At 70.0% G+C, this 57,198-nt stretch carries 52 protein-coding genes, 2 tRNA genes and 1 pseudogene (1 of these 55 only partly in view); 24 read left to right on the top strand and 31 right to left on the bottom strand.

The genetic code is table 11. The features are described from left to right. The 3 genes in view from gltB to pyk are tightly spaced (at most 50 nt apart) and all read left to right on the top strand, a layout consistent with a single transcriptional unit that may run on beyond the window. Positions 1–1,356, top strand: partial view of a glutamate synthase large subunit gene (gltB, locus tag QM641_RS01470; RefSeq protein WP_415112732.1) — the final stretch only. Its footprint begins 3,225 nt before the window's first position; only the last 1,356 of its 4,581 coding nucleotides appear in the window; its start codon lies off the left edge, out of view; the stop codon is at positions 1,354–1,356. Continuing rightward, positions 1,349–2,815: a glutamate synthase subunit beta gene (locus tag QM641_RS01465; protein WP_415112730.1), complete on the top strand. Its 1,467-nt coding sequence runs from the start codon at positions 1,349–1,351 to the stop codon at positions 2,813–2,815. Before gltB ends, QM641_RS01465 begins: the two co-directional genes overlap by 8 nt. A gap of 50 nt (positions 2,816–2,865) precedes the next feature. Next, positions 2,866–4,314 (top strand): pyruvate kinase, encoded by a 1,449-nt coding sequence (pyk, locus tag QM641_RS01460; RefSeq protein ID WP_415112728.1) that lies wholly within the window; start codon positions 2,866–2,868, stop codon positions 4,312–4,314. Between the two features lie 4 nt (positions 4,315–4,318). On the opposite strand, the gene QM641_RS01455 is transcribed toward pyk, so the two are convergent. Continuing rightward, a tRNA-Leu gene (locus QM641_RS01455) sits at positions 4,319–4,401 on the bottom strand. Between the two features lie 37 nt (positions 4,402–4,438). On the opposite strand from QM641_RS01455, the gene QM641_RS01450 reads away from it, so the two are divergent. Continuing rightward, positions 4,439–5,059, top strand: coding sequence for an ANTAR domain-containing response regulator (locus QM641_RS01450; RefSeq protein WP_415112726.1), 621 nt, complete (start codon positions 4,439–4,441; stop codon positions 5,057–5,059). On the opposite strand, the gene QM641_RS01445 is transcribed toward QM641_RS01450, so the two are convergent. Continuing rightward, complete coding sequence (locus tag QM641_RS01445; RefSeq protein WP_415112724.1) at positions 5,028–5,480, bottom strand: hotdog fold thioesterase; 453 nt, start codon at positions 5,478–5,480, stop codon at positions 5,028–5,030. The genes QM641_RS01450 and QM641_RS01445 overlap by 32 nt on opposite strands. A gap of 54 nt (positions 5,481–5,534) precedes the next feature. Between QM641_RS01445 and polA the strand changes: the two genes are divergently transcribed. Together polA and QM641_RS01435 are read left to right on the top strand one after the other, a co-directional pair. Next, positions 5,535–8,174, top strand: coding sequence for a DNA polymerase I (gene polA, locus QM641_RS01440; RefSeq protein WP_415112722.1), 2,640 nt, complete (start codon positions 5,535–5,537; stop codon positions 8,172–8,174). A gap of 28 nt (positions 8,175–8,202) precedes the next feature. Continuing rightward, positions 8,203–9,879, top strand: a complete 1,677-nt coding sequence (locus QM641_RS01435) for a DUF885 domain-containing protein (protein WP_415112720.1) — start codon at positions 8,203–8,205, stop codon at positions 9,877–9,879. 20 nt (positions 9,880–9,899) lie between these two features. Here QM641_RS01435 and QM641_RS01430 read toward each other — a convergent pair whose 3' ends face one another. The 8 genes from QM641_RS01430 to QM641_RS01395 all read right to left on the bottom strand — a co-directional run bounded on the left by QM641_RS01430 (position 9,900) and on the right by QM641_RS01395 (position 16,158). Next, positions 9,900–10,523, bottom strand: a complete 624-nt coding sequence (locus QM641_RS01430; RefSeq protein WP_415112718.1) for a phosphoribosyltransferase — start codon at positions 10,521–10,523, stop codon at positions 9,900–9,902. Positions 10,524–10,734: 211 nt separating this feature from the next. Continuing rightward, complete coding sequence (locus QM641_RS01425; protein ID WP_415112716.1) at positions 10,735–12,405, bottom strand: MFS transporter; 1,671 nt, start codon at positions 12,403–12,405, stop codon at positions 10,735–10,737. A 46-nt stretch (positions 12,406–12,451) separates the two neighbouring features. Continuing rightward, positions 12,452–12,910 carry a MarR family winged helix-turn-helix transcriptional regulator gene (locus QM641_RS01420; protein ID WP_415112714.1) on the bottom strand — a complete coding sequence of 153 codons (459 nt, stop codon included), beginning with the start codon at positions 12,908–12,910 and terminating at the stop codon, positions 12,452–12,454. Between the two features lie 42 nt (positions 12,911–12,952). Continuing rightward, positions 12,953–14,281, bottom strand: a complete 1,329-nt coding sequence (locus QM641_RS01415) for an MFS transporter (RefSeq protein WP_415112712.1) — start codon at positions 14,279–14,281, stop codon at positions 12,953–12,955. Positions 14,282–14,363: 82 nt separating this feature from the next. Next, positions 14,364–14,921, bottom strand: a complete 558-nt coding sequence (locus tag QM641_RS01410) for a dihydrofolate reductase family protein (protein WP_415112710.1) — start codon at positions 14,919–14,921, stop codon at positions 14,364–14,366. Positions 14,922–15,188: 267 nt separating this feature from the next. Continuing rightward, positions 15,189–15,497, bottom strand: a complete 309-nt coding sequence (locus QM641_RS01405) for a type II toxin-antitoxin system PemK/MazF family toxin (protein ID WP_415112708.1) — start codon at positions 15,495–15,497, stop codon at positions 15,189–15,191. Beyond that, positions 15,490–15,732, bottom strand: coding sequence for a ribbon-helix-helix domain-containing protein (locus tag QM641_RS01400; RefSeq protein WP_415112706.1), 243 nt, complete (start codon positions 15,730–15,732; stop codon positions 15,490–15,492). Before QM641_RS01400 ends, QM641_RS01405 begins: the two co-directional genes overlap by 8 nt. A 54-nt stretch (positions 15,733–15,786) precedes the next feature. Then, a complete protein-coding gene (locus QM641_RS01395) occupies positions 15,787–16,158 on the bottom strand; it encodes a hypothetical protein (RefSeq protein WP_415112704.1) in 372 nt (123 codons plus the stop codon). A gap of 422 nt (positions 16,159–16,580) precedes the next feature. Here QM641_RS01395 and QM641_RS01390 point away from each other — a divergent pair, with 422 nt between their 5' ends. After that, entirely contained in the window at positions 16,581–16,841 is a 261-nt protein-coding gene (locus QM641_RS01390) for a PASTA domain-containing protein (protein ID WP_415112776.1), read from the top strand. 26 nt (positions 16,842–16,867) lie between these two features. Here the strand turns inward: QM641_RS01390 and QM641_RS01385 are convergent, their stop codons facing one another. After that, positions 16,868–17,491 (bottom strand): hypothetical protein, encoded by a 624-nt coding sequence (locus QM641_RS01385; RefSeq protein ID WP_415112702.1) that lies wholly within the window; start codon positions 17,489–17,491, stop codon positions 16,868–16,870. A gap of 331 nt (positions 17,492–17,822) precedes the next feature. Here QM641_RS01385 and QM641_RS01380 point away from each other — a divergent pair, with 331 nt between their 5' ends. Both QM641_RS01380 and QM641_RS01375 read left to right on the top strand, forming a co-directional pair. Continuing rightward, the gene (locus tag QM641_RS01380) at positions 17,823–18,101 is read left to right on the top strand and encodes a type II toxin-antitoxin system Phd/YefM family antitoxin (protein WP_415112700.1); all 279 of its coding nucleotides are present in this window, start codon (positions 17,823–17,825) and stop codon (positions 18,099–18,101) included. Continuing rightward, a complete protein-coding gene (locus QM641_RS01375; RefSeq protein WP_415112698.1) occupies positions 18,098–18,364 on the top strand; it encodes a type II toxin-antitoxin system RelE family toxin in 267 nt (88 codons plus the stop codon). The genes QM641_RS01380 and QM641_RS01375 overlap by 4 nt, the downstream gene beginning before the upstream one ends. Before the next feature lie 10 nt (positions 18,365–18,374). On the opposite strand, the gene QM641_RS01370 is transcribed toward QM641_RS01375, so the two are convergent. The 3 genes from QM641_RS01370 to QM641_RS01360 are packed head-to-tail and all read right to left on the bottom strand — an operon-like array spanning position 18,375 to position 19,369. Beyond that, positions 18,375–18,698 carry an NUDIX domain-containing protein gene (locus tag QM641_RS01370; protein WP_415112774.1) on the bottom strand — a complete coding sequence of 108 codons (324 nt, stop codon included), beginning with the start codon at positions 18,696–18,698 and terminating at the stop codon, positions 18,375–18,377. A gap of 18 nt (positions 18,699–18,716) precedes the next feature. Continuing rightward, positions 18,717–19,115, bottom strand: a complete 399-nt coding sequence (locus QM641_RS01365) for a type II toxin-antitoxin system VapC family toxin (RefSeq protein ID WP_415112696.1) — start codon at positions 19,113–19,115, stop codon at positions 18,717–18,719. After that, positions 19,115–19,369, bottom strand: a complete 255-nt coding sequence (locus QM641_RS01360; protein ID WP_415112694.1) for a type II toxin-antitoxin system VapB family antitoxin — start codon at positions 19,367–19,369, stop codon at positions 19,115–19,117. Before QM641_RS01360 ends, QM641_RS01365 begins: the two co-directional genes overlap by 1 nt. Positions 19,370–19,701: 332 nt before the next feature. On the opposite strand from QM641_RS01360, the gene QM641_RS01355 reads away from it, so the two are divergent. Continuing rightward, complete coding sequence (locus QM641_RS01355) at positions 19,702–20,250, top strand: HdeD family acid-resistance protein (RefSeq protein ID WP_415112692.1); 549 nt, start codon at positions 19,702–19,704, stop codon at positions 20,248–20,250. A gap of 13 nt (positions 20,251–20,263) precedes the next feature. Here QM641_RS01355 and QM641_RS01350 read toward each other — a convergent pair whose 3' ends face one another. After that, entirely contained in the window at positions 20,264–21,028 is a 765-nt protein-coding gene (locus QM641_RS01350; RefSeq protein WP_415112690.1) for an SDR family oxidoreductase, read from the bottom strand. A 116-nt stretch (positions 21,029–21,144) separates the two neighbouring features. On the opposite strand from QM641_RS01350, the gene QM641_RS01345 reads away from it, so the two are divergent. From QM641_RS01345 to QM641_RS01330, 4 genes are all read left to right on the top strand, one after another. Beyond that, positions 21,145–21,624, top strand: coding sequence for an NfeD family protein (locus QM641_RS01345; RefSeq protein WP_415112688.1), 480 nt, complete (start codon positions 21,145–21,147; stop codon positions 21,622–21,624). Then, positions 21,617–22,576 (top strand): SPFH domain-containing protein, encoded by a 960-nt coding sequence (locus tag QM641_RS01340; protein ID WP_415112686.1) that lies wholly within the window; start codon positions 21,617–21,619, stop codon positions 22,574–22,576. Before QM641_RS01345 ends, QM641_RS01340 begins: the two co-directional genes overlap by 8 nt. Beyond that, positions 22,573–23,343 carry a glycerophosphodiester phosphodiesterase family protein gene (locus tag QM641_RS01335; RefSeq protein WP_415112683.1) on the top strand — a complete coding sequence of 257 codons (771 nt, stop codon included), beginning with the start codon at positions 22,573–22,575 and terminating at the stop codon, positions 23,341–23,343. The genes QM641_RS01340 and QM641_RS01335 overlap by 4 nt, the downstream gene beginning before the upstream one ends. A gap of 151 nt (positions 23,344–23,494) precedes the next feature. Beyond that, positions 23,495–23,863, top strand: a complete 369-nt coding sequence (locus QM641_RS01330; protein WP_415112681.1) for an RNA polymerase-binding protein RbpA — start codon at positions 23,495–23,497, stop codon at positions 23,861–23,863. Positions 23,864–23,868: 5 nt separating this feature from the next. On the opposite strand, the gene lnt is transcribed toward QM641_RS01330, so the two are convergent. Genes lnt through QM641_RS01295 form a run of 7 tightly spaced genes read right to left on the bottom strand, consistent with a single transcriptional unit; the run spans position 23,869 to position 32,685 of the window. After that, positions 23,869–25,440: an apolipoprotein N-acyltransferase gene (gene lnt, locus QM641_RS01325; protein ID WP_415112679.1), complete on the bottom strand. Its 1,572-nt coding sequence runs from the start codon at positions 25,438–25,440 to the stop codon at positions 23,869–23,871. A 10-nt stretch (positions 25,441–25,450) separates the two neighbouring features. After that, the gene (locus tag QM641_RS01320) at positions 25,451–27,934 is read right to left on the bottom strand and encodes a DEAD/DEAH box helicase (protein WP_415112677.1); all 2,484 of its coding nucleotides are present in this window, start codon (positions 27,932–27,934) and stop codon (positions 25,451–25,453) included. Further along, the gene (locus tag QM641_RS01315) at positions 27,931–28,905 is read right to left on the bottom strand and encodes a helix-turn-helix transcriptional regulator (RefSeq protein ID WP_415112675.1); all 975 of its coding nucleotides are present in this window, start codon (positions 28,903–28,905) and stop codon (positions 27,931–27,933) included. The genes QM641_RS01320 and QM641_RS01315 overlap by 4 nt, the downstream gene beginning before the upstream one ends. Further along, entirely contained in the window at positions 28,902–29,900 is a 999-nt protein-coding gene (locus QM641_RS01310) for a helix-turn-helix transcriptional regulator (RefSeq protein ID WP_415112673.1), read from the bottom strand. Before QM641_RS01310 ends, QM641_RS01315 begins: the two co-directional genes overlap by 4 nt. A gap of 40 nt (positions 29,901–29,940) precedes the next feature. Further along, positions 29,941–30,903, bottom strand: coding sequence for an FKBP-type peptidyl-prolyl cis-trans isomerase (locus tag QM641_RS01305; protein WP_415112670.1), 963 nt, complete (start codon positions 30,901–30,903; stop codon positions 29,941–29,943). A 4-nt stretch (positions 30,904–30,907) separates the two neighbouring features. Then, positions 30,908–31,927: a tRNA (adenine-N1)-methyltransferase gene (locus QM641_RS01300; protein WP_415112668.1), complete on the bottom strand. Its 1,020-nt coding sequence runs from the start codon at positions 31,925–31,927 to the stop codon at positions 30,908–30,910. Then, a complete protein-coding gene (locus QM641_RS01295; protein ID WP_415112666.1) occupies positions 31,924–32,685 on the bottom strand; it encodes an HAD family hydrolase in 762 nt (253 codons plus the stop codon). Before QM641_RS01295 ends, QM641_RS01300 begins: the two co-directional genes overlap by 4 nt. Before the next feature lie 97 nt (positions 32,686–32,782). On the opposite strand from QM641_RS01295, the gene QM641_RS01290 reads away from it, so the two are divergent. The 5 genes from QM641_RS01290 to QM641_RS01270 all read left to right on the top strand — a co-directional run bounded on the left by QM641_RS01290 (position 32,783) and on the right by QM641_RS01270 (position 39,252). Continuing rightward, the gene (locus QM641_RS01290; RefSeq protein WP_415112664.1) at positions 32,783–33,703 is read left to right on the top strand and encodes a LysR family transcriptional regulator; all 921 of its coding nucleotides are present in this window, start codon (positions 32,783–32,785) and stop codon (positions 33,701–33,703) included. Between the two features lie 275 nt (positions 33,704–33,978). Next, complete coding sequence (locus QM641_RS01285; RefSeq protein ID WP_415112662.1) at positions 33,979–35,337, top strand: MFS transporter; 1,359 nt, start codon at positions 33,979–33,981, stop codon at positions 35,335–35,337. Between the two features lie 39 nt (positions 35,338–35,376). Further along, complete coding sequence (locus tag QM641_RS01280; RefSeq protein WP_415112660.1) at positions 35,377–36,684, top strand: M20 family metallo-hydrolase; 1,308 nt, start codon at positions 35,377–35,379, stop codon at positions 36,682–36,684. After that, positions 36,681–38,156 (top strand): amidase, encoded by a 1,476-nt coding sequence (locus tag QM641_RS01275; protein ID WP_415112658.1) that lies wholly within the window; start codon positions 36,681–36,683, stop codon positions 38,154–38,156. Before QM641_RS01280 ends, QM641_RS01275 begins: the two co-directional genes overlap by 4 nt. Positions 38,157–38,400: 244 nt before the next feature. Continuing rightward, positions 38,401–39,252, top strand: coding sequence for a PAC2 family protein (locus QM641_RS01270; RefSeq protein ID WP_415112656.1), 852 nt, complete (start codon positions 38,401–38,403; stop codon positions 39,250–39,252). Positions 39,253–39,255: 3 nt separating this feature from the next. Here the strand turns inward: QM641_RS01270 and QM641_RS01265 are convergent, their stop codons facing one another. After that, complete coding sequence (locus QM641_RS01265) at positions 39,256–40,089, bottom strand: undecaprenyl-diphosphate phosphatase (protein WP_415112654.1); 834 nt, start codon at positions 40,087–40,089, stop codon at positions 39,256–39,258. 177 nt (positions 40,090–40,266) lie between these two features. Here QM641_RS01265 and QM641_RS01260 point away from each other — a divergent pair, with 177 nt between their 5' ends. Continuing rightward, complete coding sequence (locus QM641_RS01260; protein ID WP_415112652.1) at positions 40,267–41,841, top strand: MFS transporter; 1,575 nt, start codon at positions 40,267–40,269, stop codon at positions 41,839–41,841. A gap of 333 nt (positions 41,842–42,174) precedes the next feature. Here QM641_RS01260 and QM641_RS01255 read toward each other — a convergent pair. From QM641_RS01255 to QM641_RS01240, 4 genes are all read right to left on the bottom strand, one after another. Next, positions 42,175–42,259 (bottom strand) — tRNA-Leu (locus QM641_RS01255). A gap of 152 nt (positions 42,260–42,411) precedes the next feature. Next, complete coding sequence (locus tag QM641_RS01250; RefSeq protein ID WP_415112650.1) at positions 42,412–43,494, bottom strand: VIT1/CCC1 transporter family protein; 1,083 nt, start codon at positions 43,492–43,494, stop codon at positions 42,412–42,414. Between the two features lie 247 nt (positions 43,495–43,741). Further along, positions 43,742–44,209 (bottom strand): hypothetical protein, encoded by a 468-nt coding sequence (locus QM641_RS01245; protein WP_415112648.1) that lies wholly within the window; start codon positions 44,207–44,209, stop codon positions 43,742–43,744. Between the two features lie 195 nt (positions 44,210–44,404). After that, a complete protein-coding gene (locus QM641_RS01240) occupies positions 44,405–46,228 on the bottom strand; it encodes a DEAD/DEAH box helicase (RefSeq protein WP_415112646.1) in 1,824 nt (607 codons plus the stop codon). 207 nt (positions 46,229–46,435) lie between these two features. Here QM641_RS01240 and QM641_RS01235 point away from each other — a divergent pair, with 207 nt between their 5' ends. After that, positions 46,436–47,278 carry an SGNH/GDSL hydrolase family protein gene (locus QM641_RS01235; protein ID WP_415112644.1) on the top strand — a complete coding sequence of 281 codons (843 nt, stop codon included), beginning with the start codon at positions 46,436–46,438 and terminating at the stop codon, positions 47,276–47,278. A 40-nt stretch (positions 47,279–47,318) separates the two neighbouring features. Here QM641_RS01235 and QM641_RS01230 read toward each other — a convergent pair whose 3' ends face one another. Beyond that, the gene (locus QM641_RS01230) at positions 47,319–49,214 is read right to left on the bottom strand and encodes a multicopper oxidase family protein (RefSeq protein ID WP_415112642.1); all 1,896 of its coding nucleotides are present in this window, start codon (positions 49,212–49,214) and stop codon (positions 47,319–47,321) included. 112 nt (positions 49,215–49,326) lie between these two features. Continuing rightward, positions 49,327–50,709: an APC family permease gene (locus QM641_RS01225; RefSeq protein WP_415112640.1), complete on the bottom strand. Its 1,383-nt coding sequence runs from the start codon at positions 50,707–50,709 to the stop codon at positions 49,327–49,329. A gap of 194 nt (positions 50,710–50,903) precedes the next feature. On the opposite strand from QM641_RS01225, the gene valS reads away from it, so the two are divergent. From valS to QM641_RS01210, 3 genes are all read left to right on the top strand, one after another. Continuing rightward, complete coding sequence (gene valS / locus QM641_RS01220) at positions 50,904–53,480, top strand: valine--tRNA ligase (RefSeq protein ID WP_415112638.1); 2,577 nt, start codon at positions 50,904–50,906, stop codon at positions 53,478–53,480. Between the two features lies 1 nt (position 53,481). After that, the gene (locus tag QM641_RS01215; protein ID WP_415112636.1) at positions 53,482–53,721 is read left to right on the top strand and encodes a hypothetical protein; all 240 of its coding nucleotides are present in this window, start codon (positions 53,482–53,484) and stop codon (positions 53,719–53,721) included. Positions 53,722–53,945: 224 nt separating this feature from the next. Further along, positions 53,946–56,006 carry a M3 family metallopeptidase gene (locus QM641_RS01210; protein WP_415112634.1) on the top strand — a complete coding sequence of 687 codons (2,061 nt, stop codon included), beginning with the start codon at positions 53,946–53,948 and terminating at the stop codon, positions 56,004–56,006. Positions 56,007–56,035: 29 nt separating this feature from the next. On the opposite strand, the gene QM641_RS01205 is transcribed toward QM641_RS01210, so the two are convergent. Then, positions 56,036–56,461, bottom strand: a complete 426-nt coding sequence (locus tag QM641_RS01205) for a hypothetical protein (RefSeq protein ID WP_415112632.1) — start codon at positions 56,459–56,461, stop codon at positions 56,036–56,038. Between the two features lie 327 nt (positions 56,462–56,788). Next, positions 56,789–57,198: pseudogene (locus QM641_RS01200) on the bottom strand (ATP-dependent Clp protease ATP-binding subunit ClpX); the annotation flags it as partial.

The raw sequence follows: 57,198 nt of genomic DNA, 5'->3' as shown, positions 1-57,198 counted from the left end.
CTGGGGCTGGCCGAGACCCAGCAGACGCTGATGCTCAACGACATGCGCGCGCGCGTGGTGGTGCAGGCTGACGGCCAGCTCAAGACCGGGCGCGACGTGATCGTGGCGGCCCTGCTGGGCGCGGAGGAGTTCGGCTTCGCCACCACCGCGCTCGTGGTGTCCGGCTGCATCATGATGCGCGTATGCCACCTCGACACCTGTCCGGTGGGCGTGGCCACCCAGAACCCGGTGCTGCGCTCGCGCTTCGCCGGCAAGCCGGAGTTCGTCGTGAACTTCATGGAGTTCATCGCCGAAGAGGTGCGGGAGTACCTCGCAGAGCTCGGGTTCCGCTCGCTCGACGAGGCGATCGGCCACAACGAGCTGCTCGATGTCGATCATGCGGTCGAGCACTGGAAGGCGAGCGGGCTCGATCTGTCGCCGATCCTGGAGGGCCCGGCCTTCCCGGTCGACGCACCGCGCCGCAATCTCCGGGCGCAGGATCACGAGCTCGACCAGCACTTCGACATCCCGCTCATCGCCATGTCCCGCGACGCGCTCGTGGACCGGGCCCCGGTGCTCATCGAGGTGCCGATCCGCAACACCGCGCGCGCGGTCGGGACCATGCTCGGCAACGAGGTCACGCGCCGTCACGGCGCCGAAGGCCTGCCGCGGGAGGCGATCGACATCACCCTGCACGGCACCGCCGGACAGTCACTGGGCGCCTTCATCCCGCAGGGCATCGTGCTGCGACTGGAAGGCGACGCGAACGACTACGTGGGCAAGGGACTCTCCGGCGGCGACATCACGATCCGGCCGCCTCGCGCGTCGACGATCGTGCCGCACGAGAACGTCATCGCGGGGAACGTGATCGGCTATGGCGCGACGGCGGGGAGCCTGTTCATCTCCGGCATCGTCGGCGAGCGGTTCCTCGTGCGCAACTCGGGGGCGACCGCCGTCGTGGAGGGCGTCGGCGATCACGCGCTGGAGTACATGACCGGCGGACTCGCCGTCATCCTCGGCGAGACCGGTCGCAACCTCGGCGCCGGCATGTCCGGCGGGATCGCGTACGTCCACCGGCTGCGTCGTGAGAAGGTCAACGCGCAGGCCCTCGCCGCTGACGAGCTCACCCTCACCACACTCGACCGCGCCGACCTCGAGGTGCTGCGCAGCCTCCTCGCCGAGCACGTCGAGCGCACCGGATCGCCCCGCGCCGCGGAGCTGCTCGGCCGGATGGACGAGGCCGCAGACGAGTTCGTGAAGGTGCTCCCGCGCGATTACGCGGCGGTGCTGCAGACCCGGGAGGATGCCTTGGCAGAGGGGCTGGACCCCGATGGCGATGTCGTATGGACCCGCATCCTGGAGGTGACCGGTGGCTGACCCCAAGGGCTTTCTCAACGTGACCACGCGGGAGCTGCCCGCACGTCGGCCGGTGCCGGTGCGGATCATGGACTGGAAAGAGGTGTACGAGCCCGGTGACACCGCCGTGCTGCGCCGACAGGCCGGGCGCTGTATGGACTGCGGCATCCCGTTCTGTCATCAGGGCTGTCCGCTCGGCAATCTGATTCCGGAATGGAACGACCTCACCTGGCGCGGGGAGTTCCGCAGCGCCATCGAGCGCCTGCACGCGACGAACAACTTCCCCGAGTTCACGGGCCGGCTCTGCCCTGCCCCGTGCGAGAGCGCGTGCGTGCTCGGCATCAATCAGCCTGCCGTCACGATCAAGCAGGTGGAGGTCTCGATCATCGACGAGGCGTTCTCGCGCGGCTGGGTCGAACCGGAGCCGCCGGCGCGACTGACCGGCAAGACCGTCGCCGTGGTCGGCTCCGGGCCGGCCGGGCTCGCCGCCGCCCAGCAGCTGACCCGCGCAGGGCACACGGTCGCCGTGTATGAGCGCGACGACCGCATCGGCGGTCTGCTGCGCTACGGCATCCCCGATTTCAAGATGGAGAAGCGCCACCTGGAGTCGCGCCTTCGCCAGATGCAGGACGAGGGCACACGCTTCCGCGCCGGGGTGGAGATCGGTCGGGACATCACCTGGGACGACCTGCGCACGCGCTACGACGCGGTCGTGATCGCCACCGGAAGCACCGTCCCGCGCGATCTGCCGATCCCGGGCCGCGACCTCGACGGCGTGCACTTCGCGATGGAGTACCTCGTCGAGTCCAACCGGGCGGTCGCGGGGGATGCCGTCGCGCATCAGATCACGGCCAAGGGAAAGCACGTCGTGGTGATCGGCGGCGGTGACACCGGTGCCGACTGCATCGGCACCGCACATCGGCAGGGCGCCCTGAGCGTCACGAACCTCGCGATCGGGCTGCGTCCGCCCGAGGACAGACCCGCCCACCAGCCGTGGCCGATGACGCCGACGGTGTTCGAGGTGCAGTCGGCTCACGAGGAGGGCGGCGAACGGACGTACCTCGCCTCGACCGTGGAGTTCCTGGGCAACGAGGCCGGCGAGGTGCGGGCGCTACGCGTGGCGGAGACCGCGTTCGTCGACGGCCGTCGGGTGCCGCGCAGCGGCACCGAACGGGACATCCCCGCCGACCTCGTGCTGATCGCGATGGGGTTCACCGGCCCCGAGCGCACGCCGCTGGAGGATCAGCTCGGCATGGCCTTCACGTCGCGCGGGAACGTCGAGCGCGATGCCTCGTACGAGACGAGCGCACCGGGCGTCTTCGTGGCGGGAGACGCCGGACGCGGGCAGTCCCTCATCGTCTGGGCGATAGCGGAGGGGCGGTCCGCGGCCGCCGCCGCGGACCGGCACCTGATGGGACGCACGACGCTTCCGTCACCGGTTGCACCGACGGACTCCGCGATCAGCCTGCAATCCGCGTAGGCTGGGGCAGACCGCATGGCAACCGAATCGAACGAACCGGAGTCACTCACGTGAGACGCGCGAAGATCGTGGCCACCCTCGGGCCCGCGACATCGACCTACGAGATGGTGCGAGCAGTCATCGACGCCGGCGTCGACGTCACCCGCTTCAACCTGAGTCACGGCGATTACTCGGTGCATGAGAACAACCTCGCCAATGTGCGCAAGGCCTCCGCCGATGCCGATCGCGCCGTGGCGATCCTCGTCGACCTGCAGGGGCCGAAGATCAGGCTCGGGAGGTTCGAGGACGGTCCGCATGAGCTGGAACCCGGCGACATCTTCACGATCACCATCGAAGACATCCCCGGAACGAAGGACATCGTCTCCACGACGTTCAAGGGGCTGCCGGGCGACGTCGCTCCCGGCGATACGCTCCTCATCGATGACGGCAAGGTCCGGGTGACGGTGCTGGAGACCGACGGCACCGCCGTGACGACGAAGGTCGTCGTGGGCGGGTCCGTCTCCAACAACAAGGGCATCAACCTGCCCGGCGTCGCGGTGAACGTCCCTGCGCTGTCGCTGAAGGACGAGGAGGACCTTCGGTGGGCGCTGCGGGTCGGAGTCGACATCATCGCTCTGTCCTTCGTGCGCGATGCCAAGGATGTCCAGCGTGTGCACGCGATCATGGCGGAGGAGGGGCGACGCATCCCCGTCATCGCCAAGATCGAGAAGCCGCAGGCGGTGGCGAACCTCGAGAGCATCATCGACGCGTTCGACGGCATCATGGTCGCGCGCGGCGACCTCGGCGTGGAGCTTCCGCTGGAGGCGGTGCCGATCGTCCAGAAGGAGGCGGTCGAGCTGTGCCGTCGCATGGCGAAACCGGTGATCGTGGCCACCCAGATGCTCGAGTCGATGATCTCCAGCCCGGTGCCCACGCGCGCGGAGACCAGCGACGTCGCCAACGCCGTGCTCGACGGCGCCGACGCCGTCATGCTCTCCGGCGAGACGAGCGTCGGCGAGTACCCGGTGATCGTCGTGGAGACGATGGCCCGCATCATCGAGTCGACCGAGGACCACGGCCTGGAGCGCATCCTGCCGATGACGGCCACGCCGCGCACGCAGGGCGGAGCGATCACGCTGGCGGCGAACGAGGTCGCCGAGTTCGTGAACGCGAAGTATCTGTGCGTGTTCACCGAGTCGGGCGACTCCGTGCGCCGTATGTCCCGGCTGCGCTCGAAGATCCCGATGTACGCGTTCACGCCGCTTCCCGGCATCCGTCGTCGCCTCGCGATGACGTGGGGCGTGCAGTCCACACTCGTGGAGCGGGTGGCCCACACCGACCGCATGTTCATCCAGGTGGACGATTTCCTCCTGACGAACGACCTCGCCGAGGTGGGCGACAAGGTCGTCGTGATCTCCGGCTCGCCTCCCGGCACCGTGGGGTCGACCAATGACATCCGCGTGCACCGCGTCGGCGACGCCGTCCACGGCGCCGCTCCCATCTACAAAGCGGAGCGGTAGCCTGTGCCGGTGGTGGGAGTCGAACCCACACGCCCTTGCGGGCAACCGAGTTTGAGTCGGTCGCGTCTGCCATTCCGCCACACCGGCGCACGTCCGCGAACGACCATACCGTAGGATTCATAGGGTGACAGAGTCAGAGCCCACCGCCGCCTCCACTGCCGCCGCCCCGCGCCGCGTCGTCGTCGCCGAAGACGAGTCGCTCATCCGTCTCGACATCACCGAGATCCTCCGGGACAACGGGTTCGATGTCGTCGGCGAGGCGGGCGACGGTGAGACGGCCGTGCAGCTGGCCACCGAGCTGCGTCCCGACCTTGTCATCATGGACGTCAAGATGCCGGTGCTCGACGGGATCTCCGCGGCCGAGAAGCTGAGCCGGGCGCGCATCGCACCGGTGGTGCTGCTCACCGCCTTCAGTCAGAAGGAGCTCGTCGAGCGCGCCAGCGAGGCCGGTGCACTGGCCTACGTCGTGAAGCCGTTCACGCCGAGCGACCTGCTGCCGGCGATCGAGATCGCCCTGGCTCGTCACGACCAGATCATCGCCCTGGAGGCGGAGGTCGCCGACATGGTCGAGCGCTTCGAGACCCGCAAGCTCGTCGACCGCGCGAAGGGGCTTCTCAACGAGAAGATGGGCCTGACCGAGCCGGAGGCGTTCCGCTGGATCCAGAAGGCATCCATGGACCGCCGCCTGACGATGCAGGATGTCGCGAAGGCCATCATCGAGCAGCTCGCCCCGAAGAAGAGCTGACGGACTCCTCCCTGATCAGGTTGGTGATCCGGATCGTCGAGCAGCGCCGCCCCTGATCGTCGGTCACGACGATCTCGTGCACCGTCATCGTGCGGCCGAGGTGGATCGGCGTGCACACGCCGGTCACGATCCCGCTCGTGGCCGAGCGGGTGTGCGTGGCGTTGATGTCCACTCCCACGGCGAGGCGCCCGGCACCGGCGTACAGATTGGCCGCCATCGACCCCAGAGACTCGCCGAGCACGACGTACGCCCCTCCGTGCAGCAGGCCGACCGGCTGGGTGTTGCCCGCCACCGGGATCGTGGCGACCGAGCGCTCCACGGAGAACTCCACGAGGCGCATGCCCATCTTCTCGGCGAGAGCGCCGAGCCCTCGACGCTCCGCCCAGGCCAGTCCGTCGACGGGGGAGGGGTCGGCTGCCATCGTGCGCTCCGCTCGGTCGATCGGGGTGTCGCCGCCCCTGGCTAGGCTGACAGGGTGACGGACTCCGCAAAGCCTACCCTTCTGGTCGTTGACGGCCACTCCCTGGCATACCGTGCGTTCTTCGCGCTCCCGGTGGACAACTTCACCACGAAGGACGGCCAGCACACCAACGGCATCTACGGCTTCCTCTCGATGTTCGTGAATCTCGTCAAGGCGGAGCGGCCGACCCACCTGGCGGTCGCGTTCGACACCTCGCGGTACTCGTTCCGCACCCGCGAGTACGCCGAGTACAAGGCGAACCGGTCCGAGTCGCCGGCCGAGTTCAAGGGTCAGATCCCGCTGCTGCAGGAGTGCCTGGCGGCGATGAGCGTGCCGGTGCTCACGAAGGAGGATGTCGAGGCCGATGACATCCTCGCCACCCTCGCCACGCAGGGAGCCGAACTCGGTTACGACGTGCTGGTGTGCTCCGGCGACCGGGACACGATCCAGCTCGTCACCGACCGTGTCACACTGCTCTACCCGAGCGTTCAGGGCGTGTCGCAGCTGCGCCGCTACACGCCCGAGACCGTCCTGGAGAAGTACGGCCTGCCTCCGCACAACTATCCCGACATCGCCGCCCTCGTGGGCGAGACGAGCGACAACCTGCCGGGCGTGCCGAAGGTCGGCGAGAAGACGGCGGTCAAGTGGCTCACCCAGTTCGGCTCGCTCGACGCGCTCCTGGAGCGCGCCGACGAGATCAAGGGCGTCGTCGGCGGCAACCTGCGCGAGCATCTCGACGACGTCCGCCGCAACCGGGCGCTGAACCGGCTGCTGCGCGACGTCGAGCTCGGGGTCGGGCCCGCCGACCTCGCGGTCCAGCCCATCGATGCCCAGGCCGTCCGCGACATCTTCGCCCGCCTCGAGTTCCGTACGCTCCTGCCGCGCGTGTTCGAGGCCGCCGGGGCGGACCCCGCGATGGCTGCGGCCTCGTCGGCGCCCGCACAGGCGGCACCGACACCGGCCGAGCCCGACGCCGCGGGCGTGGCGTCGTGGGCGGCGGCCGCCGCGGGCGAGGTCGGCGTCACGCTCACGATCGAGGGCGGGATGCCTCATCGGATCGGCCTCGCGACCGCCGAGACCGCCGTCGAGGCGACGTGGACGCCGGAGCTCGCTGCTGCGCTCAGCGACTGGCTGGAAGGCGACGCGCCGAAGGTCATCGCCGACGCCAAGCCGCAGGTGAAGGCGCTCCGCCGGGCCGGGGTGCGCCTGCGCGGGCTCGTCTTCGACCCGATCCTGGCCGGCTGGCTGCTGCGCCCCAGCTTCCCCGACAAGGGTCTGGCCGATCTGGTCGACCGCTACCTCGACGAGAGACTTCCCGAGGCCGATCCTGCCCAGCTCGTGCCCGAGACCGAGGGCGCGACGCCGGGTCAGCTGTCGTGGTATCTGCTCCGCGTCGCAGATGCGGTCAGGGCCGAGCTTCCGGTGTCGGTGGCATCCGTGCTCACCGACATCGAGCTGCCCACCCTCGACGCGCTCGCCGACATGGAGCTGGCCGGCGTCGCGGTCTCGCACGCGAAGCTCTCCGCGTTCTCGACCGAGCTGGGCGAGCGCGCCGACGCGATCGCGCAGGACGCATACGCCACGATCGGCCGGGAGGTGAACCTCGGCTCGCCCAAGCAGTTGCAAGAGGTGCTGTTCGAGCAGCTGCTGCTGCCGAAGACCCGCAAGACCAAGACCGGGTATTCGACGGATGCCGCCGTCCTCGCCGACCTGCAGGAGAGCCACCCGCATCCGTTTCTCGACCTGCTGCTGCGCTACCGCGAGGCGACCAAGCTGCGTCAGATCATCGAATCGCTCGACACGGCGATCGCGTCCGACGGGCGCGTGCACACGACGTACCTGCAGACCGGCAGCCAGACCGGTCGGCTCTCCAGCACCGACCCGAACCTGCAGAACATCCCGGTGCGCACCGAGGAGAGCAGACGCATCCGCGCTGCGTTCGAGGCGGGCGCGAAGTACGAGACGCTGCTCACGGCGGACTACTCGCAGATCGAGATGCGCATCATGGCGCACCTGTCCGAGGACCCCGGGCTCATCGAGGCGTTCAACTCGGGAGAGGATCTGCACCGTTTCGTCGGTGCGCGCGTGTTCGGGGTCGCCCCGGGCGAGGTGACACCGGCGATGCGCACGAAGGTGAAGGCCATGTCGTACGGCCTCGTCTACGGCCTGTCGGCCTTCGGGCTGTCGAAGCAGCTGCGCATCGAGCAGGCCGAGGCCAAGCAGCTCATGCTGGAGTATTTCGCGCGTTTCGGTGCGGTGCGCGACTACCTGCGTGCCAGCGTCGAGCAGGCCCGCATCGACGGGTACACCGAGACGATCTTCGGGCGGCGACGACCGTTCCCGGATCTGGCCAGTCCCAACCGAGTGCTACGGGAGAACGCCGAGCGCGCGGCGCTGAACGCCCCGATCCAGGGCAGTGCCGCCGACATCATGAAGATCGCCCTGTTCCGCATCCATGGCGAGCTGCGGGCGGCGAACCTGCGCTCCAGAGTCCTGATGCAGATCCATGACGAGCTCGTCGTCGAGGTCGCACCGGGGGAGTGGCATGCCACCGAGGAGATCGTCCGTGCGCGCATGGGCGATGCGGCAGAGCTCTCGGTGCCCCTCGACGTGCAGATCGGTCGCGGTGGCGACTGGAACGAGGCCGGGCACTGAGCCCGGGGCCTCCGGTTACGCTCGGAGGATGACGGACACGCCGCGCCCCTCGACGCCCATCGACCGCATCGCCGACGCCTGGGTCGACACGGTCGCCGCGCTCTCGCCGACGACCGCCACCTACATCGGCCGGTTCGAGTACAACGACCGGCTCGACGATCTCTCCCCGGAAGGCATCGACAGGTCGCTGGCGGCGACCACCGCGACGATCGCCGCGCTCGAGGCGGCGGAGGCGATCGACGAGGTCGACGAGTTGACCAAGACCGACCTTCTGGGCGAGCTGCGCCTGTCGGTCGAGCTGCACGAGGCGCAGAGCGCGCTGCGCGACGTCAATGTCATCGCCTCGCCCGCACAGGATCTGCGGAGCGTCTTCGACCTCATGCCCACCGCCACCGTCGACGACTGGTCGGTCGTCTCGACGCGGCTCGCCGCCCTGCCCAGTGCACTCGAGGGCTACGCCGCCACCCTCCGGCAGGGCATTGCGACGGGTGTCGTCCCCGCTCGCCGGCAGGTCGTGGAGGTGGTCGACCAGATCGCGCGCTACACGGCCGACGACGGCTTCTTCGCCTCGTTCGTCGGCGACGCGGCCCCGGACGAGGGGGAGCTGCCGGCATCGCTCATGCGCGAGCTCGGCGACCACGCCGATGCGGCGCGCGCGGCGTACGACGCACTGGCGCTGTTCCTGCGCGACGAGCTCGCACCGGCGGCGAGCGAGACCGACGCGGTCGGGCGCGACCTGTACGCGTTGCACTCCCGCCGCTTCCTCGGCGCCCGGATCGACCTGGACGAGACCTACGAGTGGGGCGTCGAGGAGCTCGCCCGCATGGTCGCCGAGCAGGTGCAGATCGCCGGCGAGATCCTGCCCGGGGCATCCGTCGGAGAGGCCGTCGCGTTCCTGGAGACCGATTCCTCCCGCAAGCTCCACGGCACCCAGGCGCTGCAGCGGTGGATGCAGGAGACCAGCGACCGTGCGGTCGCCGAGCTCGGCCGCACCCATTTCGACATTCCGGAGCCCATCCGCCGGCTGGAGTGCATGATCGCCCCGACCCACGAGGGCGGCATCTACTACACCGGGCCCACCGACGACTTCTCGCGTCCCGGTCGCATGTGGTGGTCGGTGCCGGAGGGCGTGACCTCGTTCGACACGTGGCGCGAGCTCACCACGGTCTATCACGAGGGCGTTCCCGGACACCACCTGCAGATCGCCCAGGCCGTCTACAACCGCGCCGAGCTGAACACGTGGCGGCGACTGCTCGCCGGCACGAGCGGCCACGCGGAGGGCTGGGCGCTGTACGCGGAGCGGCTGATGGAGCAGCTCGGCTACCTCGACGACCCTGCCGACCGGCTGGGGATGCTCGACGGTCAGCGGATGCGGGCCGCCCGGGTCGTGCTCGATATCGGCGTGCACCTGCAGAAGTCCCGCCCGAGCGGCGACGGGGTCTGGGACGCGGGCTATGCACTGGAGTTCATGCGACGCAACGTCAACATGCCCGACGAGTTCATCCGCTTCGAGGTCAATCGCTACCTCGGCTGGCCGGGGCAGGCGCCCTCCTACAAGGTCGGGCAGCGCATCTGGGAGCAGATCCGCGAAGAGTGCCGCGAGGCCGCCGGCGACGACTTCGACATCAAGCGCTTCCACATGAGGGCACTTCGCCTGGGCGGGGTCGGACTCGACACCCTGAGGATGGCGCTCACGCCCCGCTGACGCAGCTGCACTCGAGGGTGTCAGTGGCTGCCGGCGAGCAGGTGCACGACCTCGGCGTCGGCGATCTGGCTGAAGTCGTCGTAGAACTGGCCGACCGACCAGAAGTCCTCCTCGCGGTGGAGGCACACGACCTCGTCGATGACTCCGGCCTCGCTGCGCCATCGCGCGGGCGCAACGGGTACGGCCAGCACGACGCGCACGGCCCCCTGTGTACGGACCGCCTGGCACGCCGCTGTCGCGGTGGCCCCGGTCGCGACGCCGTCGTCGACGACGATCGCGGTGCGTCCACGTACCTGGTCGAGCGTCGTGCCGAACAGCTCCTCGCGGCGGCGCAGCTCCACGCGTTCGACGTCCTCGACGAATGCCAGCTGCTCGGGGGTCACGCCGCTGCCGCGCACCGCGTCGGGACTCACGACGCGCACGCCGTCGGCGATGGCGCCGAGCGCAAGCTCCTCGTGCCAGGGCACGCCGAGCTTGCGCGCGACGGCGACGCCCAGTGGGAGCTGCAGCGTCCGCGCGACCTCCGCGGCGACCACGACCCCTCCGCGCGGAATGCCGAGGACCACGGCATCCGTCCCTCGCCACGCTGTCAGCGTCGCTGCGAGCTGCCTGCCCGCATCGACCCGGTCGGCGAAGATGGCCACTGTTTCACCCTACGCCGCGGGATCCGGGAGGCGTTCGTAAGCGCTTCGCTTGGCCCGTTGTGTCGTCTGCGGGGCCGAAAGCGGCAGGATGCGCCCAGCGAAGCGGGCCCTACCCGGCTGGCTTGGCGCATCTGGTCGCCGGAGTCGCGTCCGGCGGCGCTTCGGGCCAGGTCGACGGATGCCGGCGCCGCGCACGTGAGCGCGGTCGGTCTCACGCTCCCACGGCGTCGGCCTCGACCATGACCAAGCGCTGGGGCGCCCCCTCGAAGGCGGCCAGCAGGGGCTTGGAGAGGTAGTCGCCGGCGGCGCGGCCGATCACGAACGTGCTCGCGCCGACGCTCTGCGCGTGCCGGGCCAGAGCTGCCGCGGTGGCGCCGCGGTCGCCGAGGCTGTGCAGCAGGAGGCCGCGCACGACGAGGCCGCCGTCGCTGACGCGTTCGACCTGCTCGCGGATCGCGTCGGCGGCATCCTCCTCCGACTCCGGGGTGATCGCGAGGTCGGCCACCACGGTCGTCACGCGCACGTGCACGAGCTCCAGGGGTGCTCCCTCGCGGCGGGCGATCGCGGCGGCCTCGTCTACGACGGCGGATGCCGACGCCCTCGACCCCACGGCGACCACGACCGGTGGCGCGGCGGTGGTGCCGATCGGCCGGATGACCTCCACCGCTGACGTGGCGACCGTCTCACCGGCATCCTGCTCGGCCGCCTTCTCTGCAGCGGTGATGAACCGATGACCGGATGCCAGCACCGGGATCGCGATCAGGAAGGCGACACCCCCGACGAGGAACGACATGCTCTCGCCGGTCGCCTCCGCGATCTTCCCCGCGACGAAGGGCGCCAGACCTCCGCCGAGGAAGCGCACGAAGCCGTATGCGGAGGATGCCACCGACCGCTCGACGGGCGAGACCATCATGACCGCCTGGGTCGTCAGGGTGTTGTTGATGCCGATGAACGCGCCGCTGGCGATGACGGCGACCACGACGACCGCGGGATGGTCGATGTTCATGGCGATGACGACCATGACGATGCCGAGCCCGAGGAGGTTCGCGTACAGCACGGCCGCGGTGCCGAAGCGGCGCTGCAGCATCGGTGCGAGGAGCACGGCGAAGATCGCGACCAGCAGGCCCCAGCCGGTGAAGACGAGGCCCAGCTGCATGGCCTCCAGGTGCATCGGATAAGGCGCGTAGCCGAGCATCGTGAAGAAGCCCCAGTTGTAGAGCAGGGCGACCAGGCCCATCGTGAGCAGGCCCCGATGCTTGAGGGCGACCAGCGGTGCGCGCAGCGGCAGCTTCTGCTCCGGCTTAGGGAGTTTCGGCACGAACAGCAGGGTCGCCACGAGCGCGATCGCCATGAGCACCGCGACACCGAAGAACGGTCCCCGCCAGCTGATCGAGCCGAGAAGTCCGCCGACGAGAGGACCCGCAGCGATGCCGAGGCCGAGCGCCGCCTCGTACAGCACGATCGCGCCGGAGAACCCGCCGCGGGCGGATGCCACGATCACGGCGAGGCTCGTCGCGATGAACAGCGCGTTCCCCAGGCCCCACCCGCCGCGGAAGCCGATGATGCCCGAGACGGTTTCGGAGGCGCCCGCGAGCGCGGCGAACACGACGATGAGGGCGAGCCCGACGACGAGCGAAGACTTCGAGCCGATGCGGCTGGAGACCCAGCCGACGCCGAGCATCGCGATCGCCGTGACGAGCAGGTAGCTCGTGAACAGCAGTGAGACCTCGGCCGGTGAGGCCTCCAGTCCCTCGGCGAGCGCGGGCAGGATCGGGTCGACGAGGCCGATCCCCATGAAGGAGATGACGCAGGCGAAGGCCACGGCCCACACCGCGCGGGGTTGTCTCAGCAGGCTCGAACCGGAGCCGTGCGATGCGTTCACTCGGAACGCTCCTCTCTTGTCGTACGGATCGATGAAAGAAGTGAGTTCACTTGCGCGCGGCAGCGATGTCGACCAGCCGCTCGAGCGCAGGAAGGGCGGCCTCGAGCGCCGCGCGGTCGTCGTCGCCGAGGCCGGCGACCAGCGCATCGAGGCGGGCGACGCGATCGTGGTGGCGCTGCTCGAGGGCGGCGAGCCCGTGCGCCGTGACGTCGACCAGCACGACGCGACCGTCGTCGGGGGAGGAGACCCGCACGGCGTAGCCCTCGGTGACCAGGCGATCGGCGAGCTGGGTCAGCGCCGGCTGCGAGACGCCCTCGCTGCGCGCGAGGACGGTGATGCGCTGCGGCCCGGAGTCGCGGAGCCGTGCGAGCACCGACGAAGCCGTCGTGGACATGCCGTCGGCGGAGGCGACCGCGCGCAGATGGCGCACAAGGCGTTCCACGACGAGGGTGAAGCGGATGGCGGTCTCGTCGGTGGCGGTGACTGTCGCGGCATCCATCTTCATAAGCCGATTATACATAATCTGGCTTATGGAAGCACGCTGGAGTCAGGAGCGCGGTCCGTCCATCCCGAGTCGGATGCGCGTGCGCTTACGCTCGATGACGATGAAGGTCGCGCCCACCGCCCACAGCGGCACCTGCGTGAGGAAGGCGATGCGGAACGCGTCGAGCCGGAAGGTCGCGGGTGATCCCGCGCCCTGCAGATCGAGGGCGAGACCGATGAGGAAGATCGCGACCAGCGCGGCGAGGAATCCTCCGGCATTGGTGACGCCGGTCGCGGTGGACAAGCGGTGCTCCGGGTTGTACGTGCGGGCGTGGTCGAAGGCGATCATGGATGCCGGTCCGCCCGTGGCAAGCGCGACGGCGAGCGCATACAGGAGCCACAGCGGAGCGTGCCCGGGCCAGCAGATCACGGCGAGCCACGCGGCCGCCTGGACGCCGACGGCGGGCAGCACCAGCGCCCGCGACCGCCGGTGCGGGATACGGCGGGACAGATCGCCCACGATGGGGCCGAGGACCATGCCGACAAGGACCGAGGTCGCTGCGATGGCCGCAGCGTCGGCCGAGGTGAGTCCCTCACCGGCGGTGAGGAACGGCATGCCCCACAGGAGGACGAACGCGGTGCCTGCGAACGGCGTCGTGAAGTGCGACCAGAAGGCAAGCCGGGTGCCCGGGTGCGCCCAGGCGGCGCGGATGCCGCCGGGCTCGACCTGGATCGCCGAGGTGACCACGCGCACCGCCCCGGTATCGGTGTCGATGCTGACGTCGCGCGCGGCACCGGCTGGATTGTTGCGGATGAGGACGAACAGGAGCACGGTGAACAGCGCGGCCAGGCCCGCGACGCTGCCGAAGGTGACGGACCAGCTCGTCGCGTGCAGGAGGGCGGCGACGGGGATCAGCGCGACAAGCTGACCCCCCTGCCCGATGATGCCGGTCAGCTGCACCATCATCGAACCCCGCTGAGCCGGGAACCAGGTGGCGATGAGCCGCAGCACGCCGGGGAAGATCGCGGCGTCGCCGGCGCCCAGGAGCACCCGCGCGACGAGCGCTATGCCGACGCTCGGCGACAGCGCCATCGTCAGCTGCCCCACCGCCATGATCATCATGCCGATCGTCATGATCGGTCGCGATCCGTAACGATCGAGCAGCACGCCCACGGGAATCTGCATGCCGCCGTACATCGCCAGCTGCACCACCGCGAACAGCGACAGCGTGGCGGCATCCGCATCGAAGCGGGCCGCGGCATCCACGCCCACCGCCGACAGCGATGCGCGGTTCGTGACGGCCAACACGTAGGCGGCCGCGCCGACGCACCAGATCAGCCACGCGCGAGCGCTCGGACCGGAGGAGGCGACGGAGGATGCTGGCCGATTCACGGATGCCACCGTACCCATGGCCGCGCGCATCGCGAAAACCGCCGGCGAGGATGTTCTCCTCGCGCTCCGGATGCGAAACGGTTCAGCGGAACGAGTACGTGAGCTCGGCGAACTGCCCGCTCTGTCGCACGCTCTCCAGCGTCAGCCGCTCGGACCCGAACCGCCGGGGGAGGAGGGGTCGCCCCGCGCCGAGGGTGACCGGCGCGACCGACACCCGCACCTGGTCGAGGTGACCGGCGTCGGCGAACTGTCCGACGAGGTCCCCGCCGCCCACGATCCACACGTCGCGGTCGCCCGCGGCCGCGTCGATCTCGGGCCAGAGCCCTGAGACCTCGCCGGACACGAAGCGGAGGGTGTCGGCATCCGGGACTCGGGGGAGCTCACGCCCGGTGAAGACGAACACGGGGCGTTCGGCGTAGAACTCGGGCCACCGCTCGGGTGCGTCGCGCAGCTCGTGGCGCCACAGCCAGTCGTAGGTCGTCGAGCCCATGACCACGGCGCCCACGCCGTCGAGGAACGGGGTGAGGTCGGCCTCGGCCTCCACGCTGCCCGGCACCGAGAACAGCCAGTCGAGGGAGTCGTCCGGGTCGGCGAGGAAGCCGTCGAGGGTGACGGCGGTGTGGAACAGGACACGGCTCACACGCCGAGGTTCGCGCGGCACCGGGTGGGCTGTCAAGCCCCCGCCGCACGCGACGCTCACCGCCGCAGCATCCGCCATCGCGAAACCTCCCGTCTGCACCGCTTTAGCCTCGAAAACGTTGCAGACGGGAGGTCTCGCGCGCTTCAGTGGGTGCGGTAAGCTTTGCAGCTGACGCTCGACGACCGCCCGCGCCCCTGACGGTACTCAGGCGGATTGTCCATCGGCAGGCTGAGCCGAGCCCATCCCGACGGTTGCCGACGGCACCGACTACGAGGGGATGTCCAGGTCGAAGGCCAGCACTGCGGCGCGGGCGAGCAGTGCTTCTTGTGCGTCTGTGAGGAACCCGATGGTTCTGCCCAGCCTTGCGGTCGGTATCGTCAGAACGTTGTCGATCGACACGGCGCAGTCATGATCGAGACCGTTCTCACGTCCCACGGGCACCTCACTGCTGAGGCCCTTCACGGTTGCGGTGATCGGTGCAACTGTCACCTTCGTCATGACTCCACGGGCCAGTTCCCGGGTCAGCACGAGCACCGGTCGAGTCTTGTCGACGTGTGCCAGGCAGATCTCACGCATCGTCGTCCTCGACCTGCGGCTGCGAGGTCGCCCACACGACGAGGGGGTCGAGATCATCGCTCGCTCCCACGCGTTCGAGAATCGCGCGGTCCCGCTCGGCGGCGCGACGGCGTAGCTCGCGCTCGATGGCTGTCGATACCAGCGCCGTGCGGCTGGGTGCGTCGCCCGATGCAACGAGTTCGTCGAGCCGAGCAACAGTGTCATCGGGGAGCCGGACAGCGATCTGAATACTCATGCTGACATGGTACCGTGCTGCATCCCAAAGTGGGATGCAAGTGGAGTGGCGGGCTCACCGGTTTGACGATGAAGGCTGAAGGGCGGCAGACAGTGGTCGATCTTCATCGCCCTCGTCATTCAGGAGTGCTGGAGCGCCGTGGGCGGTCGTGCGCCACATAACGCGCAGCACGTCGATCACGTCGTCAGGGCTCGCTCCGGTGGCTTCGGCATTCGTGATCAGCTCCCGGATCTGACGGGTCACGGTGAGGGGAAGGCGGGCAGCGGCTGGCGCGACCCGGGTGCCGGCGGCCGTGCGTGTGACGACGAGCCCATCGAGCCCGCTCTCGTTCGGGATGGGAATCCAGACCAAGGTGTACTGACCACTTTCATCCGCGACAGATGTCAGTCCCGCTGCGAGTGTCGTCCCCACCAGTAGGAGCAGCACCGTGCCGACGATGATCAGGCCTGTACGCGGTCCGAACGTGCTCCAGGTCCGCCGAGACCCCGTCACGACCGGTATCTCAGAGGCTCCAGAACCTCTCGCGGCGGCATCCTCAACCACGGGGTTCACCCGTCGGAACGGCTACATCCGCTACGACATTGCTGGCGCGGACTTCCTGGCTTGGCTCGGAGGCCGCGCGGCCTACTATCGCCGCTGTGACGGCACCCTCGCGGTCGCTGATGGCTACTCTGGACCGGCCGCGCTCTCTCCACTACTGAATCCGCGCACCGACCGACGTTAACCCGCGGTCTCGGCCTCGAGGATGAGGCGGGAGGTGGTCTTCTTTGGCCGACAGCGAAAATGGTCTGGACAGAGGACTGCTCGTCTGTTCGAATTCTCTCACAGATAGTTGGAAGGGAGAAACGATGCGCGTAACTGTTCCGGATCTGGTTGGACAGCCCGTTGATATCGCTCAGGAAGTTGCAGCCGGCCTGGGTCTGAGTCTGGCCAGCGGCGACCCTGATGGCCCCGGGCTGAGGTCGCGCACGTGGCCCGGTCTGTTCCTGGTGGAGACGCAGGATCGCATCCCTGGTTCGGAAGTCGACCGGGGGACTCAGATTGGGATCACGTTCGTGCAGTACGGGGAGGGGGACGACGACGTCGATCGGGTGAGGACGCCAGCTTGATCCGGCGTTCTCACCCGACGTTGGAGTCACCCGAATGCGAACGAGGGGCCCGTCGAGTAGCACACCGTTCCGTCGACGAGGATGGCTGCGGCTGAGGACGAGTACGAGGGAACGCCAGCAATGCCAGGCCCCACGACGTTGTAGATGGCACTCTGCCAGTTCTTGTAACCGGAGACAGGGCCAGAGCCGCTGGTAGTCCAGTTTCCGCCAGTCCAGAACCCGGTGGCGATCACCTTCCAGTCGTGTTCATACACCGCAAGGTAGACCTGGAATCCGGTCGTGAAACCGACGGTGTCGTTGGCCAGCTTCGATCCTGACAGCCACGATGTACCGCAGTCACCGCCTGCTCGCGCCGCATCTGTTCCCTGAGCGGCGGCGCGGAGGCGCTCACCGTCAGCGAGCAGCGCGGCGGCCTTCTCCGTCACGGGGATCGACTGCTGAGAACCGTCCTCGTTCGTGACGATTCGGAATCCGTTCTTTTCTGCGACCTCCGCGTCGAATCCTCGCGCCACCATCGGCATATAGGTGGTGGCATCGGAGGACTCATCCTCTGACGCGGCCGCCGCCACGGTCGAGGGGATGAGCACAAGCGCGCTTATCGCGAGTAGAGCAGCTAACGTACGTCGACCTGTCATGATTGCACCTTTCATCAAGCGATTCGGGTGCCCGCAGCCATTGCGGCTCGCTGAGACCAGGTAGCCCGTTGTGGCTGGATACGCGCAAGTATTCTCCGTTACCAACTCGTGAACTTTATAGACATAATGTGCATTATCGGCTATCGGATCCGACCTCGCTCACGATCGGCGTCGCCCACGATCGAGGCACTGTCCGCGTTGTCCGGTCACTGCCCAATCTTCGAGTCACTGTGCACGAACACAGTGACTCGAACAAGGAGCAGTGACTCGACGCTCAGCGTTACGCGCGATCCCATTGACGAGATGAGCGTCTTGACCAGACCAGAATTCGGACCATAATGAGATCATGCAGACGTTGCCCATCTCCTCGGTCAAAGCTCGCCTCAGCGAACTCGTAGAGGCGGCTGGGAAGACACGCGATGAGATCGCCATCACCGTCAACGGATCGCCGGCAGCGATGCTCGTCGGGATCGACGAGTGGGAGGAGTTGCAGGAGCGGGTCTACTGGCTGAGCCAGGGCGCGGACCTCACCGCGGACATCAACGCGGCTCGGGAGGAGATCGCCTCAGGTGGCGGTTTCACCGAGCACGAGATCCGCGAGCAATTCGGGATCCCCAAGCGATGAGCTATGAGGTCGTCTTCGCCTCTACGGCGGTTCGCGACCTTCAGCGCATTCCGGCGCGGATCGTTCCTGCGGTCGTGGAGTTCGTCTACGGCGAGCTTGCGCGGAATCCCCAGAGAGTCGGTAAGCGCCTCGAACGCGAGCTTGCCGGTCTCTACAGCGCTCGGCGCGGGCCGTACCGCATCCTCTACGAGATCGATGACGAGGAAGTCCGCGTCATCGTGATCCATGTCGACCATCGCGCGGACGTCTACCGGCGACGATGAACCGTCGGGCCTACCGGCACAGGTCGCGGAGCCACTCGTTCGCAGCGGCTGGGTACAGCGGCTCGGCCAGCCCGGCATCGTCGAACGGCCGCCACACGACGGGGACGACAGAGCCGTCCGACTCGGTGAGCGTTCCCCCCTCGTCGGCAGGTGCAGGCACCAATCGGCCGGTGTACAGAGCGACGAGCTCGTGACCGAGCTCTCCGTCGATGCGGAAGATGTTCTCGACCACACCGAGGTGGACGAGGTCGAGGATGCGCGCGCCGAGCTCCTCGTCGACCTCGCGGACGATCGCCTCGTGGTGGGTCTCTCCCAGTTCGACGCTGCCGCCGATGAGCCGGTGGAAGCCGTATCAGAGAGCCGACGCGACGTCCGTGCGAGCGAAGTCGTCGCCTTTGTAGAGCAGGGGCGCTCCGAGCTGCTTCGACAGTGCGTAGGAGAAGCAGTCGCCGAAGTTCAGACCGGCTTCGTGTCGCCCATTGCCGAACCGTTGCCAGGCGGCGACCGCCAGATCGGCCTGCGTCTCATCGACGGCGACGATCTGGGCCGAGATCCGTGTCAGCAGCAGCTCGAGGTCTCGAGCCGCCTCGACGCCCTGACGACCGTGGATGACGATACGAGCCTCGACGAGGGTTGCCGCGCTGACACTGACGTCGCCTGTCTGCGCGGCGAGAACCGAGGCGTACGCCCTCGCGTCCGACTCGCCGAAGACGACCGCCGCGAGGGCGGAGGTGTCAACCACGATGGCCATCAGGCCGGAAGCCCATGCTCGTCGTAGCCGATGATCGTCTCGGCGGAGCTGTCATCGATCACATGCCGGCGCTGCCCGCGCGCGATGATCGCCTCGAGCTCGTCTCGGACAGCGTGCTCTTCGGCACGTGCGCGCACCCGCCGAAGACGCTGTTCCAACGCGATGCGTGCCGCAACCGTGATGCTCTCCCCCGTCGCCGCAGCCAGCTCTCGGGCGATGCGGTCGGTCTCGGGGTCCTTGATGTTCAGCGCCACAACCCGATTCTACCTCGCGAGGAAGAAAGCGGGTCGGTGAGGAAGAAGCCCGCTCCGCACTCACGCCAGGCCGCTCCAAGCGAGTGCGCTCCGCGCACGGCGCCGACGCGCGACCCACCCCTGCCGCGTCCACGGTGCGGCGCGTAGAATCGAGGTGCGGACAATCCCCTCCTCTCGCGCCCGGCGGTCGTCCCCCTCCCCCTCCCCCCGGAGCGGCCGCCGGGCGCCGCACCTCGAAGACATGCCGATACGGCGTCGCGTCCGCGTGCGCGATCCGCCCCGGTCTACGCTGGAATCCGGCCACCAGCCGCTTCCGAAGAAGGGGACGCATCATGTCCGAGTTCGCCGTCGACAAGTCCGTTGTGAACGGCATCCGCACCGCCCTCGGCATCGGCGGGGTCCTGTCGCTCATCCTCGGCATCCTGATCCTGGTCTGGCCCGCACGGACGGCGTTCGTCGCGGTCTCGATCGTCGCCATCTACGCCATCGCGGCGGGCCTGGTATATGCCGGTCTTGGAATATTCTCGCGGTCGAAGAGCGGCTGGTCGCGCACCGGACACATCGTGCTCGGCGTGCTCTATGTGATCGCCGGCGTGGTGGCCTTCACGAACCTGCCCGCCGCAACCGAGTGGTTCGGCATTTTCATCGGCGTGATGGTCGGCATCGTGTGGCTGGTCGAGGGCGTCGTCTCTCTGTCGACGCTGGCGGATGCCACGTCCAAGGGCTGGACGGTCTTCTTCGCGTCCCTGACGATCCTCGCGGGCGTCATGCTGCTGTTCTCCCCGTTGTGGGGTGCGGTGGTGTTGTGGTGGCTCCTCGGCACCTCCGCCGTCGCGACCGGACTCGTCCAGCTCATCCGAGCGTTCACGTTCGGCAGGTAGGAAGCTCCGGGACCTACTCCCCCGCGAACGAGCTCGTGTCGCCGACGAGGCGCGTGTGGTCCGCGGGCACCGGGTCGACCGCGGCCTGAGCGACCTCGGCGGCGAACTCCGACACGTTGTAGAGCTTCCCGGCCGACTCCCGGCGCGACGCGATCGCGCCCGGGTTCACCCGCTCCAGGAGCGTGGCCGTGATCGTCCCCTCGATCATGTCACCGGAGACGACGACGAAGCCGATGCCGCGTTCCTCCAGAGCCGGGATGCGCTCACGCAGCGCGTCCTCCCCGGCGCGCTTGGAGAGCGCGACGGGGACGTACGCGTCCATCGTCGGGGTGGTGCGGATGAAGTGTGCCTGGTGGCTCGTGACGAACACGACGCGCGATCCGTCACCGAGAAGCGGCAGAGCGGTCTCGAGCACGTTCACCTGCGCGTCGCGGTTGAGCTTGAGGGCGTAGTCCTCAGCCATGCCGCCCTCCATGCCGCCCGAGGCGTTGAGCACGAGGATGTCGAGGCAGCCGAAGACCTCCTCGACGGCGCGGAACATCTCCTGGACGGACACCGGATCGGTGAGGTCCGCGCCCACGACGAGCACCTGGACGCCGAGGCCGCGCAGCTCGGCGGCGAGCTTCTCGGCGCGGGGGGCCTTGTTGCGGAAGTTGATCACGACGTTCGCACCGGCCTGGGCGAAGTAGCGCACGGTGTCGGCGCCGATGCCCCGCGAGGAGCCGGTGACGAGCGCGGTCTTCCCGGCGAGAGCGCCGGCGGGCAGAGGCTGGGACATGGAGGTCGCTCCTGAGGCGTTCGGGGACGGACCCGGCGTGCCGTGGGTCCGTTCCGAGCCTATCGGACCGCCTGTCCGCACCGGATGTTAGGGTTCGAGGACAGCTGCAGGAGGGAGTGGCCGTGCTGCCGGATCTGACCCCGTTCCTCTGGATCGCATGGCTGTCGTTGGCCGTGCTGTTCCTGGTGGTCGAGCTTCTCACGCTCGAGCTCACGTTCCTCATGCTCGGTGCCGGATCGCTGATCGGCGGGCTCGGCGTCAATCTTCTCGGCGGGGCCTGGTGGTTCCAGGTGCTCGCGGCGGCGGCGACATCGGCGCTCCTGCTGTTCACGATCCGTCCTCTGCTGCTGCGCGCCCTGCACCGCAGCAGCGCGCTCATCCCCACCAACGTCGACGCCCTCTACGGCATCGGCGCACGGGTCGTGGCGCCGTTCGTCGACGGCGCGGGATCGGTCAAGCTCGACAACGGAGAGACCTGGACGGCGCGACTGTCCGGCGACGGGGTCGGCGTCGACGTGGGGTCCCGCGTCGTCGTGCAGGCCGTGCACGGGGCCACTGTCGAGGTCGTCGCGGAAAGGAGCACCGACCATGGTTGAGCTGGGGGCCCTCGCGGGCCGGATCTTCGTCATCGTCCTGCTGGTGGTCATCGCCGTCTTCGTGGTGATCGTGCTCTTCCGAGCGATCCGCATCATCCCGCAGGCCTACACCGGCGTCGTGGAGCGGCTCGGCCGCTACCAGCGCACGCTGAGCCCGGGACTGAACCTCCTGGTGCCCTTCATCGACCGGCTCCGCCCGCTCGTCGACATGCGTGAGCAGGTGGTCTCTTTCCCGCCCCAGCCGGTCATCACCGAGGACAACCTGGTGGTCTCCATCGACACCGTCGTGTACTTCCAGGTCACCGACGCCCGTGCGGCGACGTACGAGATCGCGAACTATCTCGGCGCCGTCGAGCAGCTGACCACGACGACCCTCCGCAACGTCGTCGGCGGGCTGAACCTCGAAGAGGCGCTCACCAGCCGCGACGAGATCAACGGGCAGCTGCGCATCGTCCTCGACGAGGCCACCGGCAAGTGGGGCATCCGCGTCTCCCGCGTGGAGCTGAAGGCGATCGACCCGCCGCACTCCATCCAGGACTCGATGGAGAAGCAGATGCGCGCCGAGCGCGACCGCCGCGCGGTGATCCTCACCGCCGAGGGATCGAAGCAGTCTCAGATCCTCGAGGCCGAGGGCCGCCGCCAGGCCGACATCCTTCGCGCCGAGGGCGAGAAGCAGGCCGCGATCCTCAAGGCGGAGGGCGAGGCGACCGCGATCCAGACGGTGTTCGATGCGATCCACGCCGGCAAACCGGACGAGAAGCTGCTCGCCTACCAATACCTCCTGACGCTCCCGAAGATCAGTGAGAGCGCCTCGAGCAAGCTCTGGATCATCCCGAGCGAGTTCACCGAGGCGCTCAAGGGCCTGAGCGCCGGTTTCACCGGCAAGGGGACGGATGCCGCCGACTCCGACTCGCCCGGCACTCCCCCGGCCGCGCCGTCTGCGCACGAGTGACCCATCCCTGGTTCCGCGCATCCGCTCGTCCGCGGGTGCTCGCCCACCGCGGCTTCGTCCCACCCGAGGCCCGTGAGGTCGTCGAGAACTCGTTCGCCGCGTTCGCGGCCGCGCACGCGCTCGGCGCGGTGTACGTCGAGTCCGACTGCCACCTGACCGCCGACGGCGAGGTCGTGCTCGTCCACGACGCAGACCTCGGCCGCGTCCTCGGCGATCCCCGCCCGGTGTCCGAGGTGGGCGCGGGTGAGCTGGAACGCCTCATGGCCGACTGCGGGGGCCTGGTCACTCTGGCCCAAGCGCTCACGGCGTTCCCGACCCTGAGGTTCAACCTCGACGTGAAGGTTCCCGCGGCGGCGGTGCCGGTCGGTCGACTCGCCGCCCGCCACGCCGACCGGGTGCTGATCACGAGCTTCTCGGATCAGCGTCGGCGAACCGCGCTGGAGGCGGCGTGGGCGCTCGGCGGGGAGCCGGCGACGTCTGCGGGCAGCGCCACCGTCGCACGCGTGCTCGCGGCCGCGGTCACGCGCTCCTCCGCCCTCGTCGGGCGCGCGCTGCGCGGCGTCGACGCCCTGCAGGTGCCCGAGCGGCACGGCGTGCCGATCGTGACCCGCGGCTTCGTGCAGGCCGTGCACCGGCACGGCGTCGAGGTGCACGTGTGGACGGTGAACGAGCCGGCCGACATGCATCGGCTCCTCGAGCTGGGCGTCGACGGGCTCGTCACCGATCGCGCCGACATGGCGCTCGCGACGGTCCGTGCGCGCCTCTGAAATCCCGCGTCGTTCCGGTATCCGAGGTGTCGGGCGGAAAGCTCCCGGCCGGCGCTGAGCATCGGCTGTGAAAGGGCGATGCACGGACTGCGTTCGGATGATGTGCTCAGGTCTCGGCGTTATACCTGAGGACTGACGAGAGGACCACAAAATGGCAGATCGCAACTTGCGCGGCATCCGACTCGGCGCCTCCAGCCTACAGAGCGAGGAAGGCGTCGTCTTTCACGAGCGTACGAAGCACACGTACGTATGCACCCAGTGCGGACGCGAGAACGTCCTGACCTTTGCGGTCGACGCCGAGGTGCCCGAGGCATGGGAGTGCCGCACGTGCGGTGCAGAGGCTGTGCTGCGGGTGGACGGCACGGTCGTCGAGGTGGACCACTCCGGCGACAAGGCCCCGCGCACCCACTGGGACATGCTGCTGGAGCGGCGTACGATCCCCGAGCTCGAAGAGCTCCTCGAGGAGCGGCTCGCCCTGCTGAGGTCTCGGCGCGGCGGCTCCAACATCTCCGCCGCATAGCGGCCCTACGGCATCGACTCGGCGGTGCCGATCCCCTCGGGGGTCGGCACCGCCGTTCGGTGTGCGCGGCGGGAGGCGAGCCCCAGCACGACGAGCGCGAGGATACTCCCCCAACCGAGCACCGCGTCGATCGCGGCACCGAGGATCACCGCCGGCGTCGTTCCCGTGCGAAGCGGAACGTCCTCCAGCAGCGCCCCCGCAGTGTCGACGGGAATCCCCGCGATCTCGGATCCGTCGGGCGCGATGATCTGGCTCGTCCCGACGGTGGAGAGGTTCACGACGGCCCGACCGGTCTCGATCGCCCGCACCCGCGCGAACGCGAGCTGCTGCAGGTTCTCATCGGTCCCGCGGAAGTCTGCGTTGTTGGTCTGGAACATGAACACCGTCGCGCCGCCCTCCGCGCCGTCGCGGATCACGTCGTCGTAGATCACGTCGAAGCAGATGGCGAGCCCGACCGGGACCCCGCCCACGTCGAACACCGGCGCCGCGGTGCCGGGCGTGTACTCGCGCTGGATCAGTCCGATGAGGTCGGGGGCGAACAGGTTGTAGAACCAGCGGTCGGGCACGTACTCGCCGAACGGCACCGGATGCCGTTTGTCGTACGTCTGCACCGGACCGTCTGCGCCGGCCTCCCACAGGAGGGCCGAGTTGAAGTACTCGTCGCCGCGCTGGGTGGCCGCGGTCACGAGCAGCGGCGCGTCGATCCGGCGTGCGAGCAGATCGAGGGCGCCCGCGGTCGCCGCGTCGCTCGTCGGGTCTGTGTCCATGCCCCCCTCGGGCCACAGCAGCACGTCGAGGTCTTCGCCCAGCAGCGGCGCGCCGGCCTGGAGCTGCGCGTTCATGACGGCGTCGCGGTCGCGCTGATCGAAGTAGCCGCTCGGCCCGTTTCCCTGCACGGCGCCGACCCGGATCGTGCCGGCATCCGTCGTGGGGAAGGCGGGCACGACGACCAGCAGCACGGCGACCGCGACGGCCGGGAGCGCCGCCAGCACAGGCAGGGTGCGGATGGTGCGCACGACCTCGAGAGCCGCGGCGCACACGAAGACGATCGCGAACGTCAGGCCCGAAACGCCGGTCCACGACACGAGGGCGATGAGCGGACCGTTCGCCTGGCTGATGCCGATCCGGCCCCACGGGAAGCCGCCGTAGGGGAACGTGCCCAGCAGCAGTTCGCGGGCCGTCCACAGGCCCGCCACGACGAGCGGCAGCACGATCACGCGGCCCACGCGGCCGGGGAGCACGCGGGGCGTCCAGCGGTAGGCGAGCGCGATCGGCACCGCCGCGATCCCGGTCAGCAGCGCCTCGAGCAGTGACAGCGCGATCCACGGCACCGGCCCCAGATAGCGCGCGGTGAACGAGACGTTCACGAGGAAGAACACCGCCCCGAAGACCACGCCCACCAGCAGCGCTCCCCCGGCGCGCCGACCCACCAGGGTCACGAGGGCCAGCGGGATCGCGACGAAGACCGCCGGCCACCAGCTGAGCGCCGGGAAGGCGAGCGTCAGGACATAGCCGGCGCCGCAGGCGACCACGACCGCGGCCCACAGGGGCAGCGTCGGGCGGGCGGGTGCGGGCACGCGAACGAGCCTAGACCGACGAATAGGCCACGATGCCGCGCCGCACGCTCTCCAGCGCCCGACGAGCGGTGGCCGCCAGCGCCGGCTCCGCGACGAGGGAGAGCTGGTCGAGCAGGTCGATGGTCTGCTTCGCCCAGCGGACGAAGTCGCCGGCGGCCAGGTCCGCCTCGTCGAGCACGCGATCCAGCGCCGCGCCGCGCGCCCACGACGACATCGCCTGGGCGAGTCCGGTCGCCACCGGCTCCGACCCCGGGAGGTGATGGTCGCGTTCGAGGTCGTCCAGGCGCGCCCACAGGTCCTGCGTGCGGCTGAGCGCCACCCGGAAGGGACCGCGCGGCAGCCCGTGCTCCCCCGGCCCGGACTCGTCCCGGCGCGGCTCGTAGACCAGGCAGCACGCGAGGGCCGCGAGCGCCGGCGGATCGAGCTCTCTCCAGGTGCCGCAGCGGAGGGCCTCTGCCACCAGCAGGTCGCGCTCGCCGTAGATGCGCCGCATCGTCGCTCCGGCCGCAGTGAGCCTGGCACCGCCGCCCTCGTCGACCTCGACGTAGCCGAGCGCGGCGAGCACGTCGACCACGCGGTCGAACACCCGCGCCACCGTGCCGGTGCGCGCCTCGATCTGACGCCGCAGCTTGTCGGTCTGCCGCCGCAGCCGCCAGTAGCGCTCCGCCCAGCGCGCGTGGGCTTCGCGGTCGGGGCAGCCGTGGCAGGAGTGGCGCTGCAACCGGCGGCGCAGCGACTGGATGTCGTCCTGCCTCCGCTTACGAGTCTTGGCGGATGCCGTCCGGTCGGCGCGGTTCAGCTTCTCCAACTCGCTCAGCTCGCGGCGCAGGCGCGAATAGTCGGCGAAGTCGCCCCGGTCGCAGCTCATGGCCTTCTCGTAGCCGGCCAGCGACGTCTCGGCATCCTTCACCTGACGGGCCAGTCCCACGACGGCGCGATCTGCCTGGAACTGTGCGAACGAGGACTCCAGGATCTCGCGCGCCCGCCCGCGACCGAACCCGTCGATGAGGTTGACGGCCATGTTGTAGGTCGGCCGGAAGCTGGAGTTCAAGGGATACGTGCGGCGCGAGGCCAGGGCGGCCACCGCCTGCGGATCGAGGCCCTCGGTCCACTGGATGACCGCGTGGCCCTCCACGTCGATGCCGCGTCGCCCGGCGCGCCCGGTCAGCTGGGTGTACTCCCCCGCCGTGATCGCCACGCGCGCCTCGCCGTTGAACTTCTCCAGTTTCTCCAGCACCACCGTGCGCGCGGGCATGTTGATGCCGAGGGCCAGCGTCTCGGTCGCGAAGACCGCCTTGACGAGCTTGCGCTGGAAGAGGTCCTCGACGACCTCCTTGAACGCCGGCAGGAGCCCTGCGTGGTGGGCGGCGACACCGCGCTCCAGGTTCTCGCGCCACTCCCAGTAGCCGAGGACGGCGAGGTCCTCGTCGCGGAGCATCCGCGTGCACTCGTCGACCAGCGCACGGATCTCGGCGCGCTCCTCGGCGGTGGTGAGCCGCACACCGGCCCGACGCACCTGCTGCACCGCGCCGTCGCAGCCGGCGCGGCTGAAGATGAAGAAGATCGCCGGCAGCAGGCTCGCCCGCTCCAGCAGCCGCACCACGTCGGGACGGTCCAGCCGCTCGATCCTGCGCACGTTCGACGGCCGCACCGGCCGCCGGCCACCCCTGTGCGGGCGGCGATGGGTCGTCTCCACCGCGCTGCGCAGCTGCTGCGCGCGGCGGTTGCTCTCGAACGCGGGTCCCTTGACCGATCGGAGGCGCATAAGCTCCTGGTTCACCTGCGCGGTGGCCACCCCGGCGCGGTCGTCGAACAGCGGCAGCAGGTCGCCGCGCACGAGCACGTGCTGCTCCAGCGGCACCGGGCGGACCTCCGAAACGATCACCTCGGTGTCGCCGCGCACCGTGTCGAGCCAGTCGCCGAACTCCTCGGCGTTGGACACCGTCGCCGACAGCGACACCAACCGCACCTCGGCGGGGAGGTGGATGATGACCTCCTCCCACACCGCGCCGCGGAAGCGGTCGGCGAGGTAGTGCACCTCGTCCATGATCACGAAGCGCAGCCCGCGCAGGGCCGCCGAGCCGGCGTACAGCATGTTGCGCAGCACCTCGGTGGTCATCACCAGGATCCGGGCATCGGCGTTGATGCTCACGTCCCCGGTGAGCAGGCCCACCTCGTCCCGGCCGTACACGTCGACGAGCTCGCGGAACTTCTGGTTCGACAGGGCCTTCATCGGCGTCGTGTAGAAGGCCTTGGCAGGCCGTGCTCCCCCGGGCGGCTCGAGCATCGCGAGGTGGATCGCGAACTCGCCGACGATGGTCTTCCCGGCCCCGGTGGGTGCGGCCACCAGCACGCTCCGCCCGTCCTCGAGCGCGTGGCATCCGGCGAACTGGAACGGATCGAGCTCGAAACGCTGCAGCTGCGCGAACCTAGCGGTGAGCGGATGCCGGCTATGCTGCTCCGCGCGCGCGTACCGCTCCGCGGCACCGATCACGAGGCGGTCCCGGCGCGGTACAGCGCAAGGCCCGCCTCCGCCCACGCCGCCGCCGCGCGGCGGGCGGGCTCCGGCGAGAGGATCTCCACGTCGCCGGCGTGCCGGGCGGCGAGGCGCTTGAGGCTCCGTGCGTCGGCGACCCGCAGTCGCGCGATGCGATGGTCGCCGTCGCCGGACACCGCCGCCCGATCGAGGTAGTCGCCCAGCAGCGGCGCGACCGCTGCCCGGAAGCGGAGCTCCGCCACGACGTCGGAGTCACTCGGCTCGAACAGCTCGGGCACGCGCTCCCCGCCGTGCGTGATCGGGATGCCGGTGAGCACCAGCTCGCTCACCCGGTCGAGGTGGAACGTGCGCATGGCCTCGCGCAGGTGGCACCAGCCCTGCAGGTACCACTGCCCCCCGGCGATGTGCACCTTCACCGGGTCGACCGTGCGCGTTGTGGGCGCGGCATCCGGCGCACGGTACGCGAACGAGACGGCCACGCCGCGCGCGAGGGCCTCGGCGACCGTCACGCGCACGTCGTCGACCGCCTCGGGGGCGACGATGACGTCGGCGGGCGTGCTGGAGGCGCCGCGGGCGAGTTTGGCCAGCAGACCCTGCACCACGTCGCTGTCGCCGACGCCGGGGAGAGCGGCGGCCAACTGGAGCCCGGCCAGGAGCGCGGCCGCCTCACGGGCTGTCAGCCGGGGGGCCCGCTCGAGCCCGACGGCGTTGGTGATGACGATCCGATCCTGCTCATCCAGCAGATCCCAGTCGATGTCGAACAGGTCGTTGGCCATCTGCCAGAAGCCGCCCTCGCCGGGAAGGCCGATGACAGTGAGCTTCTCCACCATGGCACGCAGCTGCTCGGGACTCACCTCGAACTCCTCCGCGGCCTCGGCGACCGAGACCTCGCCCTTGCCGATGAGGTAGGGCACGAGCTGGAGGATGAGGGACGCCCGCTCGGTGGCCAGGAGAGGCTGCGCGCTCATCGCCCCGCTCCGTCGCGGTGCAGGGCCAGCGTCGCCTCCAGGCGCGCGATCACGCGCTCACGGAGGTCGTCGGGTGCGACCACGCGGACCTCCGGCCCGTACGAGGCGAGCTCGTCGGCGAAGACGTGCACATCGACGTAGGGCACCCGGATGCCGCGGTCGGCCGGGATCGCGCGCCGGCTCAATCTCAGCGCGGCCTCTGTGCCCGGGTGGACCTCCAGCAGCGCCCGCTGCCGGGCCGCCACCTCCTCCAGTCCCGCGAGGGCGCGCTCTCCGGCCCCGTCGCGCTCGGCGAGGTCGAACGAGGTGCGGGTGACCTGCACCGGGGAGCAGATGCGGGTGAGCAGGAACGTGCGGGCAGCACCGCGCCCGAGGTCGAACCCGTAGACGTGCCAACGGGCCTCGTAATCGACGAGCGCCAGCGGACGGATGCGGCGGCTCAGCGCCGCGGCATCCCCCGGCTTCAGGTAGTCGAACTCGACGACCCGACCCTGCTCCATGGCGCGCTGCAGCGGCGCGAACGCGGGATCGCGCAGGCTGATGCGCGGAGAGAAGCCGATGATCGGCTCGTCGACCTCGATGCCGAGGGCCCGGATCTTTCGCAGCGCGGTGCGCGCGGAGGCCGACATCGAGCTCTCGCTCCAGACACCCCCCGCGAGGTTGAGGAGGGCGAGCTCGGCCGGGGTGAACGCGATGTCGGACGGGAGTGCGTACTCCGCGGTGGGCACGCGATAGCGGGCCTCGCGGAGGTCGTCGGGGTCTGCGTGGTCGCCGATCGTCTCGATCGGCACGCCGAGGCCGCGGAGGTTCTCCTTGTCACGCTCGAACATCTTCTCCAGCGCGTCCTTGGACGCGCCGGCCTCGCTCTGCTCGCGGTAGCCCGACACCGAGGTGAGGATCGTCTCCTTGGTCAGGCCCTGCTCGGTCGCCATGAGCGCGACGACGAGGTTGACGAGCCGCTCCTCGGGGGCGACTCGAGCCGCTTCGGTGACCACGCGACCATCCTAGGCGTGCGCTTTGGAACGGCCGCGGATCTCAGCCGGTCGAGACCTCGTCGAGCCCGAGGATGTCGACGACGAACACGAGGGTGGACCCGGCCGGGATCGTGCCCTGGTCCTGATCGCCGTAGCCGAGGTCGGGCGGGATCACCGCGAGGATCTGCGAGCCGACCGTCTGGCCCTCCAGCGCCTGAGCGAACCCGGGGATCGTGGACGCGAGAGTCAGCGATTGCGACTGGCCGCGCTCCCACGAGCTGTCGAACACGTCGCCCGTGGCCCACGTGAGGCCCGTGTACTGGATGCGCACCTGGGCGTCGTCGGTGACCTTCTCTCCGTCGCCCTTCTTGAGCACCTGCACCACGAGCTCATCCGGCGGTGCGGAATCGGGGATCGTGACGCCGGGCTGACCGTTCGGGGCGAGCACGACCGACGGCATCCCGGCGCGATCGTTGAACTGCGGCGTGCCGTTCGCGGCGGCCAAGTACACGGTGCGCACGTCGACGACGACGACCGCGGAGGCGCCGTCGGCCAGCGCCAGGGTGGCGCGCGTGTCCTCGGCGATCTCGTCGGTGGGCAGCAGCATCGCGACGCGGGTGCCGGCCGCGGCGCAGTGCAGCGCGGCCGAGAAGCCGGGGAAGGCCTCCTCCCAGAGGGCCAGCGGCAGCACGGTGGAGTCGGCGTCGTACCCGACGCCGGCGACCTTCTCGCCGGTCGCGCCGTTGAACACGGTGACGCCCAGCGCGACGTCCTGCGCCGCGGAGGTGATCGGCAGCCCGTGCCCCTCGTCGAGGTCTGCGAAGGAGGTCTCGCCGACGTAGAGCGCGGCGTCGAGCGTGACCGTCGGCTCGGTGTCGGTATCGCCGGAGACGCTCACCGCGTCGAGCGCCTGCGGGTTCTGCGGCGTGCGCTCGCACGAGGCCGACCCTCCGGACGTCGAGCAGCCGACGAGGGCGAGGGCGGTCAGTCCGAGGACGGCGAGAGCGGCGGGGATCCTGCGCATCGGCTCAGTCTACGTCGTCGCCGGGGCCCGATCCGGCGCGCGCCGCCGCCTGGGCGCCCTCGGCGGCGCGGCGGGCCTCGCGCACGCGCTTGCGCAGGTTCTTGTCTGTGATCTGCCGGTCGCCGACGGCACCCGGGGTCCACAACTCGATGTCCTCGTCGCCGTAACTCGGCTTCTTCAGCGCGCGGCGGCGGACATCCGGCGGGATGGCACCCGGGGCGAGCCGCCGCGCCGTGAGCAGGAACCCGGTGTGGGCGACCATGCGGTGGTCGGGGCGCACCGCAAGCCCCTCCACGTGCCAGCCGCGCACCATGGTCTCGGTGGCCTCGGCCTCGGTGAACAGGCCCGTGCCGCGGAGGTACTCCGCGACGCGGCTGAGCTGCGTGGCGGTCGCGACGTAACACAGCACCACCCCGCCGGGGACCAGAGCGTCCGCGACCACGTCGATGCACTCCCACGGGGCGAGCATGTCGAGCACGACACGATCGACGGATGCCGGGGGTGCCTCGACCGGGAGACGCTCGGCGAGGTCGCCCACCACGACGCGCCATGTGTCCGGCGCGTGACCGAGGAAGGTGTGCACGTTCGCCTCGGCGACCTCGGCGAACTCCCCGCGACGCTCGAAGGAGACGAGCCGTCCCGAGGGTCCGATCGCGCGCAGCAGCCACAGCGACAGCGCGCCCGAGCCGACGCCCGCCTCCACGACCGTGGCGCCCGGGAAGACATCGGCGGCGGCGAGGATCTGCGCGGCATCCTTCGGATACACGATTGCGGCGCCCCGCGGCATGGACATGACGAAGTCGCGCAGGAGCGGTCGAAGGGCGAGGTACTCGCTGCCTCCGCTGTTGGTGACCACCGACCCGTCCGGCTGGCCGACGAGGGCGTCGTGGCGGAGGACGCCGTGGTGGGTGTGCAGTTCGCCCCCCTCGCGCAGCGTCACGGTGTGCAGCCGCCCCTTCGGGCCGGTCAGCTGCACGCGGTCGCCGTAACGGAAGGGGCCGCGCGGGACGAGGTCGGCGTTCATGCCGAATGCCCGTTCGAGGCACCCTCGCGAAGAGAGAAGGCACCCTCGCGGGGAGAGGTGGCACCCTCGCGGGGAGAGGTGGCACCCTCGCGGGGGCGGTGGTGGGCGAAGAGGGCGGCGACATCGGTCGCTGTGCGGCCGGCCAGCGTCGGCCACAGCTCGTGGGCGCCCGCCCCGGCGAGCGACACCATCAGCGGCACTCCGACGGCGACGGCCCCGGATGCCACGGCGGCGCGCAGTCCGTTCGGCGAGTCCTCGATCGCCACGGCATCCGACGCCGCCACACCCAGCGCCGCGCAGGCCTGCAGATACGGGTCGGGGAACGGCTTGGGGCGGGTGGCGTCGTCGCCGGCGACGATCACGTCGAAGGCGTCGAACGGGATGAGGCCCACGACGGTCTCAGCCATGCGCCGCATCGACATCGTGACGAGGGCCGTCTTGATCCCGGCGGCCCGAAGGTCGGCGAGCAGCTCCCGCGCGCCGGGTCGGAAGGGATTGCCGTGCGCGGCGAGCTGATCCATCACGCGCGCGGTCAGGAGGTCGACGATGTCGTCGACCTGCATGCGCACCCCGGCGCTCTGCAGGATGCGGGCGGAGTCCTCCAGGCCCAGGCCCACCAGCCCCAGTGCCTGCTCGTGCGACCAGGTGCCGCCGAAGCTCTCCACGAGCGGAGTCTCGGCCGCCATCCAGTACGGCTCGGTGTCGACGAGGGTGCCGTCCATGTCCCACAGGACGGCGGCGGGCAGCGCGGAGGTCACCGGACCATGCTAGCGACGGGTCCGGCGGCACCGCGGCGCCCCCGCGGTACGCTCGCAGCGTGGCCTGCAGGCCACACCCGCTGCCCCGAGGAGTACGGTGTCCGAGCCCCGATTCACCCTCACCCAGCTGAGGTATTTCACCGAGACGGCGCGCGCGGGCAGCATGACCGAGGCTGCGCGGCGCCTGCACCTGTCCCAGCCGGCGCTGTCCTCGGCGATCAACCAGCTCGAGCGGGACCTCAGGGTGCAGCTGTTCGACCGGGTGCCGCGGCGTGGCATCCGGCTCACGTCGGCGGGCCGGCAGTTCCACCTCGACGCGGCCGCGCTGCTCTCGCACGCCGAGGGCGTCGCCGAGCGGGCGAGCAGCTTCTCCGGATCCCTCACCGGCACGCTCAGGGTCGGCATGTACCTCCCGCTGGCACCCTTCCGAGCGCCGCCGCTGCTCCAGGCATTCGCGAGACGCCACGCCGGCATCAAGGTCGAGCTGCTCGAGGCCGACCATGACCGGCTCGACGACCTGCTCGACGGCCACGAGATCGACGTGGCCCTCGCCTACGACATGGCTCCGTTCGAACGCCACCTCACCGAGCCGCTCGAGGTGATCCCGCCGCACATGATCGTCGCGCCGGAGCATCCGTTGGCAAGCGCCCCCGGGCCGGTGAGCCTGCGGATGTTCGCGAACGATCCGCTGGTGCTGCTGGACCTCCCGCACACGGCGCACTACTACCTGAGCCTGTATCGGTCGCTCGGCATCGAGCCCGATGTCCGGTATCGCATCGAGGGCTTCGAGACGGTGCGGGGGCTGGTCGGCCGGGGCTTCGGCGTCGCCCTCCTGAACCAGCGCATCGGCCACGACCTGACCTACGGCGCCGCGAAGGTCACCTCGCTCGAACTGGCCGACGACCTCCCCGGCCTGACGCTCCTGCTCGTGCGTCGGCGCGAGGACACCTCGCAGCGGGTCCTCGCTTTCGCGGACGTGTGCCGCCAGCACTTCGACCTGCCCGGCGAGCGCGGCTGAGCCCACACCGGTGCACGGGAAAAAGCTTGTCCCATGCATCGGTTGTTTCTATGCAAACCGTGGCATCCGGGGGACGCGCACCACACCCGGGCAGGCCACGACATCCGCATCCTGGCCCCGATCGCGCACTCTGGAGCAAAGTCTCCGCGCCAAAATCGCGAAACATGGCGGTAACCGGGCCGAAAACGCCCGCACCGCTCGCGCGACCGGACCACGAGGGGTGCGCCACTCTTTCCATTGACAGGAGCTATTCGACGTCCCTAGATTCTGGGGCCATGACCCGCAGCAATGACGAGCACGCCCCCGCCACACCCGGTTCTGCCGTCAGAGAGGCCCCGGTGGGCATCACGCCGATGCAGCGCCGCGTCCTGCTCGGAGGCAGTATCGGGCAGTTCATCGAGTTCTACGACTTCGCCCTCTACGGCGTCTCGGCCGTCATGCTCTCCAAGCTCTTCTTCCCCACCGACAATCCGCTCACCGGGCTCCTGGTGCTGTTCGCGACCTTCGGCGTCGCCTTCTTCATCCGCCCGCTCGGCGGGCTCTTCTTCGGCACGCTGGGCGACCGCATCGGGCGACGCAATGTGCTCGTGATCACCCTGCTCACGATCGGGCTCGCCACCTTCGGGATCGGGCTGCTGCCCGGCTACGACGTGATCGGCGCAGCCGCACCCATCCTGCTCGTCTTCTTGCGGCTGCTGCAGGGCTTCTCGGCCGGCGGCGAGTCCGCCGGTGCGCCGTCGTTCGTGTTCGAGCACGCCCCCATCCACCGTCGCGGGCTGTTCGTCAACATCACGCTCGCCGCGACCGCCCTGCCGTCCGTGTGCGCCGCGTTCCTCGTGCTCTTCCTCTCCACGTCGCTGAGCGAGGAGGCCTTCGAGGCATGGGGCTGGCGGATCCCCTTCCTGATCGCCCTCCCGCTGGCGCTCGTGGGCCTGTGGATCCGGGCCCGGACCGAGGAGTCCCCCGCATTCACGGAGATGAAGCACGAGGCCGAGGAGCACCGGAACGACGAGCTCGGCACGCACACCACGATCCGCGAGGCCTTCCGCAAGAACTGGTTCCAGATGATCCAGGTCGTCTTCGTCATGGGTCTCACGGCGATGGGCTTCTACTTCCTCTCCGGCTATTTCATCGCCTACGTCTCCACCACTGGCGGCCTGAGCCGTGACCAGGCGCTCCTGCTCAACGGGGCGGCGATGATCGCCTATACGATCCTGCTGCCGATCTCCGGCTCGATCGGAGACAAGGTCGGCCGTCGGCCCATGCTGATCGGCGGCGCGCTCGCCATCGCCGTGCTCGCGATCCCGGCGTTCTCGCTGGTCACGAGCGGCAATGTGGGACTCGCGTTCTGCGGCCAGCTGCTCTTCGTGCTCGCGATCTGCTTCTACGGCGGCGGCTGCTACACGTTCTTCATCGAGGTCTTCGACACCAGGAACCGGTTCACCTCCGCGGCGTTCAGCTACAACCTCGGCTATGCGCTGCTCGGCGGCACCGCCCCGTTCATCGGCACCGCGCTGGTGGACTCGACCGGGGTGCCCTTCTCGCCGGCGTTCTACGTCATCGGCATCGCCGTGCTGACGCTGATCGTGATGGCGGTCACGCGGGTCCCCGAGACCCGCGGCTGGACCAAGTAGCCTCGGAGTCCGCGCCCGACAGCCAGAAGGACCGATGACATGACCGACCAGCCCACCGAGCTCGCCCGCGCGTTCCTCCAGGACTTCCACCACGTCGCCACGATCGGCGCCACCGATCGGGGCGGTGTCGAACGGCAGGCCGCCACGGATGCCGACCGGCAGACCCGCGACTGGTTCACCGCCTTCGCCCGTGCGCGCGGATGGCCGGTCGAGGTCGACGGCATCGGCAACCTCTTCGCGACCGTCGAGTTCGTCCCGGGCGCGGCGGCGATCCTCACCGGGTCGCATTTGGACTCTCAGCCACGGGGCGGCCGGTTCGACGGGGCGTACGGCGTGCTGGCATCCCTTCACGCCGCCGCCGAGCTGCAGCGCCGCGTGGACGCCGGCGAGCTCACGCCCTCGTACAACCTCGTGGTCGTCGACTGGTTCAACGAAGAGGGCAGCCGCTTCCCGCCCTCGATCATGGGCAGCTCCGTGTACGCCGGACTGCTCGACCGCGACGAGACCCTCGCGGTGCGCGACCTCGCCGGCACCACCGTCCGCGACGCGCTCGAGGAGATCGGCTACCTCGGCACGTCGGCCGGGCCGCGTGAACTCGCCGGATACGCCGAGGTCCACATCGAGCAGGGCCGCATCCTCGAGCGCGAGCAGCTCGAGCTGGGCGCCGTCGACTCCAGCTGGTACACCCAGAAGATCGAGATCGACGTCATCGGCGAGCAGTCCCACACCGGCGCCACCGCCATGGCCGATCGCCGCGACGCTCTGGTGGGCGCCGCGCGCGTCACGCTCCTCGTGCGCGACATCTGCGCCGAGTACCCCGCTGAGTCGCTCGTCTCGTCGGTGGGCCAGATCACCGTCGAGCCCAACTCACCGATCGTCGTGAACAGCCATGTGCATCTGGTCGCCGATCTGCGCGCCAACGACCCCGCGATCGTGCAGGGCGCCCGCGACACTCTGATGGCCCGGTTCCAGCAGGTCGCCGACGAGGAGCGCCTCGAGATCGTGGCGCGGGACTTCGACATCCGCCCGAACAGGTACTACCCGCAGGAGGGCGTCGCCCTGCAGGAGCGCATCGCCGGGCGCCTGGGTCTCGGCATCCGCCGCATGCAGACGATGGCCGGGCACGATTCGGTCGCGCTGAACACGATGACCCCCTCGGTGATGATGTTCGTCCCGTCCGTCGACGGCGTCTCGCACTGCGAGCGCGAGTTCACGAAGGACGGCGACCTGGTGAACGGACTCGCGGCGCTCACCGAGGTGCTCGCGGAACTGCTGACCGGTGCCCTCGACGGCGTCGCCTTCCCGGGCTGCCCGCCGGTCGAGGCCGCCGGAGACCGCGACGCATGATCGACGGGCCTCTCCACGCGCTCGGGGCGATCGAGGCACTGCGCGTCTTTCGTGCGCGGGAGCTCTCGCCGGTCGAGCTTTTCGACGCCCTCACCGAGCGCATCGCACACGTGGACCGCGCCGACCCGGACGGCTCCGGCTCGATCAGCGCGGTGGTCCAGACCCTTCCCGGTGCGCGGGAGTCGGCGCGGGACGCCGAGAGACGCTACCTCGACGGCATCGACGAACCTCTCGGGACAGGCTCGACCGCCCTTCTCGGCCTTCCGGTCGCGACGAAGGAGAAGCACGGCCTCGCGGGCGAGCCGCTGAGCCAAGGCCTCTCCGCGCTGCGCGACGAGGTCGCCGGCAGCGACCACCCCGTCGTCGCGCGCATCCGCGATGCCGGCGGCCTCGTGCACGCCCGCACCGCCACGCCGGAGTTCAGCTGCGCGACCGTCACCCACTCCCCGCTGTGGGGCGTCACGCGCAACCCGTGGAACCGGGAGCTCTCCCCCGGCGGCTCATCGGGCGGCGCGGGCGCGGCGCTCGCGGCGGGCTTCGCGCCGCTGGCAACGGCATCCGACATCGCGGGCTCCACGCGCATTCCGGCGGCGTTCACCGGTGTCGTCGGATACAAGGCGCCGTACGGGCGGGTTCCGGGGCTGCCTCCGCTGTCGGCGGACTGGTACCGCGGCGACGGGCCGATGGCGCGGTCGGTGGCCGATACCGCGCTGCTGTACAACGTGCTCGCCGGCATCCACCCCGCCGACCACGGCACCGTGCCCGGAGCGGGACCCCTGCCGATCGAGTACCCGGATGCCGCAGACTGGCTCACCGGGCGCCGGATCGCCCTGTCGGTGCGATTGGGCGACTACCTGGTGCACCCCGGCACGCAGGAGGCGATCCGGCGCACGGCGGCCCTGCTCGCCGGCGCGGGCGCCGAGGTCGTGGAGATCGAGCTCCCCTGGACCAGCGCCGAGATCCGCGACGTCACGATGGCGCACTTCGGCCATATCCTCGGCCCGGCGATGGCGCAGCTGACCGCGGGCATGACCGGGCTCGCCCACTACACCGAGCGCTTCATCGCCGATGCCGCCGCGGCGGCGGGGTGCATGAGTCTCGTCGACACGCTCGCGGGCGAGAGCCGCCTGCAGGCCGCGCTCGCGCAGGCCCTGCGCGATGTCGACGTGCTGATCGCCCCCGTCAATGCTGTGGACGGCCTGGTCGCCGACGCGAGTTACCTGGACGGCATCACCGTGCCCGGCGCGGACGGCGACGTGCACCTCGCACACTACTGGCAGGGGCACCTGACCGTGCCGTTCAACGTCAGCAATCGCTGCCCGGTCCTGTCCGTGCCGATCGGCGTCGGCGGCAACGGCCTGCCGATCGGCATGCAGATCGTGGGGCATCCCTACGCCGAGCGCACCGTCTTCCGGGCCGGTGCCGCCATCGAGGCGCTGCAGCCGTGGCCGCTGCTCGCGCCCGCAGGCTGACGACCCTCCTGAGCCGTCGTCGGCGGCCCCGGGTCTCGAGGGCGACGCGCCCGGCAGGCGGGCGCGGCGTCCGGCCTACAGGGCCAGCCGGCATCTACCGGCCCCGCGTGTGCTTCAGCTGCCGATTCGCCCTGTAAGCGGGACGCCCCGTGCAGGTTCGCGCGACCAGGTGCCGCCGCGCGGCGCCGGGGTGTCGCGACCCGGGCGTATCGTGGATGCACGTCAGACAGAGAAGAGGAGCCGGGTGGAAACTCTGGGACGACGGGTGCTCGTCGCCGCGTTCGACGGTTGGAACGACGCGGGAGAGGCGGCCTCGGCCGCGGTGGAACGGTTGCGCGACGCCGGCGATCACGAGCGGGTCTTCAGCGTCGACCCCGAGCTGTACTTCGACTACCAGTACACGCGCCCGCAGCTGAAGCTCGACGCGGACGGGCGGCGGTCGTTGCACTGGCCGGAGGCGACCATGTGGCGTCCGACGGGCTCGTCGCGCGGCACCCGCCTGTGGCTGCTCGGCGGTGTCGAGCCGGCCCGGTCCTGGCAGGCGTTCGCGGCCGAGATCATCGATGCGGCGCTGTCCGAAGACGTCACCGGCATGGTGCTCCTCGGCTCGATGATGTCGGACGTGCCGCACACGCGCCCGATCTCGGTGCTCGCCGGCAGCGACAACGAGGCGCTCCGCGTCTCGCTCGAGCTCGAGCGCTCGACCTACGAGGGGCCGGTCGGCATCCTGAGCGTGCTGGCCGACGCCGCCGAGGAGGTCGGCATCCCCGCAGCCTCGCTGTGGGCGAGCGTGCCGCACTACGTGGCAGGTCACACGCCCTCCCCCAAGGCGACCCTGGCGCTCCTCGACCGACTGGAGGACCTCACCGGCGCCGAGGTGCCGCGCGGCGACCTGCCGAGCGAGGCGGCCGCGTGGGAGGCGTCGATCGACGCAGCCGCAGCCGACGACGACGAGATGACCGAGTACATCCGTCAGCTCGAGCACGCGCGTGACGCCTGGGACTCCCCCGAGGCCTCCGGCGACGCGATCGCACAGGAGTTCGAGAAGTACCTGCGCCGCCGCGGCGACGGCAGGCCTGGGCGCCTCGGCGACTGACGCTCAGAACGGCTGCAGGATGCCGACCGTCAGCAGCACGATCAGCACGAGACCCAGCGCCAGTCGGTACAGCACGAACGGCAGGAAGCTGCCCTTCTTGAGGTAGCGCATGAGGAACGCGATGATCGCGAGTCCCACACCGAAGGCGACGACCGTCGCCGCCGCCGTCTCGCCGAGGCTGAAGACGGCCTGGCCGGGGTCCTTGATCGCCTGGTAGAGCTCGTAGAGACCGCTGCCGAACACCGCAGGGACCGCCAGGAGGAACGCGTACTCCGCCGCCGCGGGGCGCGAATACCCGAGCGCGAGGCCCATCGTCGTGGTGGCGCCCGAGCGCGAGACCCCGGGGATCAGCGCAAGCGCCTGGGCGACGCCGAGGGCGAGACCGTGCGGGTAGGTGAGGTCGTCCAGCTCGCGCGTGCGTCGACCGAGCGCGTCGGCGGCGCCGAGGAGCAGGCCGAACACGATGAGCACGATGGCGACGAGCCAAAGGTTGCGGAACGTGTCGCGGATGACGTCCTGGAAGAGGAATCCGAGCGCTCCGATCGGGAGGGACCCGATGATGATGAGCCAGCCCATGCGCACGTCCGGATCGTTCCGGGGGATCCGACCGGTCAGCGACTGCGCCCAACGCGCGATGATACGCGTGATCGTCTTCCAGAAGTACACGAGCACTGCCAGCTCCGTGCCGATCTGCGTGATCGCGGTGAACGTGGCGCCCGGGTCGGTCGCCGACGGCAGGAACTCCCCGATGATGCGCAGATGGGCGCTGGAGGAGACCGGGAGGAACTCCGTGAGACCTTGGACGAACCCGAGGATGATCGCCTCGATGAGGTGCATGGAAGCCTTTCAGAACACGCGGCTCGTGTCGGCGAGCGCACCACCGGGGCGGACGCCCGTGAACACGCTACCCTGCGCCGGCGGCGGATCCGGTCGCGGGACATCGCGCCGCGACCGTGTCCAGCGACCTCCTAGGATCGTCTCGGAAAGCGTCATCGGCACGGGAGGTTGCGCCAGATGCGTCAGGACGACACGGCGACCGGCGAACTCGCCACCACCACCGACGCGCCGCCGCGCGCGGGCTGGGTGCTCGCGGCGCTCCTGTGCGCGGCGGTCGTGTGCAACCTCAACACGGTGGCCGCCGGCATCGCGGTGCCGGCGATCGGCGCGCAGTTCGACGCATCGCAGACCTCCCTCAACCTGGTCGCGCTGGCCACCGGCCTCGGCCTGTCGATCTCGGTGCTCTATCTCGGCGCGCTCGCCGACCGCTACGGGCGCAAGCAGATGCTGCTGCTCGGGGTCGCCGGCACGGTGGCCGCGGGGGTCCTTTCCAGCCTGTCGTGGTCGGTCGAGGCGCTCATCGGCGCGCAGGTGTTCGTCGGGCTCGCCAGCGGCATGGCCTTCCCGACCACGCTCTCGCTCATCAGCGCGCTGTGGGCGGCCGGCCCGCGCCGCACCGGGGTGATCGCGCTCTGGTCGAGCGTGTCGAGCATGGCCAGCATCGCCGGATCGATCCTGGCCGGGGCCCTCCTCACCTTCGCGTCGTGGCCCTGGGTGTTCGTGCTGAGCGTGCCGATCGCGGTGGTCGCCTTCGTGCTCGTACTGCTCTTCGTCCCCGGGCACGTCGGCGAGTCGAGCGACCCGGTCGATCACTTCGGGGGCGTGCTCTCGGCCGCGGGCCTGGGCTGCCTGGTCCTGGGCATGAGCATCGTCTTCGCGCCCGGCGGGGCCCTGCGCGGTGGCATCCTGCTGATCCTCTCCGTGGTGCTCCTCGCCGTGTTCGGCTGGCGCCAGGCCCGCGCCCGCTTTCCGCTCTTCGACCTGAGAGTGGCTCGCCAGCGCCTGTTCTGGCTGCCCGCGGTCGGAGGCCTGATCGCCGTCGGGACCCTGAGCGGGACCCTGTTCGTGGGCGAGCAGTTCATGCAGAGCGTCATGGGATACGACCCGTTGCAGGCCGGGGTGGCGGTCGTCCCAGCGGTGGTGAGCCTGCTGCTCGCGGCACCCCTGTCGGCGCGCGCGGTGGCGGCGCTCGGCACACGCAGCACGATGCTGATCGGCTACGGCTTTCTCCTCGCCGCGATGGTCAGCATGCTGCTGTGGCGGGAGCACTCGCCGTACCCGCTGGTCGGCTTCAGCTTCTTCGTGATCGGTGTGGGCGTGACCTTCGTGATGACGGCATCCCGCCGCGCGCTGACCGGCAGCACACCAGTGCGTCGTGCGGGCATGGCCTCGGCCACCTCCGACCTCCAGAGCGATCTGGGCGGCGCGATCATGCAGGCCCTCCTCGGCGCGGTGCTGGCCAGCGGCTTCACCGCGGCGGTCTCGGCGAAACTCTCCGCCAGTCCCGACGCGGCCTCGCTCAGCGAGCAGGTCACCCACGCGCTGCAGTCGTCCTTCGCCTCAGCGGTGCATGTCGCCGAACAGTTCCCCCGCTACACGACCGAGATCCTCGACGGGGCACGGGCGAGCCTGCTCGACGGGTCGCTGATCGCCTTCCTCATCGGCACGGGCGTGATCCTCGCCGGCGCCCTCGCGGTGCGCATCGGGCTCCCCGGGCGCGACGAGGAGCGCCGGCTGACTACGACGGGATAGCGGGCAAGTCCGATTTGCTCTCTCTCCGGGATGCGAGCGGCAGGAGGGCGCAGCGGCCCGCTTACAGGGTCAACCAGCGCCCAAGGGCCTCCAGGAGGCCTCTGATGCCGATACGCCCTGTAAGCGGGCCGCTCGCCACCGGCGCCGACCATGCGGTGCGTCGCGGCGACAGACTCGTCGGATGCGCGGCCCTGCGCCGAGGCCGTCAGCTGATGCCCTCGGTGCAGAACAGCTGCGCGCGTCGAGCCGCATCCATAAGCGCGGCCTGCTGCACGTCGCGGAAATGGCTCCGACCCAGAACCGAAATCCGATGTCAGGAGCCATTCCACTGTGTGCGCGAGGGGGGACTTGAACCCCCACGCCCTATACGGGCACTAGCACCTCAAGCTAGCGCGTCTACCTATTCCGCCACCCGCGCATGGGTACGTGGTTGTCGCCAACCGAAGATCGACCTTAGCACGTCAGGGGCGGCCTCTCCTACTTCAGCCGGGCGGGCCGCTCGAGCGCATGCCGGACGCTTGGGCGCACGCTCGCGGCCCGACAAGGTACGTCAGGAGGCGGCGCAGACACTCAGCCCAGCGACACCCCGAACAGCAGTCCGAGCGCATACGTGACCGCCGCGGCGCCGAAGCCGATCGCGAGCTGCCGCAGCCCACGTCGCAATGGCGGGGCGCCGGACAGCAGTCCGACCGCCGCCCCCGTGCCCATCAGCGCAGCACCCACGAGCGCCAGCGCCAGCACGATCGCCGGCGCCCCGGACAGGCCGAACAGCCACGGCAGCACCGGGATGATCGCCCCCGAAGCGAAGAACGCGAAGCTGGATGCCGCCGCGCCCAGTGCGCCCCCGACAACCTCGTGGACGTCGGCATCCGTCTGCGGTGCGGGCGCCACCCCGCGCTGAGCCGCAGCGATCACCATGAGGGCCCGCGCGCGGGCCTCGTCCAGTGGCATCCCGCGCGTACGGTACACGAGCGCGAGCTCGTTCTGATCCAGGTCGAGGTCGGGCAGCACCTCGTCGGCCGTGCTGTCGGGCTGGGTCGCATCGAGCAGCTCGCGCTGCGAGCGCACCGAGACGAACTCCCCCGCACCCATCGACAGCGCACCGGCGAGCAGGCCCGCGATGCCGCTGAACAACACGAACTGCGATGCGACGCCGGTCGCGCCGATACCCATCACCAGCGCAAGGTTCGAGACGAGCCCGTCGTTCGCGCCGAACACGGCGGCGCGGAACGTGCCCGACAGCCGCCGCCGCCCGCGCGCGGCCAGTCCGCGCACGACCTCGGCGTGGATGCGCTCGTCGGCGGCCATCCGCGCGGTCGCATACGGCTCGTTGTCGTACGGGGATCGGTTCTCCGCGTTCTGGGCGAGGGCGAGCACGAAGATCGAGCCGAAGCGGCGGGCCATCCAGCCGAGCATCCGCGTGCCGAGGCTCGGCGAGGGCAGCCGCGCCGGCTCGCTGCCGAGAAGATCGAGCCAGTGCGCCTCGTGGCGACCCTCTGCCTCGGCGAGCGCGAGCAGGATCTCGCGCTCCTCGCCGTCACGGCGTGCCGCGAGCTGACGGTAGACGTGCGCCTCGGCGCGCTCGTCCACGAGGTACTGCGCCCAGCGGCGACGGTCCTTAGCGGTCGGTGCGGTCGGTGCGGTCGCGTTCACTCGGGCCTCCGGGACGGGATGACGGGACGCTATGAGGCTAGCGAGCACGGGATGCCGCAGCCTCCGGCGGCCGCGCATTGCCAGCATTTCGGGTTTCCGAACGAGGCATCCGTGCCCCCGCCGCCCCCGCCGCCCCCGCTCGCGCGAGACCTCCCATCTGCAACGTTCTTCCGCCGAAATCGTTGCAGACGTGAGGTCTCGCGAGGTGTGCGGGGCGAAGGAAGTGAGGGCGGTCGCTCGGGGGTGGTCATGTGCGAGTGCGCAGGCGCGCACGCAGGGCCTGCTCGCCGCGCGCCATGACCACCCGATGCGCCCACACGAAGGCGGCATGCAGCATGGACGCGGTCGCGTTCATCCAGGACTTCTCGGTGGATACGTTCCAATGGAACACCACGGCCGTACGGTCCGGGCCGAGCGACGCCAGCTCGATGCGCCCGGCGCCGCGCAGGTCGCCGGCACTCTCGGCCGCCAGTGTGTGCAGCGGATCGACCTCGGTCAGCCGCAGCCGCGTCCGCAGCTGGTAGCCGAGCGGGCTGCGGACCGCCAACACGAGCCGCTCCCCCGGCGCCAGCCTCGCCGGCGGTACCGGGACGCTGACGCCGGGCCACCACGACTCCGCGGCACCGGGATCGGCGAACCGCACGAGCTCGACCCAGCAGCGCTCGCGCGGCGCAGGGAGCTCCCAGCGCGTCACGAAGCGGTAGGCCCTGCCCATGCGGGCGAGTCTACGAGCCGTGGCGGCCGCGCTGACTGGGCTCGCACTGCCGCTGGTGGCGCGATCCGCGACCGTCTGCGCCAGGTGAGCGATGGCAGCGGTGTCGAGACTTGGCCCGGATTGCCGCGGGCGGCGTGAACGGCGACCATGTGCGCCAAGTGAGCGATGGCGGCGGAGGCCCCGCAGCAGCAGCGCTCAGGAGCGGACTCGGGAGCGCAGCAGGTCGATGCGCGTCTGCAGCTGCGCGACAGTCGCTTGCGCGACGGCGGGTCCCCCGCATTCGCGGCGCAGCTCCGCGTGTACCGCGCCGTGCGGCGCGCCGCTCTGCCGGGCGTAGAGCCCGACGAGGCTGTTGAGCAGTTGTCGCTGCTCTCGGAGCGTGCGGTGCAGGGGCGCGGGCAGCGCGGCATCCGTCCCCGCCTCGGTCGAGGAGCCCTCGCGAGCCTCGCGCGCGCGCCGGTGCCGCGACTGCCGGGATTGACGCTGCATGAGCAGCTCGTGCACGTGCTCGGGCTCGAGCAGACCGGGCAGGCCCAGGAACTCCTCCTCCTCGGGCGTGCCCGGCACGGCGAGCTGGCCGAACTCCCGCCCGTCGTACAGCACGCGGTCGAAGTGCGCGATCGACCCGAGCGCCTGGTATGCGAACTCGTCGGTGAGGGCATCGGATGCCTCGTCCTCGCGCTCCGCTGCCGCGAGCAGGTCATCGTCGAGGAGCCCATCGTCGGTCTGTTCACGGTCGAGGGCGTGGTCGCGTTGCCGCTCGAGCTCGCCCGCGAGCGTCAGCAATTGCGGCACGTTCGGCAGGAACAGGCTCGCGGTCTCACCGCGCCGCCGCGCCCGCACGAAGCGCCCGACCGCCTGCGCGAAGAACAGCGGCGTCGACGCCGAGGTCGCGTACACGCCGACCGACAGGCGCGGCACGTCGACGCCCTCCGACACCATGCGCACCGCGACCATCCAGCGTGCGGTGCCCGCCGAGAACGCCTCGATCCGGCCAGACGCATCCTTGTCGTCGGAGAGCACGACCGTGGCCTTCTCGCCGGTGACCTCCTTCAGGATCGCGGCGTAGGCGCGTGCGGAGCTCTGGTCGGTCGCGATGACGAGGCCACCGGCATCCGGCACGCTGTCGCGCACCTCGCTGAGCCGACGGTCGGCGCTGCGCAGCACGGCTGGGATCCAGTCGCCCTCGGGGTCGAGCGCGGTGCGCCACGCCTGCGCCGTGACATCCTTCGTGTTGTCCTGACCGAGGTGGGCCTCCAGCTCGTCGCCGGCGCGCGTGCGCCAGCGCATCCTGCCCGCGTAGACGAGGAACAGCACGGGCCGTACGACCCCGTCGGCGAGCGCGCGCCCGTAGCCGTAGCTGTAGTCGGTGCGGGAGAGCCGGATTCCTCTGTCGTCGGGGTAATATTCCACGAACGGAATGGACGCGGTGTCGCTGCGGAACGGCGTGCCCGACAGGAGCAGCCGTCTCGTGGCACGCGCATAGGCTTCGCGCAGCGCGTCGCCCCAGCTGAGCGCCTCGCCACCGTGATGGACCTCGTCGAGGATCACGAGCGTGCGGGCGTCTTCGGTGAGCCGTCGGTGGACGGATGCCTTGACCGCGACCTGCGCGTACGTCACCGCGACGCCGTGATAGTGCCGCGCCGGAGCGCGGTCTCGGTTGCTGAAGCGCGGGTCGAGCCGGAGCGAGATGCGCGCCGCGGCATCGGCCCACTGCGTCTTCAGATGCTCGGTCGGGGCCACCACGACGATGCGGTCGACCACGCCGCGGCGGAGCAGCTCGGTCGCCAGGCGCAACGCGAACGTGGTCTTGCCTGCGCCCGGAGTCGCCGCGGCGAGGAAGTCGCGGGGACCCTTTCCGACGCCGTCGGGGCCGTCGGCGGCGAAGTACTGATCGAGCGCCTCGGCCTGCCAGGCGCGCAGACGCTGGGCGGTGCCCCACGGCGCCCGCTGCGGGAACGACGGCGACAGATGCTCAGCGGCGAAGCTGCCGAAATGCTCCCGCTGCTCTCCGTCCACGAGTGACCACCCTAGGTCAACGCCCCGACATCGGAAGACCGACCGCGGTGCCCCTCGGAGCACCGATCGCCGCTCGGATGCTGACAGGCACCCTCGCGAGAGGAGGAGGCACCCTCGCGAGGCGAGGAGGCACCCTCGCGAGGCGAGGCGAGGCGAGGCGGGGTGGGGGCGAGGTAGCCTCGAGGTGGCCACAAGCCAAGGAGAACCATGCACACCAGCGACCAGCAGCCGAACCACCACCGCTCCCCCGACGCCGCCATGAACGAGGGCGTCCATCCATGGCGCCGCATGGTCGCGATCGGCGACTCGTTCACCGAGGGCATCGGCGATCCCGAGCCGTCGCTGCCCGGCGGCCACCGTGGCTGGGCCGACCGGGTGGCGGAGGTCCTCTCGGCCCAGGTCGACGACTTCGCGTACGCCAATCTCGCCGTCCGCGGCCGGCTGATCGCGCAGATCGTCGACGAGCAGCTCGATCCGGCGCTCGCCCTGAACCCCGACCTCATCACCTTCTCCGCGGGTGGCAACGACGTCATCCGACCCGGGACCGATCCCGACGAGGTGGCGCGGCAGTTCGAGGATGCCGTCGCGCGTCTCTGTTCGCAGGGCGCGACGATCGTCGTGTTCACCGGCATCGACACGAACTTCACGCCGGTGTTCCGCGGCATCCGAGGGAAGGTCGCGATCTACAACGAGAACATCCGCGCGATCGCCGAGACCTACGACTGCATCGTCGCCGACCAGTGGGCGCTCAAAGAGATCCAGGACACTCGCTTCTTCGACGACGACCGCCTGCACCTGAACGCGATCGGTCATCACGAGGTCGCCCGCATGGTGCTGCGCGCCCTCAACGTGCCCAACGACCTGCAGCCGATGCAGCCCGATCCGCTGCCCGAGCTGACCTGGCGCGAGGCCCGCACCAACGACCTCGTGTGGGCGCGCGAATACCTCGTGCCGTGGGTGCTGCGGCGCGTGCGTCACCAGTCCTCGGGCGACCACGTGACCGCGAAGCGGCCGCAGGCCACGCCCGTCGCCACGCACTCCCGGCGGTGAGTGGCCCGGGCGCCGATGGCACCCGGGCCGTGAGTCGCACTCAGTGGTCGTGGCCGCCGCCATGCGCGTCCATGGCCGCGATGCGCGGCGGGCGCACCATGAACGGCCGCATCATGCCCATGTCCTCGTGGTCGAGGATGTGGCAGTGGTACATGAACGCGCCGTCGGCGCCGGTGAAGTTCCCGGCCACGGCCTGCCAGGTCCCGGGCCGGATCACGAAGGTGTCCTTCATGCCCAGCTCCCAGTCGTCCAGCACCTGACCGACCGGGTCGGTCACGATCGGACTGTCCGTCTTGCCCTCGCCCTGGTTCCAGTGCCCCTGCAGTTGGATCGGCCGACGGTACAGCGTCTGGAACTCGGTCATGTGGATATGCATGGGGTGTGCCGGGCCGCCCAGGTGGAAGAAGTTCCAGATCGCGAACTCCCCGCTGTTGAGGAAGATCGTGTTGTGGTCGTGGAAGAGCTTCGCCGCCTTGCGGAAGGTACGCAGCGTCCCGGCGGCGTCCACGATCTGGATCATGCCCGTCTCCATGACCGCGGGCACCTCGTCGTCGGGCACCTGTGCCAGCTCCCAGAACGCGGCGTGCGCGTCGCCTGCCGTGCCCGGTGGGATCAGCGCGATGTTCACGTGCCCGTGCGTGGCGGGGATCACCAGGGTCGGGTGGGCGCCTCCCTGCACGGTGTCGTGCGCGTAGCGCGCGTAGTGCGGGTTGAGCGTGGGCGGAAGGGCGAAGTCGTCGGGCTCGCCGTGACCGCTCACCCGGAACTCCATGCAGTGCGCGAACGCGGCGGCAGGGCCCGCGCCGGCATTGGTCAGCCTGACGCGCTTGCCCTCCAGCGCACGGAAGTCGATCAGCACGTCGAGTCGCTCGGAGCAGTGGATCGGCACGCCCGCCGCGGGGACGGGCGCCGCTTCCGGCAGCAGCCCGCCGTCGGTCCCGATGATGTGCATGGCCGAGCTGACGTCGGTACCGTCCTCGTCCACCAGCTTGAGCGTGTACAGCCGCGAGTTGGAGGCGTTGAGCAGCCGGAATCGGTACCACCCGGCATCCACCGCCAGATACGGCCAGATCACCCCGTTGACCATCGTGAACGGACCGTTCACCGGGAGCTCGATCGAATCCGGCTCGGTCTGACCCGGCTGGAGCGGCTGGTCGATGCGGCCGACCTTGTACAGCAGCCTGCCGTTGAGCTCCCCCGTCGCCGGATCGGTGTCGAGATTGACGTCGCGCAGCACGAGCGGGAACTCCCGGTCGCCGCAGGGCAGACCGAGCGCGTCCTCGTTGTCGTCGCGGATGAGGTACATGCCCGCGAGTCCCGCGTGCACGTTGAGGCGCGTGATGTCCATCGCGTGGTCGTGGTACCACAGCGTCGCCGCCTCCTGGCGGTTCGGATACTCCGACCACTGCGACGTGCCCACGCTCACCGCCTGGGTCGAGTAGCCGTCGTTCCAGCCGTTGGTGAGCGAGCCGTGCAGGTGGACGACCGTCCACGGCGGCAGCACGTCGACGCCCTTCATGAGCCGGCACCCCGGGCGCAGCTCGCCGTCGGCCTCGCGATGCCCCGGTACGGGCACATCGGCGAGCGTGGAGGTGCTCACACCGACCAGCGGGATCGTGCCCTCCAGCCGATTGGCCCACTCGATCGTCTGCCGGTGGTTGCGCCGAGTGACCAGCGTGGGCCCCGGGAACGTGCCCTCGTACGTCCACATGGGCGTCTTCGGCAGCTGCGAGTGCAGTCGCACCCGCGCGTTGACGGCACGCACCCTGACCGGCTTCGTGCGCGTGGTCAGATCCCACACCGGCGGGATGCGCAGCGGGTCGCGAAAGGGCTCCAGCCCCAGGACGGGTGCCAGCGGCGCGAATGCCGGCACAGCCTGGGTGTCGTCGGTGGTCGTGGTCTCCGGCGCGATATCCGGCTCAACGATCAGAGTCATCGTCGGTCCTCTTCCCTGTTGCCGGGCCATGGTGGCCCGTCCCCTCGGTGGGGTCTCAACAGCGAAGGAGCGGCCGACACCGGCCTGTGATACCGCTCGGGACACTATCTGCTCAGTGGTCGACCTCCGAGAACGACATCTTCGGCACCGGCCGGCGGAACATGTGCGTCTTTGCCGCCAGGATCCCGACGCCGATCAGGAGCCACACGCCGCCGACGATCCACGTCGTGGGCTGGAGGGATGTCCACAGCCACAGCGTCAGGGCAAGGCCGATCGCGGGACACAGTCCGTGCACGACGAGCTCGCGGGCCGAAAGCGGCTCGGTGCGCCCGCCCTTGGGGAACAGGTACACGCGGATGACGCCCAGGTTGACCATGGCGAAGGCGGCCAGCGCCCCGAAGCTGATCATGAACGCGGCCTGATCGAGCGAGAGGAACAGGCTCGACAGCGCGACCACCGACACCGTGACCGCCGCCACGACCGGGGTGCCGAAGCGCTCCCAGATGAAGCCGAGCGGCCTGGGGAGCGTGCCGTCGCGCCCCATCGAGTACAGGATGCGGGCGACCGACACCTGTCCGGCGAGCCCGGATCCGAAGCATCCTGCGACGGTCACCGCGACGAATGCCGCGACCAGCACCGCGCCGCCGACGTGCTGGAACAGCACGACGCCGGCGGTGTCGAGCATCTCCTGCGGCGCCTGGCTCCAGTCGGGCAGCTGATAGGCCATCGCTCCGGCCCAGGAGACGAAGATGAAGATCCCGCCGCCGATGAGCGTCGTCAGGATGATCGCGCGCGGGATGTCCTTGCGGGGACGCTTGGCCTCCTCGGAGAGCGTCGAGACCGCGTCGAATCCCAGGAAGGAAAGCGCGAGCACCGCGGCGCCGGTGAAGATCGGACTGAATCCGGCAGTGCCGGGGATGAAGGGCTCCAGCAGGCCGGGCGCGTCGGGGTTGCCGATCGCGGCCTTGATCGCGAGGATCGCGAAGACCAGCACGGTGCCGACCGACAGGGCGATGATGGCGACGTTGAGCGTGCTGACGAGCTTGATCCCGAGCACGTTGAACAGCAGCACCAGCAGCAGCGCGGCGAGGATGAACACCTGTGTGGGAACGCTCGGGAACTGCGTGCTCACGTAGAGGCCGAGGATCATGAAGTTGATCATCGGGATGAACAGGTAGTCCAGCAGCAGCACCCAGCCGGTGAGGAAGCCCGCTGCGCCGCCGAACGCCTGCTGCGCGTACGTGTAGGCCGAGCCGGCGACCGGGAAGCGGCGGACCATCGCCGCATAGCTGCCGGCCGTGAACACCATCGCGACGAGTGCCACGGTGTACGAGGCGGGCAGGCGCCCCTCGGTGATCTGATTGACGATGCCGTAGGTCGTGAAAACGGTGGAGACTGCCATATAGGCCAGTCCGAACAGCACGAGTCCGACGAGGCCGAGTGCGCGCTTGAGGTGCGGCTGGTCCACATCGGTGTCACTGACTGCTTGACTCACGTCGGTCTCCTTCTCAGGGTGTGGCGTCAGGCACGTGGCACGAGCCTGACGCCGATCGGGTGCGCGAGCGATGTCGCGATGACCCGAGCGTAGTCCTGGTGCGTTTCTCCGGTGTTGCACGGGATAGAATGCCGGTCGTACCCCACACTCAGGCACGCTCACACGGTGCCGCACATATCGCTCGAGGAGAATCCATGGCGCACATCCCTGACAAGCCGGCACTGGAAGGCCTCGAGCAGAAGTGGGATGCCGCGTGGTCCGAGCAAGGCACATACCTGTTCGACCGCGCCCGGGCCGCCGCCGCGGGTCGCGACCGGATCTACTCGGTCGACACGCCTCCGCCGACGGCATCCGGCTCGCTCCACATCGGTCACGTGTTCTCGTTCACCCACACCGATCTGAAGGTCCGGTACGAGCGCATGCGCGGCAAGACCGTGTTCTACCCGATGGGCTGGGACGACAACGGCCTCCCGACCGAGCGGCGCGTGCAGAACTACTACGGCGTGCGCTGCGATCCGTCGCTGCCCTACGACCCCGACTTCACGCCCCCGTTCACCGGCGGCGACAACAAGTCCAGCCGCGCCGCGGACCAGAAGCCCATCAGCCGCCGCAACTTCATCGAGCTGTGCGAGACGCTGACCGTCGAGGACGAGAAGCACTTCGAGGCGCTGTTCCGCCAGCTCGGACTGAGCGTCGACTGGACCCAGACCTACCGCACGATCTCGGACGACACGATCCGCACCAGCCAGCTCGCGTTCGTGCGCAACCTGGAGCGCGGCGAGGCGTACCAGGCGCTCGCACCGACGCTGTGGGACATCGACTTCCGCACCGCGATCGCACAGGCCGAGCTGGAGGACCGCGAGCAGCCGGCCGCGTATCATCGCCTCGCGTTCCACCGCACCGACGGCGCGGGTGACATCCACATCGAGACGACCCGGCCCGAGCTCCTCGCCGCGTGCGTCGCGCTCGTGGCGCACCCCGACGACGAGCGCTACCAGAGCGTGTTCGGCTCGACGGTGCGCACGCCGCTGTTCGACGTCGAGGTGCCCGTGCTCGCCCATCCGCTCGCGCAGCAGGACAAGGGCTCCGGCATCGCCATGATCTGCACCTTCGGCGACGTGACCGACATCGTGTGGTGGCGCGAGCTCGACCTGCCGAACCGCACGATCCTGGGTGAGGACGGCCGCGTGATCGCCGAGGCCCCCGACGTGATCGTGACGGATGCCGGGAAGACCGCGTACGCGGAGCTCGCCGGCAAGACGGTGTTCAGCGCCAAGAAGCGCATCGTGGAGCTGCTGCGCGAGTCCGGCGAGCTGATCGGCGAGCCGAAGCCGTTCAGCCACGTGGTGAAGTTCTACGAGAAGGGCGACCGGCCGATGGAGATCGTCTCCACGCGGCAGTGGTACATCCGCAACGGCGCCCGCGACGAGGCCCTGCGCGACCGGCTGATCGAGCTCGGAGCGGAGCTGTCGTGGCATCCGGACTTCATGCGCGTGCGCTACGAGAACTGGACGAACGGCCTGACCGGCGACTGGCTCGTCAGCCGGCAGCGGTTCTTCGGCGTGCCGATCCCGGTCTGGTACGGCCTCGACGCCGACGGCGAACGCGACTACGACCGCGTCCTCATCCCCGATCTCGCTCAGCTGCCGGTCGACCCGACCGTGGACGTGCCCCCGGGGTTCTCCGAAGCCCAGCGCGGCGCACCGGGCGGGTTCGACGCGGAGCGCGACATCTTCGACACCTGGGCGACGAGCTCGCTCACCCCGCAGCTGGCCGGCGGCTGGCAGCGCGACGACGAGCTGTGGGACCTGGTCGCCCCCTTCGACCTGCGCCCGCAGGGGCAGGACATCATCCGCACCTGGCTGTTCTCGACCATGCTGCGCAGCGCGCTCGAGGACGATCGGTCGCCGTGGACGGATGCCGCCATCAGCGGTTTCATCGTCGACCCGGACCGCAAGAAGATGTCGAAGTCGAAGGGCAACGTCGTGACCCCGGCGGCGATCCTCGACCAGCACGGCTCGGATGCGGTGCGCTACTGGGCGGCCTCGAGCCGCCTGGGCACGGATGCGGCGTTCGACGCGCAGAACCCGACGCAGGTCAAGATCGGCCGGCGCCTGGCGATCAAGGTGCTCAACGCGGCGAAGTTCGTGCTGTCGTTCCCTGTTCCCGAAGGTGCAGAGATCACCCACGCGCTGGACGCGTCGATGCTCGCCACGCTCGACCAGGTGGTGCGCGATGCCACCCGGGCCTACGACGCCTATGACCATGCGCGCGCCCTGGAGCTCACCGAGGCGTTCTTCTGGACGTTCTGCGACGACTACCTCGAGCTCGTCAAGGAGCGCGCCTACAACCAGACCGATGTCGGCCAGGCTTCCGCGGCCCTCGCGCTGCGCCTCGCGCTGTCGACGCTCCTGCGCCTGCTTGCCCCGGTACTCGCGTTCGCGACCGAGGAGGCCTGGTCGTGGTTCGAGGAGGGTTCGATCCACACCGCGGCCTGGCCGGAGCCGCTCGGCATCGAGGGCGACCCGGCCGTGCTGGCCGCCGTGAGCGAGGCGCTCGTCGGCATCCGCCGCGCGAAGACCGAGGCGAAGGCCTCGCAGAAGACCCCGGTGGCGCGCCTCGTCGTGCGGGCGAGCGCGCAGACGGCGGCGCTCCTGCGGGCGGCCGAGGGGGACCTCCGGGCGGTCGGACGCATCGAGCGGCTGGAGATCGTCGAAGGCGCCGACGAGCTGTCGATCGACAACATCGAGCTCGCTCCGACGGTGGCCTGACATGCGGATGGGGACGCGCTGGTCGGCGGGCTCGGAGCCGCCCGCGGCCGTGCCGGCGGCGCTCCGCGAGACCATCTCGGCGGTCGAGCGCGACCTGCCGCCCGGCGCGCCGCGACCGAGCTGGACCCTCACGTGGCTGGAGGGCCGCCCGATCGCGGAGCTCGACACCGGGGTCATCGTCGAGCAGACGCGTACCGGTGCGGTGGTCGCCCGGCACGACCCCGACGACGAGTTCGCCTGACGCGCCGCTCGCTCCGGCGCCGCCCTAGCCCCCGCCCCCGCCCTATTGACCTGTTGGCGACACCTTCCTGCTTCGGCCCCTACGTATATGTGGCGCCAACGCTGGGAAGTGGCGCCGACGCGCAAGGGCGGCGCCGTCGCAGGAAAGTGACGCCTTCGCAGGAGAGGGCTTGACCCGACGTTCCCCGACCCGGCTCAGGCTCACCGGTCTCGTACGGTGGATCCATGACGGATGCCGCCGCCTCGAACCCCCTGCTGACCCCGAGCCCGCTCCCGTATGGCCTGTCGGACTATGCGCGCATCCGGCCGGAGCACTACCTCCCCGCCTTCGCGCACGCGTTCGCCGCGCACCGGCGCGAGGTCGACGCCATCGCGGCCGACGAGGCGACGCCGACCTTCGAGAACACCCTCGTGGCGCTGGAGCGCGCCGGGGAACTGCTCGACCGCGTCTCGCGGACGTTCTACACTGTCGCATCCGCCGACGCGACGCCCGCGATCCAGGAGATCGAAGAGACCCTCGCGCCGCTCATGGCCGCGCACTACGACCAGGTCCAGCTCGACCCTCGGCTCTACCGGCGCATCGCGACGCTGCACGAGCGGCTCGGCGAGCTGGACCTGGGCCCCGAGGAGCGCTACCTCGTCGAGCGCCGCCATCGTGAGCTGACGCGCGCCGGCGCAGCCCTCGATGAAGCCGGCAAGGAGCGTCTCACGGCGCTGAACCAGCGCCTGTCCGTGCTCACCACGACGTTCGAGAAGAACCTCCTCGCCGACACCAACGAGCTCGCTGTCGTCTTCGACGACGCGACCGAGCTCGACGGACTCACCCCGGGCGAGCTGTCGGCAACGGCGCAGAACGCCGGCGATCGAGGGCTCGACGGAAAGCACGTGGTGACGCTGACGCTGTTCACCGGGCATCCCTACCTCGCGAGTCTCACGAACCGCGAGAGCCGGCGCCGGCTGCTGGAGGCCTCACGCGCCCGCGGCGCGCGCGGCGGTGCCCACGACAACAGGGAGGTGCTCCTGGAGATCGTGCGCCTGCGCGCCGAGCGCGCAGCCCTCCTCGGATACGACTCGCACGCCGCGTACGTCACGAGCGACCAGACGGCGGGTTCCCCGGACGCCGTGCGAACGATCCTGCGCTCGCTCGCGGCGCCCGCGGCGGCGAACGCGCGCCGCGAGCAAGATGCACTGCAGGCGATCGCGGATGCCGGCGCCGAGTCCTTTCCGGTCGAGGCGCACGACTGGGCGTTTCTCACCGAGAAGGTGCGGCAGGCGGAGTACGACCTCGACCGGGCCGCGCTGCGACCCTGGTTCGAGGCGGAGCGGGTGCTGCAGGACGGCGTGTTCCGGGCGGCATCCCTCCTCTACGGCGTCACGTTCACCGAGCGCCCCGAGCTGCACGCCTACCACCCCGGGACGCGCGTGTTCGAGGTCGTCGAACCCGGCGGCGACGCGCTCGGCCTCTACGTCCTCGACCTCTACACGCGCGACACGAAGCGCGGCGGCGCGTGGATGAACTCGCTCGTCACCCAGTCGCGCCTGCGCGGCACGAGCCCGGTCGTCGTGAACAACCTGAACGTGCCGAAGCCCGCGCCCGGCGAGCCCACGCTCCTCAGCCTCGACGAGGTCACGACGCTGTTCCACGAGTTCGGTCACGCGCTGCACGGGCTGTTCGCGCGGGTCACCTACCCGCACTTCGCCGGCACCGCGGTGTTCCGCGACTTCGTGGAGTTCCCCAGCCAGGTCAACGAGATGTGGATCCTGTGGCCCGAGATCCTCGCCGCGTACGCGCGGCACGTCGACACGGGCGAGCCGTTGCCGGCCGACGTGGTCGAGCGCCTCCTGGCGTCCGAGTCCTTCAACCAGGGCTTCGCCACGAGCGAGTACCTGGCCGCGGCCTGGCTCGACCTCGCGTGGCACTCGCTCGGGGCGGACGAGGCGGATGCCGTCACCGACGTGGCCGCGTTCGAGGCATCCGTCCTCGCCGACATCGGGCTCGAGAATCCGCTCGTGCCGCCGCGATACTCATCCGCGTACTTCGCGCACGTCTTCTCCGGCGGCTACAGCGCCGGGTACTACTCCTACATCTGGAGCGAGGTGCTCGATGCCGATACCGTCGAGTGGTTCCGCTCCAACGGTGGGTTGACGCGCGCGAACGGCGACCGCTTCCGCGAGCTGGTGCTCGGCGTCGGCGGGTCGAAGGATCCGCTGCAGGCCTACCGCGAGTTCCGCGGGCGGGATGCCGCGATCGAGCCCCTCCTGAAACGTCGCGGCCTCGCGGGCTGAGCCGCAACTCCTGGTCGCGCCGGCGCGCTTCACTCCGGCCCGGCGATGCCTTCGACGGTGCCGAGGGGGGCTACTCGTTCGCCGACGGCCGCGCACCGTTCATGCGCCTTGTCTGCCGCGGCGGAGGTGGGCTGCGCGGCACGATAGTCATCCCAATCGAGGATGTTGCCGGTCGTGCTCTTCAGCCGTTGCCCGACTCTGACCTCGCCGTAGTGGGTCGCGATCGTGCCGTCGGACGACCAGCTGAAGTGCGCCGGCCAGTAGGGCAGCACGAGGCTGCCGTCGTCAAGCTGTAGCACGACGCAGTTCGCGGAGACCCCGACGACTCCCTCGACCGAGACAAGAGGTTCACCAGGAACCAGTGCCCCCTGGAGAAGTTCGGGCGGGTCCCCCGCATCGATCGGCGCCGTGGAAAACGCCGTGGTGGGCGTGCACGCCGTGATGCCGAATATCATCGTGAGACCGAGAGCGACCGGTCCCGTGCTTCGAAGGGCGCTCATCGCGTTCACAGTTCGATTCCGAATCTCGTGAGCGTTGCGCGAGCCGACTGTTCTTGCGACAGTACGTATAAAGCACCCTCACAGACACTCATGTGCGTGCGACGCTACTGCGCTGCCTGAGGATCCGCAAGCGGTGGGGTGAGCGGCAACGGCTCGGGCAGGCTCCCGGAGGTCGTCGTGCGCAGTGCTCTACACCGACAACTCGGATGCCGCGCGGGTGTGCCGCCTGTTTCACGACAGCCGCGACATCTCCGGTTCTCGGAGCGCCGAGCCCAGCGCGGCTCAGGCGCTCTTGCGCTTGCGGCGCAGCACGAGCGTGGGCGGCGCGCCGTCGAGCACGCTTGCTCGCGTGACGACGACCCGGTCGACGTCGTCGGTCGACGGGATCTCGAACATGATGGGCCCGAGCACGTCCTCCAGGATCGCCCGCAGCCCGCGCGCCCCGGTCTTGCGGGCCACCGCGAGGTCGGCGATAGCGCGGAGCGCGTCGTCCTCGAACTCGAGCTCGACGCCGTCGATCGCGAACATCCGCTGATACTGCTTGACGAACGCGTTCTTCGGCACCGTGAGGATCTCCACGAGGGTGTCCTGCGACAGCGGCGTCACGGACGTGACGACCGGAAGGCGCCCGATGAACTCGGGGATGAGACCGAACTTGTGCAGGTCTTCGGGCTGCACCTCGCTGAACAGGT

The sequence above is a fragment of the Microbacterium sp. genome, assembly GCF_047605725.1.
Lineage (GTDB): Bacteria > Actinomycetota > Actinomycetes > Actinomycetales > Microbacteriaceae > Microbacterium.
The sequence above is the reverse complement of the archived record's forward strand: the minus strand, read 5'-3'. Positions and strand labels throughout refer to the sequence as shown.

What these genes read in the sequence shown, in the direction of transcription:
- QM641_RS01445 (WP_415112724.1), bottom strand. Translation starts at nt 5,480, where the DNA reads ATGGCAGCCGACCCCTCCCCCGTCGACGGACTGGCCTGGGCGGAGCGT.
- QM641_RS01435 (WP_415112720.1), top strand. Translation starts at nt 8,203, where the DNA reads ATGACGGACACGCCGCGCCCCTCGACGCCCATCGACCGCATCGCCGAC.
- QM641_RS01420 (WP_415112714.1), bottom strand. Translation starts at nt 12,910, where the DNA reads ATGAAGATGGATGCCGCGACAGTCACCGCCACCGACGAGACCGCCATC.
- QM641_RS01405 (WP_415112708.1), bottom strand. Translation starts at nt 15,497, where the DNA reads ATGCGTGAGATCTGCCTGGCACACGTCGACAAGACTCGACCGGTGCTC.
- QM641_RS01400 (WP_415112706.1), bottom strand. Translation starts at nt 15,732, where the DNA reads ATGAGTATTCAGATCGCTGTCCGGCTCCCCGATGACACTGTTGCTCGG.
- QM641_RS01390 (WP_415112776.1), top strand. Translation starts at nt 16,581, where the DNA reads ATGCGCGTAACTGTTCCGGATCTGGTTGGACAGCCCGTTGATATCGCT.
- QM641_RS01385 (WP_415112702.1), bottom strand. Translation starts at nt 17,491, where the DNA reads ATGAAAGGTGCAATCATGACAGGTCGACGTACGTTAGCTGCTCTACTC.
- QM641_RS01380 (WP_415112700.1), top strand. Translation starts at nt 17,823, where the DNA reads ATGCAGACGTTGCCCATCTCCTCGGTCAAAGCTCGCCTCAGCGAACTC.
- QM641_RS01375 (WP_415112698.1), top strand. Translation starts at nt 18,098, where the DNA reads ATGAGCTATGAGGTCGTCTTCGCCTCTACGGCGGTTCGCGACCTTCAG.
- QM641_RS01365 (WP_415112696.1), bottom strand. Translation starts at nt 19,115, where the DNA reads ATGGCCATCGTGGTTGACACCTCCGCCCTCGCGGCGGTCGTCTTCGGC.
- QM641_RS01355 (WP_415112692.1), top strand. Translation starts at nt 19,702, where the DNA reads ATGTCCGAGTTCGCCGTCGACAAGTCCGTTGTGAACGGCATCCGCACC.
- QM641_RS01350 (WP_415112690.1), bottom strand. Translation starts at nt 21,028, where the DNA reads ATGTCCCAGCCTCTGCCCGCCGGCGCTCTCGCCGGGAAGACCGCGCTC.
- QM641_RS01340 (WP_415112686.1), top strand. Translation starts at nt 21,617, where the DNA reads ATGGTTGAGCTGGGGGCCCTCGCGGGCCGGATCTTCGTCATCGTCCTG.
- QM641_RS01330 (WP_415112681.1), top strand. Translation starts at nt 23,495, where the DNA reads ATGGCAGATCGCAACTTGCGCGGCATCCGACTCGGCGCCTCCAGCCTA.
- QM641_RS01315 (WP_415112675.1), bottom strand. Translation starts at nt 28,905, where the DNA reads ATGAGCGCGCAGCCTCTCCTGGCCACCGAGCGGGCGTCCCTCATCCTC.
- QM641_RS01305 (WP_415112670.1), bottom strand. Translation starts at nt 30,903, where the DNA reads ATGCGCAGGATCCCCGCCGCTCTCGCCGTCCTCGGACTGACCGCCCTC.
- QM641_RS01300 (WP_415112668.1), bottom strand. Translation starts at nt 31,927, where the DNA reads ATGAACGCCGACCTCGTCCCGCGCGGCCCCTTCCGTTACGGCGACCGC.
- QM641_RS01285 (WP_415112662.1), top strand. Translation starts at nt 33,979, where the DNA reads ATGACCCGCAGCAATGACGAGCACGCCCCCGCCACACCCGGTTCTGCC.
- QM641_RS01280 (WP_415112660.1), top strand. Translation starts at nt 35,377, where the DNA reads ATGACCGACCAGCCCACCGAGCTCGCCCGCGCGTTCCTCCAGGACTTC.
- QM641_RS01275 (WP_415112658.1), top strand. Translation starts at nt 36,681, where the DNA reads ATGATCGACGGGCCTCTCCACGCGCTCGGGGCGATCGAGGCACTGCGC.
- QM641_RS01265 (WP_415112654.1), bottom strand. Translation starts at nt 40,089, where the DNA reads ATGCACCTCATCGAGGCGATCATCCTCGGGTTCGTCCAAGGTCTCACG.
- QM641_RS01260 (WP_415112652.1), top strand. Translation starts at nt 40,267, where the DNA reads ATGCGTCAGGACGACACGGCGACCGGCGAACTCGCCACCACCACCGAC.
- QM641_RS01245 (WP_415112648.1), bottom strand. Translation starts at nt 44,209, where the DNA reads ATGGGCAGGGCCTACCGCTTCGTGACGCGCTGGGAGCTCCCTGCGCCG.
- QM641_RS01235 (WP_415112644.1), top strand. Translation starts at nt 46,436, where the DNA reads ATGCACACCAGCGACCAGCAGCCGAACCACCACCGCTCCCCCGACGCC.
- QM641_RS01230 (WP_415112642.1), bottom strand. Translation starts at nt 49,214, where the DNA reads ATGACTCTGATCGTTGAGCCGGATATCGCGCCGGAGACCACGACCACC.
- valS (WP_415112638.1), top strand. Translation starts at nt 50,904, where the DNA reads ATGGCGCACATCCCTGACAAGCCGGCACTGGAAGGCCTCGAGCAGAAG.
- QM641_RS01215 (WP_415112636.1), top strand. Translation starts at nt 53,482, where the DNA reads ATGCGGATGGGGACGCGCTGGTCGGCGGGCTCGGAGCCGCCCGCGGCC.
- QM641_RS01210 (WP_415112634.1), top strand. Translation starts at nt 53,946, where the DNA reads ATGACGGATGCCGCCGCCTCGAACCCCCTGCTGACCCCGAGCCCGCTC.
- QM641_RS01205 (WP_415112632.1), bottom strand. Translation starts at nt 56,461, where the DNA reads ATGATATTCGGCATCACGGCGTGCACGCCCACCACGGCGTTTTCCACG.